The following is a 57,671-nucleotide window of genomic DNA, read 5'->3' on the forward strand; positions in this document are numbered from 1 at the left end:
AAATAAACTTCGAGAAATTTTTACCATTCAATCAATGAAATATTTTCGATCGATCAATCAGTAAAAATCCACACAAGTTGTTCTTCTATTCTCTTAATGATCTTCTCGATGATTCGTCATCATCAAGCTAGGTCGGCTATGTTACTCTAATTTCAACTAAAGTCAACAGGTAATTTAGATATTTTCAAAACCTACCAATCTTTCCAAGAATCCAACCTTTAAGCCAAATCCTTGTTTCTCAACAAGTTTTTATCTGCATCACCGCCGATGGATGTGCATTCTACAGCATTTCACTCCCAACGCAACACCTTTTAAAAATTAAATGAATCGGTTGTTTTATTTTTAAACCACAATATACTCAAATTACTGATTTATATCGTTTAAATTTATTTAATTACCTTAATAGACAGCTTTAATAATGTAAGCAACTGTAATTTAATAACTTAATTTAAAATATGGATACAATTCCATCTAATTTTAGATGATCATATAAATTAAAGCAGAAATATTTTATTCATATTTCTGCTTTGCTTTTTATTTTTTAGTCTTTATCTGAACACTCATAATTTTAATTGGTTGCTTAGGGACATTTTGATGCATTCCATAGTTACCTGTAGGAACACTAACAATTTTATCAATAATATCCATTCCCTTCGTTACTTTACCAAATACGGCATAACCAGCATCCATTTGTGAACGATTTAGGAAAGTGTTGTCAGCAACGTTAATAAAAAATTGACTCGTAGCAGAGTTAGGATCACTAGTACGTGCCATTGCTAAAGTACCACGTGTATTTTTCAAACCATTATTTGCTTCATTACTAATAGGTGCTTTAGTTGTTTTCTCAATCATATTTACATCTAAACCACCACCTTGAACCATAAAGCCTGGAATAACACGATGAAAGATCGTACCTGCATAGAAGTTACTTTTTACATAGCTTTCAAAGTTCTTTACAGATATAGGGGCTTTATCATCATAAAGCTCTATCTCAATATTCCCCATACTGGTTTTCATATCAACCATCGTATTTGCAAATAAATGGCTGCTAGCTAGTAATAGGCTCGTTGTAATCAACAACTTTTTCATGATTGCTTTTCTCTAATTTAGATGAGTGGTCAGTTGTAAGTCATAATATTAAGTTTACAAATTGGTTTTTGCTATTTCTTATTTGTTATCTGAAATGAAAAACCTATGTTCCACGTGAAACATAGGTTTAATTAAATTAATGATGCTTATCCCAAAATTTTCTAAAGTTCTTTGCAATCTCAATGGTATTCCGTTTAGCCTTGCTAGAAATAGGCGTTAAATTAATAAAGCCATGTGTTTGATCTGGATAATCTACATAATCAACCTTAACACCACTCTGTCTTAACTTATGACTATAGATCTTTCCTTCATCATGTAACAAGTCATGACCCGCTGTAACCACGAAAGCTGGCGCTAACTTTTTAAGCCCGCCAAAAGTTGGAGAAATTAAAGGATCATCTAAAGCAACTTGGTGTTGTTCTGAGTAGTATTTGGTTACGTAACCCACATCATTACTTGTCAAAACTAAACCTTGACCATAAGCATAGAAAGAAGGGTGCCTACTTTTAAAATCTACTACAGGATAAAAGAGTAATTGTGCTTGCGGCGCATATGATTTTCCAATGGCATGTTGTGCAACCACCGTACTAATATTTCCACCGGCACTATCCCCTGCAACTGCGATACGATTTTTATAGATCTTCAGTTGACGACGATTTTGATAAACCCATGCTAAAGCATCTTCACAAGATTTAATTAGGAGTTGTGGTGATGCTTCAGGCGCAAGTGGATAATCAATACTCAACACTTGTACTTTTGCATATTTGGCAATCAAACGGCATGCCTCATCATGTGTATCCAAGCCACCAACGACGAAACCACCGCCATGATAAAACACGATCATTGGTAGTTTTTTATTGGGTGTTGGATGATAGTGTCTTGCAAAAACGGTTCCACTTTGAAGCGGTAACCGAATATCTTCAACGAATTCAAGTGAAGTTGACTTATGCAAAATTGCCAACATCTGTGCATCAAATTGGCGTCTCGATTCAATTGGGTCATCACCAATAAAACCAGCACGTCCTTGTTTAATCTGAACTGCCATTAGACATTTAGTAAAAGCATCTAGATCGGGATATTGATATGGATAGCCTAAAAGCTTAGCAAGGGATTCTTGTATAATTTTGGGCAGCTTATCGAGTGCTCGTGCAGCAGGCCCCTGCCCCTTGTCTAAAATTATCTGAATTTTTTGAGGTAATGCCGACACGTTCTTCCCCTTTTTCGCTCTGTCCATAGTTCTTGTTCCAATCGACTATATGCCTTTATAAAGTCGTAGAGCAAGATAAAGAATTCAAAATTATGCTGTAACCTAAAGGGCTTGCTTTAAAAAGTCATTAACCATTCTGCTAATCACTACTTGCTTTTTATGCCAATAGAGACGTTTTGATAAATATAGAACATACTCTCTAAAAGACTTTATATGTCTCCATTTGGCTATATTTAGAAAAAATATTCGCATCTAATTACAATTAACCAAGAACATCTAAGCTTATCCAATAGTACTCCTTAGCACCACGGCCTCGCTCTACATAACATGCTAGGGAGATAAACCAACACGATATTTATCATTTAGCTATAACTAAAAATAGTAATGAAACCCCAAAAAGTGTGAGCTTTATAAATTACTCAATATCTTTTGTTGTTGGCCCAATCACCTTTCTAGTTTTGCTTATACTTATACCCCCAGCTTATATGCGTTATTTTTCCTAGCAACTCTCAGGAATCATCAGCTGAATAAAAGTTAAAAGACTAGAAGCAAATAATTGATCCTAGTCTTTATGTGTATACATGGTAATTAGCGCGTCATATATAGCAGTATATGTATCGATTGATGTATTAGCATCGGCATAACAATCTAGCGCCTATAAATTCCAATTTAAATTATTGCGCAGAAGCATCTGTGTTAACTGATCCTGAAGCATCAGCAGAAGCACCGCCAGGTTGAACATCGACTGATGAACCTGCTTGTACACCAACGCCGCCTTGTACACCTGTTGGGCTTGCACTTGTTTGAGCAGAGCCCGAAGCATCTAAACCACCTTGGGCCGAGCAACCCACTGCTGTCAATGTAACACCAGTGATAACCATAGAGATCAATGCTAACTTTTTCATTGTTTATTTCCTTCCATTATGACAAAAAGCAAAGTTGTCTTTGCGTTGCCTATGATTCACAATTTTTTTCTTGGACGTGATGTGGATTAGTTGCAGTTTGTTATATAAGCTGCATTGTTTTGAAATTTTTCTTAAATCAACAATACTGATGTTTCACATATTTTTAAACTAGAAAAAAATCGCTAAGCTGTTCTCATTTAAGTGATTTCATTTTTAATTTTTCTTATAAAAAAGCTTTATCTTATTTTTTTATAATTCATAGGAACGCCGTACAATCTGCTTAAAAGATTACAATTGCGTAATTTTGATTAAAAATAAATGTAGCAGTCATAAAAAACCGTGATTTCTCATCACGGTTCTTCAACTTATTTAGCTTGGTTTAAGGCCATTGCATCTCACCTTTAACGACTTTAGCGCCTAACTCTAAACTGCCAGATTCAGCTAAATCTGGATATTGTTTTTGCATCATTTTGATTAAATCAGCTGAGCTTTTTGTTGCCTTCGCAACTTTTTCATACTGCTTTAAATAGTCAATTGAAAAATTAACGGCATTCAATCCTTCTGCTGCCCCTTCTTGCATATGTGCAGGCACAACAACTTGAGGATTTAATGCTTTAATATTCTCTAATGCTTGTATCACTTCATTGCGATCTTTTGTCGTAGGTGTATCCGCCATCCATAAATGTATACCTGATGAAACTGGAATACCACCAACGACCGCTTTGGTACTCGGAATCCATAAATAAGTCAGTTCTTTCTTACCTTTGATTTCGATATTTTCATTTTCTAATTTTAGAGTTTTAGCTGTGTATGCTTGCGGAACAATAATCTTGCTCGGTGCATTGGCGCCCATTTTCGGTCCCCAATACGCGACTTTCAACGCTTGCGTATCTTGAATATGTTTCACCGTCTCTGGTGTCGCAATGATTTGCACATTTGGAAAATATTGTTTAAAGACATCCAAACCAAAATAAAAGTCAGGATCACCATAGCTGACAAAAATAGTTTTCAAGGTTTTCCCACGATCTAAAATATCTGCGGCAATACGCAAAGCTTCTGATTTAGAGAATTGGGCATTGACTAATAAGACTTCTTTATCCCCTTCAATTAAGGTAGAAGTCACACCAAAGTGTTCAGGTTTTGCTAAAAAATTTTGGATTTTTAAATCTTGTGCAGAAGCGACTGATGTTGCTGCTAAAGTAGTTAAGGCAATCGCATAAAGTTTGATATTCATCTTATCGTCTCCAATCTGATAAGAGCTACTTTACGTTGCAATTATTGCTGAATAAACACACTAAATTAAGATAAAATGTTGCATATATTGCAACAATGATAATAAATATGGATACCTTAAAAGCCATCCAAGTCTTTGTTTGTATTGCCCAACAAGGCAATCTTAGCAAAGCCGCTGAACATCTCGATTATTCGAAAGCCATGGTCTCTCGTTACTTAGAACATCTCGAGCAAACCTTTTCGACGCGTCTGTTTCAACGCAATACGCGTAAAGTTTCACTGACCCCAGCAGGCGAAAAAGCATTGTTGTATTGCGAAAATATTTTACAACAGCAACAACTATTAGAAGGTTTAGCCGCGCCAGAACAGCACAGCGGTACGATTCGCTTTACCTGTGGCTTGTTTTTATTTCAGTTGGGTGTCAATGAATGTATAAAACAATTTAAGCAACGTTACCCACAGATTCATTTTGATGTGTATTTAACTGAAAATACCGTCGATCTCATGGATGCTCAGGTTGATCTAGCATTACGTATTACCCAAAAAGTCGCGGATGGTTTAATTGCACGCCCCGTCTGCCAAATCGAATCGGTCTTTTGTGCGCACCCACATTATTTACAAGACCACATTCCCCTGTTACACCCAAGCCAACTATTGCAACATGAGTGCATTGCACATCACACACATAACCAATATTGGACCTTCTTTGATACAGATCAGCAACCCCAGAACTACCCTTTAAATGTTAGCTTTAAAAGTAATGATGTGATTGCGCTTTACCAAATGTGTCTCAAAGCTGAGGGTATTGCAATGTTGCCAACGTTACTGGTGCGCAAGGATATTGCTCATCAGCGTTTACAACAGGTATTTTCAGCGTTTTCTGCACCTGATCTAACCTTGTCATTAGTCTATGCTTCAAGGCAGCATTTACCCAAAATGACTCAAGAATTTATTGCTTTCGTGATCGAAAACTTAGGTTTTCACTTAAATCAGCAAAATTAAAAGATTTAAATCAGCCTGAATGCTTGAATTTTGTCGCGTTGCCCATATTTCATCCCTATCTATGAATGACCAAGATGTGGCAGTTCGGGTTTGACCCTATGAGCATTCACGCTAAAAGGACTGTACATGTTTAAGAACTTTTTTCAACGGAGATCATCAATGGCTAATGAGCACAATGAGCAAGCTCAAGACATTCAAAATGAGCAACAGACTGAACAAACTCAAGCTGAAAGTGTAGAGCAAGCAAACGAGCTTAGCGTTGAAGATTTACAAGCGCAAATCACCAAACTTGAAGAAAGTTTGAAATTAGAAAAAGCTCGTACAGCCAATGCAGTTTATGAAGCACAGAAAAGCGTAGAACGCATCCAACGTGAATCTGAAAAGCACAAAGAAACCGTGCTAGAGAAATTTGCAAAAGAACTTTTGGATTCTGTCGACAACCTTGAACGTGCGATTCAAGCTGCGGGTGAAGAAGAGACACCTGTACTTGAAGGTGTAAAACTGACGTTGAAATCACTGTTAACTGCACTTGAGAAATTTGGCGTGGTTGAAGCAGATACCCAAAATGGTTTCAATGCCGATTTACACCAAGCGGTGGGCATTGATCCAAATGCTACTGCCAATCAAATTGGCACTGTTTTACAGAAAGGCTATACCTTAAATGGTCGCCTACTCCGCCCAGCAATGGTTTTGGTCGGTCAATAAAATCTAGTTTTTTGAGAGTTTTTTGATTTTTTTTCATAAATATGCTTGAAAAAAACCGATTCACTCTCATATCGAATAACAAGCAAATCCCCTTTTTAAGTCTCCTTGACCAAAGAGGAAATTAGGGGATTCACAAAATTTTAGAGGAACATCCCAAATGGCAAAAATTATTGGTATTGACTTAGGTACTACCAACTCATGTGTTGCTGTACTTGAAGGCGATAAAGTAAAAGTAATCGAAAACGCAGAAGGCGCACGTACAACTCCATCAATCATTGCATACAAAGATGGTGAAATCCTAGTTGGTCAAAGTGCGAAGCGTCAGGCTGTCACTAACCCAAAAAATACATTGTTCGCGATCAAACGTTTAATTGGTCGTCGTTATGAAGATCAAGCGGTACAAAAAGATATCGGTCTTGTACCTTACAAAATCATCAAAGCAGACAATGGTGATGCTTGGGTTGAAGTAAACGATAAAAAATTAGCACCACAACAGATCTCTGCTGAAATCTTGAAAAAGATGAAGAAAACTGCAGAAGACTACTTAGGTGAAACCGTTACTGAAGCCGTGATTACGGTTCCTGCTTACTTTAACGATGCGCAACGTCAAGCGACTAAAGATGCAGGTAAAATTGCAGGTCTTGATGTTAAACGTATCATTAACGAACCAACGGCTGCGGCACTTGCGTTCGGTATGGACAAAAAAGAAGGCGATCGCAAAATCGCGGTTTACGACTTAGGTGGTGGTACATTTGACGTATCAATCATTGAAATCGCAGACCTTGATGGCGACCAACAAATCGAAGTGTTATCGACTAACGGTGATACTTTCCTTGGTGGTGAAGACTTTGATAACGCGATCATTGAATTCTTAGTTGAAGAATTCAAGAAAGAGCAAAGTGTAAACTTGAAAAATGATCCACTTGCGTTACAACGTTTGAAAGAAGCTGCTGAGAAAGCAAAAATCGAGCTTTCTTCATCAAATGCAACTGAAATCAACTTGCCATACATCACTGCGGATGCGACAGGCCCTAAACATTTAGTTTTGAATGTAACACGTGCAAAACTTGAAGGTTTGGTTGCTGATTTAGTTGCTCGTACGATTGAGCCTTGCCGTATTGCGCTTAAAGATGCGGGTCTTTCGACATCTGACATCTCTGACGTGATCTTGGTTGGTGGTCAATCTCGTATGCCACTTGTACAACAAAAAGTACAAGAATTCTTTGGTAAAGAGCCACGTAAAGATGTAAACCCTGATGAAGCAGTTGCAATTGGTGCTGCGATTCAAGGTGCGGTATTGTCTGGTGACAAAACTGACGTACTTCTTCTTGACGTTACTCCGCTTACACTTGGTATCGAAACCATGGGTGGCGTATTAACAGCGATTATTGAGAAAAACACCACGATTCCTGCGAAGAAATCTCAAGTGTTCTCTACTGCTGCTGACAACCAACCTGCTGTCGACATTTCAGTTTACCAAGGTGAACGTAAAATGGCTCAGCAAAATAAATTGTTGGGTAACTTCCAATTAGGCGATATTCCACCTGCTCCACGTGGCGTACCGCAAATTGAAGTATCGTTCGACATCAACGCTGACGGTATCTTAAAAGTATCGGCTAAAGATAAGAGCACGGGTAAAGAGCAATCAATCCAGATTAAAGCAAACTCAGGTTTGTCTGATGCTGAAATCGAAGCAATGATCAAAGATGCTGAAGCGAATGCTGAAGAAGACCGTAAATTTGAAGAGTTAGCGAAAGCGCGTAACGAAGCGGATGCTTTAGTATCTAGCTCTAACAAAGCAGTGAAAGATCTTGGTGACAAAGTCACTGAAGATGAAAAAACTGCGATCGCGACTGCGGTTTCTGAGCTTGAAGCAGCAACCAAAGAAAATGATGTTGAAGAGATCAAAGCGAAAACTGAAGCTTTACAAAACATCTTGATGCCAATCACGCAACGTGCTTATGAACAAGCACAAGGTGCTGGTGGCGCAGAAGGTTTTGATCCAAATGCATTCCAAGGTGGTGATGCAGGTCAACAACAAAAAGCGGACGATGGCGTTGTAGATGCTGAGTTCACAGAAGTAAAAGATGACAAGAAATAATTTGTCTCTTTAAAAAAACCGCGCGCAGGCGCGGTTTTTTTGCATTTAAAATGACCTATCAGCTACACCGCTTAGCCATAAATATTATTAAAGGAATTAGAATAAATTATGAATACAGAATTTAATCAAGATGCTATGTTAGAACTATATGAAACAGCAGCAGATAAAATAATTGCAAAAATGCGTAATGTTACAGAGTTTCCAGAACGCTATAAAAGAAGTTGGATTTGGGAGCTTGTTCAAAATGCAAAAGATAATGTTGCCAGTGAATTTTACAATCAAAAAGTATCCATCAAAATAGAAATCACTCCAACAACTTTTCAATTTTCACATAATTATGGGTATTTTACACACAAAAATGTTGAAGGAATTATAAGACAGGTAAATAAAAAAGATGCTAAGAATAATGGTAATGATGAAATTGTGAATAAATCTGTAATCATCGGTAAATTTGGAACAGGTTTTATGACAACACACCTATTATCTAGTAAAATAGATGTCAAGGCTCTTTATAAAAATAATAGTTTTAGGAAATTTATAGAATTTCCAATAGATCGTACAAATCTTGATAAAGATTACCTTATTAAAAGTATAGATGACTCTTTTTCCATTGCACAAAAAAATATAGAAAGTGCTACTTCTCATTCAAAAGAAGAAATAAATTTTTCTGATTATAATTCTACTTTTTCTTATCCACTGGATGAAAATAAAAAAGAAATTTTAAATACAGGTATTGCAGATTTATTTCATTCATTACCTTATACTTTAGTTTTTGTAGATGGAATTGAAAAAGTCGAAATAAACAATAATGGAATCAAAACTTCATTTATAAGAGTTGATCAAGAACCTTTATCAGAAAAGATAAATTTAGTTCATATAGTTAAAAATGTAGAAAATGAAAGTGAAAATTTAATATTTGCATCTTTAACTAAACCTATAGTATGTAAAAAAACAAATACTGAAGCAGAGATAAGAATTACGATACCTTTACAATATAATAATGATGTTTATAGTTTAAATTCTGTACAAGAAGATACACCTTATATTTTTATAGATTTCCCATTAATTGGAACAGAAAATTTCAATTTTCCTATGAGAATTAGCTGTCCGTTATTTGAACCAACAGAACCAAGAGATGGTATTTTATTAGGAGAAACTGAATATGGTCTTACTAACAAAAAAATATTTGAAATTAGTTTAGATTTAATTACTGATTTCATAGATTTTGCTATTTCTAATAAATGGGATAATCTTTACAATTTAGCAAAAACGAGTCTTCCCAAAATAGAACAAGCCTTATCAAAAGATTGGTTTAAAACAAAAATTCAGAATCCTCTGCGCTCCCATTTGCTTAAATCAGAAATTGTACAAACTGAAACCAACCGAATTTTACTTGAGAATGCTTTATTTCCTTATGCAACTGAAAATAAAAAAATTGAAAAAGTTTGGCACTTAGCTAAAACTCTACATCAGGATAAATTACCTAAATTTGAGCATATCCATGAGTGGCACAAAATTATTGATAGCACTTGGAATACGGATTTAAGATATAACCTCGAAAAACTGGTTAAAGAAATAGCAGACTATGAAAGTCTTTCCAAACTAATGCAGGGAATTACTTTAGACAAACAAAAAACTTTAGCGTGGTTAAATAGTGTAATTGAGTTTGTTATTAGTGAAAATGAGAAACTACTTTCGGATTATGGAATCTTACCTAATCAAAATGGTGATTTTAGAAAAAAATCAGAAATATATTTTGATAAAGATATTCCTAATCAATTAAAGGAAATTTTAGATGGATTTAAACTAGGTGATAATCGTTTTTATTGGTCTTTTACAAATATACTTTTAGATAAAAGCATAAAAGGTTTTGAAGAATATCCAGCTAAAACAACTAAACATATTTCTGATCAATTTGATAAGTTGATCAACACGATTATAAGCAGTGGTCAAGCTCATAAATTAAAACGAATATTTTTTAAATTAGTTTCCTTTAGTTCAGATGCACAGAAAAATGACAGAGAACAACTTAGAAGTTTTTCTCATATCATTTTTAATGGAGAGGTAAAGGACGAAATAGAAATATTACCTAATTTAGATGATTTTAATTTCACTCTTGCTAATGAATATATTTTAAAATTAATTGCTGAGGAATTACAAGAATTTCAGACTATTGAAAAGTTACATGAACAAAATTTTGATGGAAAAGATGAAAAGCAAGTTATTGCATGGCTTGATGATTTCATATCATTTGTAGTTCATTTTGAGCATGGTAAGCATGAGAAACTTCTTAATAAATTTGCATTTATTCCAAACCAAAATAATGGTTTTTGTAAACGTAAAGCATTAAAAAGAGATGATAATATTCCAGATGATTTAAAAGAAATTGCTAATACCACACACATTAATAAAGATTGGAATGATTGGCTTTTACATAAAGGGCTCAAGAAGGTAGATGAAAATTTATTTGATCAAAATACCACACAAAGTTTAAAGCATATTGCAGATGAGATAGATAGTTATTTAAGAAATTATAAAGGGGAGAAACAAGAATCAAGTTTTTCAGAACTTGTTTTCTTGCTAGAGCAATCTGAAACTGTAAAAAACGATAAGGAAAAGAAATTTTTTCCTAATTTCTTAAATAATAGAGATGCACTTATTGTCGGTACAGTAGATAAAGGAGAGAACTTAAAAAATATTGCAACACTAGTATCAAAACACTCTGATAAATTATCTACTTTGATACAAATTGTTGAAAGTGATATTACTTTAGAACAATTAGAAAAATTTCAAGATACTATAAAATTGGTTGGTGCTGAAAATATCACAAATTTAGTTGCACAAAAAAATAAGAAGCAAATGGAAGATAGATTTCTTACTGAATTAGGTAATCTTGCTGAACGCATATTTAAAATTGAATTTGAAAAAGAAGGTTTTAGTGTAGAAAAAATTAATAACGGCTATGGCTCAGATTTTAAAATCAGAAGAGGTAACTTTGATTGTCTAGTTGAGATTAAGTCACTTGTTGATAGAGGAAATAACAAAAAAATTGTAAGAATGACACGTCGTCAAGCAGAGGAAGCTACTTCATCTTCATCAAAGAAATATGTACTTTGTATTTTTCCTAAGGCATCAGTTATACCAACAGAAAATGATTTTCGAACAAAAGTGAAATTTGTTACAAATATTTCTGAGAAATTAAAAGATAGTGTAATTCAAGCACAAGAATTTGAGAGACAACGAGAAATTTCGGAAAATCAAGAAATTGGATTAGCATTTGAACAATGGAAATATAAATATGCTATTTCTGAAAGTGTATGGGAAAAAACTGGTATAGATCTAGAAAATTTTATACAGATGACAAAAAATAATTTGTCTCTTTAAAAAAGACCGCGCGCAGGCGCGGTTTTTTATGTTTTAAAGTTCTGTATTTTGATCAAAATACAGTTCGCTTAAAATTGGCATAAACAAAGGTATAACGCCGCAAGCTTTAATTTCTTCTAAAAACTCAGCAATATTCACCCCAGGCAACAACTGAGGAACTGCATCAATCGGTGTCACCATGCTATCCCAATGACATGGAATAATGTATTTCGGTTTCAGTAGTCGAACCACATCTTTGACATAGTTTGGACGATATTTCCGTCCAATCGCACAAAGACAGACAATATCTGCCTGCCTACCCTGCAACTCTTGTTCAATAAAATCGGCTGAATCAATGTGTACAACACTAAGCTGCCCCGTATTAATCCACCAATTAAAAACTTGCCCATGTCGTAGATGATGGAATTTCGGTGGAAACGGTGGTGGTGTGGTCATATCCCCTGGTAAAGGCACACGACCAAACAATGCTTTACCATGAATGGATGGCAGACCAACCACTTGCCATTTTCCACATTGAATCGCTTCCCGCCCCGTTGTCTCAAGCATTTGTTGCTCAGATAAACCTGCTGATCGTCCATACATTAAAGTCGCTTGAGACCCAATTAACCTTGCTCCTGTTTGTTTACAAAGCTCTGGTGCATCCAGAATATGGTCATAATGTGCATGCCCAATCAATACATCATCAGCGTATGGAATATATTGTTGAACTAATACTGGATCGCTCAATAACGGTTGGCTAAAGGTTTGCCAAAGATTAGGACGGCTAATAAAAGGGTCAAGTACAACTGTACGATGCTGATCAGAAAGAATAAATCCCGCTGTCCCCAAATATTTAATTTTTAAATTTTCAGCTTTTGCCTGAGCTGGAGAAGTGGCAGCCCATGTTGAATCAGGTGCTTTCAGTAAATATTTCAGCATGCATATTCCTTTGCATTTTATGTATTGATTGGTATTTGATCAAAGTCCCGTCAATATGGCAGCTGTAGACATGAATAACAAGTAATAGCCGAAATTCGAGCGCATTCAATTGTAATCAATCAAGTAATATCAATTTGATACAGCTAAAATATTGTATGTATAATCTAAAGCATTAAAACATCACACTATTTATAAAAATGAAAACTGACCCCATTATCACCAAAACCAAATTTAGATTAATGCTTATTTCTTCCCTATTCTGCATCTTTATTAGCACAATCTTTGAGGCATATGATGAAACGACTATCTCGATAAATGAGGCTTTATCAACAGATCCGCAAAACTGGGAGTTAGCCATTACCTGTATCCTATCTACATTGATCTTAGGAATTTTGGTTGTACCCAGCCTATACCAGCCTTTATTTCAAGAAAAAAATAAATGAAACAAATAATTTTTATTGTTATCGCAGTTTTCATCCTATGGTCGGGTTATCAAACTCACCAACACCCTCAACTCAAATTTAACTCATTGGCTGACCGTATGAGCAGCCCACTAGATACACGACTGCATTATCGAATTGCTGAAGTCGACTCTCGTTTTAAACTAAGTATTGAACAGGTCAAAGTAATAACTCAGCAGGCAACTCAAATTTGGAAAGATGGTACTGGGCAAGATTATTTTGTCTATGATCCAAATGCCAAACTTGCAATTCACCTGATTTATGACGAACGCCAATTTGAAAGCGAACAACGTCGAGAACATTTAAATCAACTCGAATCGAATCAGCAGGTTTGGCTCGATAAAAAAGAACAATTAGATCAAATTGAACGAGAAGTGGTTCAAAATAAACAGTTTTTAGATTTCAAACAACAGCTGTTGAATCAACAAATTCAGCAATACAATCAAGAACAACTCTCTACTCAACAAAATCAATCTGCTTTTGAAAATCCTGAATACGCTCAACAACGACAACAGGAACTACAGCGAAAAATTGAATTAATTCAACAAGAAATAAATACACATAATCAAAAAATCAATCAATTAAACCAGCAAGTTGATGAACTTAATTCACTTAATCAACAACTAGATTCCTCCGTCAAACAATACAAACAACGCTTTCAACCCCATTTATTCCATAAAGGTTTATTCAATGGTAAACAGATATTAATTTATGAGTTTGAATCTGAAGATGATCTAAAATTAACGCTGGCACATGAATTAGGCCATGCTTTGGGTCTACAACATGCAAATGACCCACAGGCGTTGATGTATCCAATGATGCAGGATCAAGACATGGCTCATTTCCGTCTGACTCAAGCAGACCGTAATTTGTTGTTAGCGAGATAAGTTCAACAAGGCTGATGATCTCATCAAAGCAGAAAAAGGTTAAAATTCCAGTGGACTTTAAATGTCACAAACAAACAATTTTTCACTAAAAAGTAAAATAATTCCCATTTTTTCGTAATCTTTACAAAAGTTAACAATTGGATAGTTTTCTCACTTCCTTTTAAGCGGCTTTTATCTTTTTAAATTTAATACTTTGATATTCTTTGGTTTAAGAATAAAAAATAAACAAATATGCCCCTTTTTCATTCTGTAAATCATTCGATTCATTTTTTTATTTATTAGAAAAAAATCACACTTTTTACTTATATTTATTAAATATGTAGCGTTTTGACGAACCCAAAAGATTGCTTAAAAATAAGCTTTATTCAGGGGGAGATTACTCATGCGCTACCATCATTTTGCTTTTTTTGCTGCATGTATATGTATAGGAATATCTAACCTCAGTTATGCGCAAAATAACTCAACAAATACTGACACGCATACACATGAACTGGTGAAAGCTCCTCTACATTATCGTATCGCTGATATTGACCCCCGATTTAACTTAAGCACACAACAAGTACTCGAGTTAACCCAACAAGCAGCTCAGATTTGGGAAAAAGAAACAGGTCAACAACATTTTATTTATGACCCTCAAGCAGAGTTTGCGATTAATCTCGTTTTTGATGAACGCCAACAACGCAGTACTGAACGTGTTCAAAACCTAGATCAACTCAAGCAACAACAAGGGCAATGGGAACAACAAAATAAACAGTTACAACAGTTCAAAGATGAGGTTCAAAAAACTACCCTTTTGATTGCCAGCAAACAATCTCAACTGGCAGCACAATTTCAACAGTATAATATTGATGTACAACATTTTAATCAAATGCGCTCTTCTTCTAAAGAGTTAGCAGACCAATTGACCCAACGTCAAAAAGTATTGCAGCTTCAATCTGCTACGTTGCAGCAAGAAGTTCAACAACATAACCAGAAAACTCAACAGCTGAATCACGATATCAAAATACTGAACCAAACTAATAAACAATTGGTTGCCTCAGCCAATCAATTTAACCAGACCTTTGAACCACGCTTGTTTCATAAAGGACATTTTAATGGTAAACAGATTTATGTTTACGAGTTTTCATCTAAGAATGATCTACGTTTAACACTTGCACATGAATTTGGACATGCGCTAGGGCTAGAACATACCAATGATCCAACATCACTGATGTATCCAATTATTCATCAGAAAAATATTCAGCGATTCACACTTACCCAAGCAGACCGAGATCTTGTTCAAGCTGCCATTCCAACTCAACTTCTAAGTAGTTTAAATACGTCTATTTCTGACAAAAACTAACCATTTGGTATATTTAATTGCACTCGATCAAAATTATTTGTGTGAAATAGAACGTATTATAATGTGTTCTATTTCATCTTATTTTATTTTACTTTCTGAACGACTGATTAAAATTAAACCACTGTAATCTTACTTCTTCTATATAATTTCATAGAAAAAGTAAGCTTTTAAAGTTTACTCATCTCATTAAGTTTGGATGTCATTTCTTTTAAAACATGAAATAAAAGTATAAAAAACCCAATTTATAGCCGTTTGACTAAAAGACAAATTTGATTAAAATGCGACCTTTTTCAATCTTTATCTTTTGTTATGCACTCGGTTTCTCTTGTTTTAGCTACATGCTTTTTCATGATGGTTTCAACAACCAGCTTTGCTCAGATTTCAGCAACTTCAGACAAAACCCACATCACATACAGTACAACTGATCCCCTACACTATCGTATTGCAAGCCTAGACCCTCGCTTAAATATAACGACACAACAAATGATTGAGCTCAGTAAGCAAGCGGCTGCGATCTGGGAGAAAGATACAGATCAAAAGTATTTTGTTTACGATCCTAAAGCGGATCTAGTCATTCATTTAGTGTTTGATCAACGTCAGGTTCGAAGTATGAAACGCTCAGAAAATTTATATCTATTAGAACAAAAACAACAAATTTGGTTAAATCAAAATCAACAACTTCAAAACCTAAAAGATAATTTAGTACAATCAGCAACGCAACTCGAATTTCAAAAAATTGAGTACCAAAGTAATACTGCGAATTACCAGAAAACGTTGCAAAAACTAGAAAATTCACGCTTGCACAAAAGTCTAATCATGACTCTTCAACAGCAACAACAACTGTTAAAACAACAATCTGCTGACTTACAGAATCAGATTGAACAGCATAATTTGTTGGTTCAACAACTGAACAATGAAGTGGAAAAATCCAAACTGCTCCACCAACAGTTAAATGAATCTGTTGCAACATTTAATCAGACATTTAAACCTCAGGTTGTACATAAAGGTCAATTTGATGGAAAACAGATTTTTATTTATGAATTCTCATCACTAGATGATTTACGTCTCACCTTAGCGCATGAATTCGGTCATGCATTAGGTCTAAAGCATACTAAAGATCCGAAATCTCTGATGTATCCACGAATTAAAGAACAAGATGCCAAAAATTTTCAACTCACAGATGTCGATCTAGAACTACTCGGTTTTTCTCGTTAAGTGCCAATTAGGAGAATATAATAACGGTATAAGATGATGTTTTTAAAAGATAACAAGAATGAGCAATTCTTTTGATTTATTCATGCTATTGTTGTGTCAAAACATCATCTTAGTCTTAATGGAGATCAGCATGAGCTATTATCATATCTTAATTGAAGTGAGTGACCACATCAGTACGATTGAACAGACTCGTGATATTGAAATTTTGGATATTCAGGACCTTAGCCCATATCTTCATTCAATTTTGATCCCCTATTTCAATGAGCATGAATTAGAGCTTGAAGATGAAAATCTTGCGTATAATGAAGTGTTGCATCTCGAAATCAAACAAACGCTCTTGCCAATTGAACACTTGATTGAAGAAGAACAAAAACAATTACCAAGTGATACCGATGTCACCATTACTGCTTATGAGATTTTTAATGACCGTGATCTCAGCCAAGATGTCACTGCTGTAATTTTTGATATTTTAGAAGCTATAAAGCTAGATGCTGCTCCCTAAATCAAAAAGGTCTGCTCATACGCAGACCTTTTGACTTGCTTCAATAGATTTTTATTGCATCATTTGTTTTGCTTGCTCTTGTCTAAATGCACGTAAAATCTGCTGTCCAGCGCGACCTGTTGGATTCAAACCTAAACGACTTTGCTCTTGACGAATGGCTTGACGACTTTTATCCCCAATCAATCCATCTACAGCACCAATATCATAACCACGCTTAACCAAAAACTGCTGAATTTCACGACGCTCTGCACGAGAAGTGCCCGCATCATCGGTTGGCCATGGTGTTAAAAATGATGCCCCGCCCTTCAAGCGATCGGATAAATGGGCAATGGCTAAACCATAACTTTCAGCGGCGTTATAACTATAAATTGCATCAAAATTTTTAAAGACCAAAAATACTGGGCCATTTGCTCCTGCTGGTGAAATCAGCCCCGCTGGCGTACTACCCGATAAATTACCTTGAATTAAAGCTGTACCATCAGCACGTATCACCCCTTGCTCAATCCAACTATTTAGAGATTTTTTATTACGACGGCTTTCACCCGCAATCGACACACCTTGTGGAATTTTGACTTCAAAGCCCCATGGCAATCCTGTTTGCCAACCTGCTTGCTTTAAAAAGTTTGCAGTTGAAGCCAAAGCATCTGCTGTACTTGAAACTAAATCACGGCGACCATCACCATCAAAGTCTACCGCCAAACGTTCATAAGTCGATGGCATAAACTGGGTATGCCCAAATGCACCTGCCCAAGAACCATAAAGTTGATCTTGAGTTAAATCACCGCGCTGTAAAATACGCATCGCGGCAAAAAACTCACCACGGAAATAACTCTGACGGCGTCCCTCACAACTTAATGTACCTAAGGCTTGTAATAAAGGATATTTACCTGAAATATCTCCATAATTACTTTCTACCCCCCAAACGGCCACCACAGTTTCCGCAGGTACGCCATAAGCTTGCTCGACTCGATTCAAGACAGCACGATGTTGAGCAAGTTTTTGTTTGCCCGCTTGGACACGCTCATCATCAACCAAACCAGATAAATAATCCCAAATTGCAGTTGAAAACTCAGGTTGATAATTTAATTTATCAATCACTGAATAATCTGGGTTTAGGTTTTGGGTATAGCGATCATAACTCGAAGCTGAAACACCTGAAGCAATTGCTTGCGAGCGTAAATTTGCTAAACAACCTTGAAAATCTGAATTTGAAGTATATGCACTCGGACTTGGAACAGTCGTTGCAGAAGGAGAAAATGCTGCACCATTAATCACAAGTTCAGCATGTGCCTGACTGAAAAACGTAAAAAAGGCAGTGCCTAGAAAAAAAGAAAAATAATGTTTCATGACTTAACCAAAATATTTGAATTCAAATTTCCATATCACCTTAACACGCTGCCTGAGTATGTATCGTTTGGAAACGTAACTTTGAATTCATTTCTTGTTTTTAAATTTAAAACGTTATGTTTAAATTCAAAGTGAGCACATATTTTTAAATTTAAAAGTTATCAACACCACAATTTAAATTCAAAACAAGTACCAACCATTGTCTGTATTTTAAATTCAAAAGATAACTTCATACCGATCATATTTTTTGAATTCAAAAACCCCCATTCTATTTAAATTCATTTCAACCGACTAAAACAGCTTGAACACACCTCTTATTCCTTACATTTCATAAAATTAAGATCAAAAAATAGATATCCACAATTTCAAAATTTAAATTCAAAACACAGCAAGACCTTTCGTTTTAAATTTAAAAACTTCATATTTTTTGAATTTAAACCACACCATCCAATAACCAACCATAATTTAAATTTTACAAGCTGTTTTAAATTCAAAAGTCCATTTCAAAGTTATCCACAGAAAACCAAGAATGGCAACGTGCATTTTTTGAATTTAAAACTTTAAATTTAAAAAATGCACGCAATAAAAAAAGCGATCCGAAGATCGCTTTTAGATAATGTGGATAAGTTTAGAGATTCATATCATCTGTTAGTGCTAATGGCACAGGCAAAATCTTTGCCAATTGACGACATAACATGGTCAATTCATCACTATTGTTCGGCATCAAAGTAATATGACCAAGCTTACGACCTGCACGCTCAGACTTATTATAAAGATGTAAATGCGCACCTTTCAGTGCCAAAACATCTTCTGATTTCGGGTGTTGACCAATAATATTAATCATCACTGTTGGACGCACAACATCGGTTGCTCCAAGCGGCAAGCCTGCAACCGCACGAATATGGTTTTCAAATTGCGAGCAAATTGCACCTTCAATTGACCAATGACCTGAGTTATGGACACGACATGCCATTTCATTGGCATATAAGCCTTGCTCAGTCACGAACAGTTCAAGTGTCAATACACCCACATAATTGAGATGATTCAACAAACGAGTAATATAATCTTGTGCAACTGGCTGTAAATCTGTGCTATTTGGTGCAGGAACAATCGAGTGTGACAAGATACCATTGTGATGGTGGTTTTCTGCCAAAGCCCAAGTTTTCACATCACCATTTTGTCCACGTACTGCAATAATCGACACTTCACGGCTGAATTTCACAAAACTTTCAGCAATCAAGCTTTTTGCAGGCCCTAATTCAGCCCAAGCCGTATCAATTTGATCCTCTGAACGTAACACAAACTGACCTTTACCATCGTAGCCACCTGTTACGGTTTTTAAAACGATAGGTAATCCAAGCTCAGCCACGGCTTGCTTTAAGCTCTCTAAGCTATCCACAGCACGATAGGGTGCAACTGGGATAGCCAATTGATCAAATAAAGCTTTTTCAGCCAAGCGGTTTTGGGCGGTTGCTAAAGCAAGGCGAGGAGGGTGTAGTGTTTTGGTTTGGGTCAACACATCTACGTCGGCAACAGGTGTATTTTCAAATTCAAGGCTAAATACATCGGCACTTGCGATGAAATCTTGTAAGCCTTGTTCATTTTTACTGGAAAATACAGAACCTAAAATTGCCGCAGGACAATTTGTTTCTGCTTCAAAAAAAGTACATTGAAGATTGAGTGGTAAAGCTGCTTGCGCCATCATGCGTCCAAGCTGTCCGCCACCAAAAATACCGATGGTTTTATTCATGATTGGCCTCGTTACACTTGACCAGGAATATTATTGCTCGATACTTTTTCCGTTTGTGTGCTACGGAAATCAGCCACATTTTTAGCAATATCTGGACGTGTTAAACCAAGAATTTGCGCCGCAAGAATTGCCGCATTGGTTGCACCAGCCTGCCCAATTGCCAAAGTACCTACCGCAATACCCGCTGGCATTTGTACAATCGAAAGTAATGAATCCACGCCATTTAAAATTGAAGATTTAACAGGCACACCAAGTACAGGTAAATCAGTTTTAGCAGCACACATCCCAGGTAAATGTGCCGCACCACCCGCACCTGCAATAATCACCTGAATACCACGATCGCGTGCTGTTTCAGCGTATTCAAACAAACGATCTGGCGTACGGTGCGCAGAAACCACTTCAGCTTCAAAAGGCACACCCAATTGTTTGAGCATGTTAGCGGTATGTTCAAGGGTTGCCCAATCTGATTGAGAACCCATGATAATTCCGACTAAAGGTTGGCTATCTGTTGCGACCGCATTCATTGGCTTTTCCAAAACATGATAAAAATAGAGAAGTATCTCGACTTACGCCAAGTACAAAGGAAGAAATTGGCAAATATTATAGCGTTTTTTTCAAGCATCCCCAACTAAAGAACATTTTTACTGATTCCCCAAAATTAGCTTTGATGACGAAAAACAAAATAGACACAGCCCATTAAACAGAACATCGCCCAGACATAATCCAACTTGAATGGTTGTTTAAACAGAAAAATCATAAAGGGCACAAACACAATCAGCGTAACGACTTCTTGGGTGATTTTCATTTCTCCCAAGCTCCAACCCTGTTGATTTAATAGTTTAGTTGCAGGAATCATAAAACTATATTCCAGTAGGGCAATCAACCAACTAAACAAAATCGCTTGCCAAAGCGGTGCATCATGTAAAATTTTCAGATGCCCATACCATGCCAAAGTCATAAAACAGTTAGAAATGATTAATAAACATAATGCTAAAAGTGTAGGGCTCAATCGGATGTCCTTTTATAAAAATAAGGGCTGAATCATTTGCATTTGAATACATCAGAATAACGTTAAAATCACTCAATTTTAAGTTAATAACAACAACGAATTTTGACTATCTTTTCAATGTCAGCCTTGCTATCGTTGCGATTGATTTTTATTGATAACGACAATCATACACACGAGATCAGTGCTGTATGCAAAGCAGTGGAGAAGGCGCATTATGCATCTGCATATTTTGGGTATTTGTGGCACATTTATGGGGTCTTTGGCTCTATTAGCACGAGATTTAGGACATAAAGTCACAGGCTCAGATGCCAATGTTTATCCACCGATGTCAACTCAACTAGAAAATGCGGGTATCGGGTTAATGCAAGGCTATGATCGTAGCCATTTACAACCACATCCCGATCTTGTCATCGTCGGCAATGCCATGAAACGTGGTATTGATGCCATCGAATACATGCTCAACGAAGGACTCCCTTATATTTCAGGTCCACAATTTCTAGCTGATCATGTACTACAAGGCAAACATGTACTCGGTGTCGCAGGTACACATGGTAAAACCACAACAACAACCATGTTGGCTTGGGTATTGGATCAAGCAGGTTTAAATCCGGGTTTCTTGATCGGCGGCGTACCGCTAGGTTTTAGTGAAAGCGCACGTTTAGGTGCTGGAAAATATTTCTGTGTAGAAGCCGATGAATATGATTCTGCCTTCTTCGATAAGCGTTCTAAGTTCGTTCACTATCATCCAAAAACTGCAATTTTAAATAATCTTGAATTTGATCATGCCGACATTTTTGATGACCTCGCTGCAATTCAAAAACAGTTCCATCATTTAGTGCGTACCATTCCAAGTGAAGGTCGTATTATTGCGCCAATTACTGAAACCAATATTGATGAAGTACTAGAACAGGGCTGCTGGACGCCTGTGATTCGTACCAGTCTTGAGCCAAATGACCAAGCTGCTTTATCTGCGGCGCTGATCAGTGCCGATGGCAGTCATTTTAACGTGCTTGAACACGGTCAAGTGATCGGTACAGTCAAATGGAATATGACAGGGCAACATAGCGTTGCCAATGCTTTGGCGACGATTGCTGCGGCGCAACATGTGGGTGTAACGATTGAACAAGCCTGTGAAGCTTTATCCAACTTCGGTGGTGTTAAACGCCGTATGGAGCTACTCGGTACGGTTCGTGGCATCGAAGTCTATGATGACTTTGCCCATCACCCAACGGCGATTGAAACTACACTCGACGGCGCACGTAAGCGCTTAGGTGAACGTAAGTTATGGGCAATCATCGAACCACGTTCGAATACCATGCGTATGGGCAGCCATAAAGATGGTTTGGCGCACTCTGCGCGTTTGGCTGATGAAGTGATTTGGTATCAACCAGAAGGTTTGGATTGGGATTTACAACCTGTGATCTCAGCATCAGCAAACAAAGCTGAAGTCAGCCGTTCATTAGATGACATCATTGCCCGTGTGGTGAATGAAGCAGGTGAGGGCGATGCTGTGGTCATCATGTCGAATGGTGGTTTTGGTGGTTTACACCAAAAGTTGATTAGAGCTTTGTCTTAGTAAATACAGGTATTTCACGGCCTCATTTATTAGGAAAAAACCTATATCCTTTGTATAGGCATATCTCACTTTTCAGGGATGAAAAGTAAGCAAAAATCCTTTGTTTGGCAGAGGGTACATCCATGTAACCCCTACCAAACAGGCGGCATCCATGCCGCCGTCACAATAGTAAATATCAGCAAGAAATTAATTTAATCTGAGTTCGACAAGAAAGATGATACGCATAAACGTCATCCACAACCTGAGCTAACCAAAGCGCTTAAAGCTTTGGGCTAGCGCAAGACAAACAAAGTGCGTAGTTTATTGCTCAAGCAGAGCTTTTACCTTGCGGTACGGCAAAGATTATTAATCTTTGCTATTCGTACCTCAGGTTTTACCTACTTTTCCCGAAAGAAAAGTAGGTCGAGCCTGAACAAAGTTGAAATATATTTCAACTGAAGTGCAAGACGTAGTGGCTTAGTCTAAAATTAAAATCAGACCACAGTAAGACTCCGCTATAACCATTTAAATCAACTCAATTTATTCACCAATTTCAACGGCAAAATCTTCATTGCAATTCCCATTGGCAACCACGGCCACTGCGGCACATAAGCCTTCACAGGTTCCTTCTCAATGGCTTTGACCAAAGCCTTACAACCTGTTTTCTCATCCACCTCAAATGGTAACTTCTTCGCACCTTCATTCAACTCAGTTCGAATATAACCAGGGAAAATCGTCGAGACTTTAATTGGGGTATGCAGTAACTCAGCACGAATCCCTTCAGCCAAATGCGCCACCGCTGCCTTACTGGCTGCATAGGTCGATAAATGCTTTGGTAAACCACGCATTGCACTCATCGAAGAAATCACCACCAAATGCCCTCTATTTTGCGCTCTAAAGATTTCTACTGCTGCTTCACATTGCGCCAACGCCGAAATAAAATTGGTTTCAGCGGTAGCGCGGTTTACATCAAAATGCCCCTTACCAATACGGCGACCTTCGCCCACACCTGCATTGACAATAATTCGGTCAATTGTCCCAAAATCTTGCTGAAACGCTTTAAATACCGTAAACACATCATCGTAATGGGTGACATCCAATACCTTAATACCCACTTGAATTGAATACTGGCTTTGTAATTCTTGCTTTAGTGTTTCTAAGCGCTCTAAACGTCGTGCGCACAACGCCAAATTGTAACCTTTAGCCGCAAATTCACGCGCCATACCTGCGCCCAAGCCCGAACTTGCCCCTGTAATTAAAATCGTCTTTGCCATACCTGCCACCTATAATTTTTAAATCCATGTGAGAAGTTCAGCATCACCTGTTTTTAAATAATGATGCTCATTAAAACTCAGTAATTGCAAACGTCCATCTGTCCAACGTAGTGTGGTAATACTGGCATTGGCAATCGACCAATTTAGCGCAAAGATCTGCTTTGCATTCAAACCCAATACTTTACCTACCGCCACAGAAATCACGCCGCCTGAACTAAATACCACGGCTTGACGATGCTTTGTCATATCAATACGTTTGCAAAGTGATTGCAGTGCTTGCTCAACACGTGATTGAAAGCCTAACCATGTTTCATGATATTCATGGTCATATTGCGCTCCAATCCAACGATCAATCGCACCATCAAAAATTTTAGCGAGATAAGCACGTGGATTGGCAAGCAAATCGACATCTTGTTTGAGCAATTCAGGCTGATTAAAACGCGGCTCATATTGAGCAAACACATGCTGATGATCAAACTCATTCCACGCCGATTCGGTTTGAATGGGTGCATTATGGAAACTTTGCGATAAAGCGAGTTGCGCCGTCTGCTGATGACGTTGCATTGAACCTGCAAGCACTAAAGGTGTTTGTTTTAGGGTTTGTTTAAAAAAATCACCCACAACCTGTGCCTGTTGTTCACCTTTAGCTGAAAGCTGATCATAGCTCGCTGCACCAAAGGATGCTTGCCCATGCCGCACCAAATAAATCGTGCTCATTGTTTTAAAATATCCTGTAGTTTTGCAGCATATTCAGGAATCAACTGCTGTGCTTCAGTATTGTTTTGGGCTATCAGTTTTAAAGCCCGAATATGTAGGGCATGAATCAAAATCCAAAAACCCTTAAAGGCAGGATTATCAGTTTGCTGATGGTAATAACGATAATAAATCTGTTGCGCAATCACGGCTAAACGAAACAAACCAAACACTTCATAAAAAGCCCAATTCGTTGGTTGCAAACCTGTTTTCTCCAGATAGTAATCCACCACCTGTTGACGTGTCAGCATACCTTTTAAATTGGTCGGTTGACGGCGGCTTGATTTCATCAGCGCATCATCATCCTCTTGAATCCAGTAGGCGAGGGCACTGCCCAAATCCATCAATGGATCACCGAGTGTCGCCATTTCCCAATCTAGCACCCCAATCACTTGAGTCGGCTGTTGTGGATCTAAAATGACATTATCAAAACGCCAGTCATTATGAATTACACAAGTTTTAGAATCGGCAGGAATATGTTGCTGTAGCCATTGGCGAACAAAGGCAAAATCAGGCACATTCGGCGTGAGTGCTTTGCTATAACGTGCATCCCAACCTTCGACTTGACGGCGACAATAACCTTCACCTTTGCCCAGTTGTTCCAATTCTGTACCTTGATAAGGTACTTGATGCAGCTCGATCAATTTATCTAGAACATTCAGGCACAATTGCTGTACCTGTTGCTCATCTAACTGTAATTCTTTCGGTAAATTGGCGCGTGGAATGATGCCCTCAATCCGATTCATCACATAGAAATCACAGCCAATAACGTTCTCATCTTGGCACAATGCCACCATGTCAGGCAGCACAGGGTAGAACGGCGCCAGATGTTTTTGTACCAGATATTCACGCGCCATATCATGCGCTGATTTGGCTTTAGTTCCTTTCGGTGGACGGCGTAAAATGAGATCTGCATTGTCATATTGCAGGTGATAAGTCCAATTGGATGCACCACCCGAATATTGGGTCACTTGTGCCTGTCCTTGTAGATTTACACCTTGGTCTTTTAACCACGTTTCCACTGCGGAGATATCCAGTTCTTCACCATGACGAACCTGACCACCAACATCAATCACTGCCATTTTCTTATATCCTTATCAACGACCATAGCCACGTTTTTTCAGTTCTAGTTTAGCAATCATGCCCTTATGTACTTCGTCTGGTCCATCGGCTAAACGTAAACTACGTGCTTGATTAAAAAATGCAGTCAATGGGGTATCACGTGACACACCTTCGCCACCATGAATCTGAATTGCCATATCCACCACATTTTGCAATACGGTTGGTGCAACGACTTTAATCGCTGAGATTTCCGTAAGTGCAGCCATATTGCCTAAAGTGTCCATCTTGTAAGCGGCATACAACGTTAATAAACGGGCTTGGTCGATTTGCACACGTGCTTCCGCGACTCGTTCTAAATTGCCGCCTAATTTAAGTAACTCTTTGCCAAAGGCTTTACGTGACATACCACGATCAATCATCAGTTCTAAGGCTTTTTCTGCTGCGCCAATACAACGCATACAATGATGGATTCGCCCAGGCCCTAAACGCCCTTGTGCAATTTCAAAACCTTGTCCTGCACCACCAATAAAGTTGCCGACAGGTACACGTACATTGTCAAAACTGACCTGTCCATGCCCATGCGGTGCATCATAGTCACCAAACACGGGTAGCATTCGCTCAATCGTGACACCTTGCGTTTCAATTGGAACAAGTACCATTGAATGTTGATGATGACGGTCTTTGCTCTCATCAGGGGTATAAGCCATGAAGATAATCACTTTGGCATTGGGATCACCCAAACCCGATGACCACCATTTACGCCCATTCAGGACGATTTCATCCCCATCAATTACCGCCGTGGCTTGCATATTGGTCGCATCACTAGAAGCCACCGCAGGTTCAGTCATACAAAACACTGAACGAATTTCACCAGCGAGTAAGGGGTGCAGCCATTGTTGTTTTTGCTCGTCACTGCCATAGCGCCACAACACTTCCATATTGCCACTATCAGGCGCATTACAGTTAAATACCGTTGGAGCGAGCAAACTACGTCCTGTCAGCTCAGCAATATGTGCATATTCCTGAACGGATAAACCTGCTCCAAGTTCAGCATCAGGCAAAAACATATTCCATAAACCAGCTGCTTTAGCTTTATTCTTGAGCTGTTCAAGTTGCGCTGGCCATTGCCATTTGGTCCAGTCCCCATCGACATTTAAATGATGCACTTCATCCCAAAATGCTTTTTCAATTGGTTCTATTTCTTGTTGAATAAAGGCTTGCGTTCGTGCAATAAAATCCTGTGCGCGCTCAGATAATGCAAACATTTGCATCTCCCTTAAGATAAAATTGAGCGAAAAAATCATTCGCTGCTTTACATCACCATAAGTGAAAATTTATTATGAATGAAATGATTTTATTTTATTCAAAACTATGAATCAGATTCATAATAGCAACCCATTGGAAGTGGGACATTTTCATCGAATTGATATTAATTTATATCCGCTTTTTATTGCGATTTTTGAACAAAAAAGTATTTCTAAAGCCGCACAACTGCTCTGTATCAGCCAATCTGCGGTCAGTCATGCTTTACAACGTTTACGTGTACAACTTAAAGATGAGCTGTTTGTGCGTAGTGGGCAAAAAATGCTACCCACCCCCTATGCCGAGCAAATTTACCAGCCAATCCAAATTGCGTTATTGGCCATCCAAAATATCGCGATTCCCCAACAAGATTTTCAACCAAGTATGCTGCAAAGTATAAAGATTGCGATTCATGATGAAATCGAACCCATTATTTTTCCTCAATTGGTCAATCACTTTGCGAAACAAAACCTGAATATCCAGTTTTTCAGCTCTAAACTCGATCGTAAAAATATGTTGGCTGATCTTTCTGCACAACAAATTGATTTTGTGATTGATTTAGTACAGCCGTATCAAGCCAATTTACAGTTTGAAAACCTGATTGAAGATCATTTTGTGGTCTGTACTCAGCAAGCTGAAATGGATTTATCTCTGTATTTATCATCACCACACATTGGTGTCTCATCACGGCGTACAGGCTTATTATTGGAAGATATTTATCTTAATCGCCAACAATTGTCTCGACAAATTTTTCTACGTTGTCAGCATTATGCAACAGCGTTACAAGTCTTGGCACAATATCCAAATGCGATTCTTACCATCCCACAAAGTATTCTTAAACATCTGCACTATTCAAAAGATTTACAGATTCATGCACTCCCCATCGAGTTACCCAAAATCAATATGGGCATGTATTGGCATGAGCATGTAAAACACAATCCTCGACATCAATTTTTACGCACAGAGATTTTGAAAATTTTTAATTCAGGACAACCTACATAAATCAATCTGTAAATTGCCCAAATATCGTCAATCAATTTTTTATTTACTTAGATAGATGTGTTGAATGCGTAGATTCATCCGTACAGTTCATCAACAAGGCTTTTGAAAGCACTAGTCTAAGAATATAGACCACTGCAATTGCAAAAACACTGTAGCCAATACGTTCAAACAACAAAGGAATAGAAAATAAAATCACAACTGTAGTTGGATAGACCCAACGTCGCCAACCTGTTAAATAAGGTGCTTCGTAAAACAACCAAATATAGGTGCTATAAGTGACCAAGCTTGCTGAAATTACCAAACCTATCATTTGGTTAGAAATATGCGCATGTTGAGTTGATACATCAACAGCTGCGGCTAAAGCTGCACCTAAAATAGCAATACTCATAAAAATAAAGAAATGCCCATATCCCCATAAAAAAGGCTGTACACCTCGACGTTCATGATGGTAGTGACTACGATCAAAATAAACCCACCACATCGCAAACATCATCATCAAGCCTCCAACAATTAGAAAAACTTCTTGAAGATTAAGTGTATGATTTGAAATTGCATCCTGAATTGCTGAAAAACTCCCAATGATCGACTCACCCAAAACAATTATTGTCAGCAAAGCATAACGTTCCACAATATGATGTGGGTGCCACGGAGTCATTGCATATTTTTCTGCATAAAAAGGTACAGCCAATTCTAAAACAACTAAGCCTAAGAACAATAATGGCGTCAGTTGAATCATACTAAAATTAGCAATTAGCCAAGCAAACTGAACCAAAATAATTCCAATCACATAACGATATGCAGTCACTTTCCGCTTTTGGTCATGTTTTGCAACACGAATCCATTGAGTGACTAAAGCCAAGCGCATAATGATATAACCAATAATGATGACATCGAAATCATGGTGTTCAAATACAGCGGGTATCCCAGCTGCCATCACCAAAGACCCCGTAATTTGTACAAAGGTTAAGCAACGATAGAGCATATCATCATTATCATAAGCTGATGCAAACCAAGAAAAATTCATCCATGCCCACCATAAAGCAAAAAACACCATAAAATAGGTGGGTAAAGCATGCCAAAGGTGACCTTCGATCATCGCATGATGGAGTTGCTGACCTGCTGTCGCGATTGCAACCACAAAAATTAGATCGAATAAAAGTTCCAATGGCGTTGCAACACGATGTGGCTCTTTTGGATCACGAGGAGCAAATAATACTCGTCGCTTATGATGATGTTCAGTACTCATATTTTATTCTCTAAGTAATCATATTAAGCACTTTAATTTTAGCTTAACCATTTGTTGTAAATTTAATGAATCCCAATGCATGATAAAATATTGTTGAAAATTTACTCAAAAAATTTGCGAAAATAACTAATTTATGTAATGCTACAACCTGATTTGGATGTCACCATCCATACAGAATTAGTTTGACAAGGGGAGTAGCCTCCTTCAAACGTAAGTGCTGATATAAGCTATTACGTGTCAGATATCGTCAATACACTTTGCAAAAAGTCGGTATCTGAGCATCATAATTATTTGTGATGTAGGCAAGACCTTGATCATGTTGGAACAGATGTATTTATTCATCTGGCAACTGGTCAAGGTTTTTTTATGCCCAGTTGCCAGATAGGGAGTTGTGATGGAAACTATCGGTAATCTATGGCTGTATGTCGTATTCTTCGGCCTTGTCACAGTCATGCTTTTGGTCGATTTTTTAGGCTTTAAACAAAAACAAAATCAAGATGTTCCAATCAAGCAAGCCGCTTACTGGAGTATTGCTTGGGTCACTGTAGCAACGCTATTTGGTGGGGGCTTGTGGCTCTATCTACAGCAAACAGTAGGGCTCACCCTTGCGAATCAAAAAACCATGGAGTACTTTGCAGGTTATCTACTGGAAAAATCACTGGCAATTGATAATGTCTTCGTTTGGCTCATGATTTTTGCAGCTTTTGCAATTCCACCAGCATTGCAACGTAAAATCTTACTTTATGGTGTATTAGGTGCGATTGTTTTAAGAACCATCTTTATCTTTATTGGGGCTTGGTTCGTTCAAGAATTTTCTTGGGTACTTTATATCTTCGGTGCATTCCTTGTGTATACAGGTTTTAAATTCCTGAAAGGGCAAGATGAAGAAACCAATATTGAAGACATTAAATTACTCAAATGGTTACGTAAACATATGCGTATTACCCCGCAACTTGAAGGTAATAAATTCTTCGTTCGTCAAAATGGTGTGTTATGGGCAACACCTTTATTTTTAGTCTTAATCTTAGTTGAAGCTTCAGATGTCATTTTTGCGGTCGACTCTATTCCTGCTATTTTTGCGGTGACCAGTGACCCGTTCATTGTTTTAACTGCAAACTTAATGGCGATTTTGGGTTTACGTGCAATGTTCTTCTTACTTGCTAGCGCTGCATCTAAATTGCATTATTTACCTTATGGCTTAGGCGTCATCTTATTGTTTATTGGTGCGAAAATGCTATTGCTCGATGTATTCCATATGCCAATCTGGATCTCCCTCGGCTTTATTATTGTAACTTTGGCAATCACTGCGTATTTGTCACTGCGTCATAATAAAAAACAATTGCAATCTTAATGCACAACTCAAGGCATCTAATAAAATTTGGATGCCTTGTTCTTTAAAAGATCAGAACAGACTATACATTAAAAAAAACAGATCAATATGATATGTTGGTTTATCACTTTTATTTTTCTTAATCAGAAACATAATAACCAAGGTTAATTCACATATTGATATTAACTATGCTCATTAAAATGAGTGGGGTTTCATGCGTTCCAAAAGAGTTAGTCTCGTAGTTGTGCCATTATTATTATCTGCCTGTAATCATAATGACGGTCCACTGGTACAAGATGTCTACAACAACCAATAGACTGTACAGCTGACTGGAATACGCAAACCTGTGAAGAAGAAAACAACTCAGGCAACAGTGGTTCAAGTGCAGGGGTTCGCTATTATGGTGGTTTTGGTTCAGGTCGTTATTTAAATGGGTAGAGACCCCATTATTTACAGGACAGTTACCAACACTCGGTTTATGGATGGTCGGACATCAATGTGCGGGCATGTCAATTCGAGAAGACTGCTATGACATTATCGGCAATCATGCCCATTTTGCAGCGCATTATTTTGTGGAGTGAAATAAAAACAAATCAAGCAAAAAAATTTGATCAAGCTCTCAGAACCTTTTGCTATTTTTCTTTGATTTTAGCCTTTGCTTCAATCTTAACAGACGCTTATGACAAGCTGTTTGGTGATGTAGAGTAAGATCAACAACTCAAGCGAGCAGACACAAGGACAGAAATAGTATGCTCGCGTTATTTGAGATGTTCTAAAGCCGTATCTTTGATTGGATTTCTACGCCAATAATAGGGCTGAAAAAAGCGAATCAATAATCGCCATGGTGTCATCCATACAATACGCACATTCGTCTTTTTATTATTAATGATCCCTTGAGCTAAATAGGCACAGACTTTTTCTGGAGGATCAATAATAAATAAAAATAGACGTTTCATTTTCTTCCAGTTCTGGACATTACCATTTTGCCATGAAGAAATCAGTAAATCCGTAGCAACCATACCTGGACTAAGTGTTCCAACCAAAATCGGACTAGATTTACTCTCCCTATAAAGTGCCTGACTAAAATAACTGATTGCTCGTTTTGTCGTGCCATACACCGTCATGCCCGCACTCCATTCACCTCGACTCCCCCAACCCTCCATATTAAAAATCTGCCCAAAGCCCTGTTTTAGCATACCTTGTAAAGCAATTTGTGAACCTAACATCGTTCCCAAAAGATTCGTCTGTAGTACGCTATTCAGTTCATATTCCGTCATCCCTATAAATGCTTGGGTGGCATGACAATTACCTGCATTATTAATCCAAACATTGATTCTGCCAAAATGCTGAATTGCTATATTCCATAAGTGCTGTAACTGATCTTTTTGTGTGACATCACAACATAAACCTAAAATATTTTTGCTCTCAAACTGCTCAGTTAATTGCTGAATTGTTTGTTGTATTTGTTCTTCATTTCGAGCTGAAATCACCACAGCCCACCCCAAACTCAAAAAAGCTTTTGCCAACCCCAAACCAATCCCTTTACTACTCCCAGTAATCACCACACAATCCAGCAAACTCACATTACTCATGCCTCTATTACCTATGGTTAATTTAAATCTGACTGACGAGATAGCATTAGAAAAATACAAGATAAACTGATCATAGCAAGATTCATGACCACAGGATTAAAAGCACGAAGCAAAGTATCTGGAAGCAATAGCCCAATTAAAATAAGCAGAAAAAATAGTCCCAATATACTCAGATAATGCATAATCTTGTGAGAGATCATCATAAAGCAAAGCCCAAATAGTATTTCGGCAATTCCTGTGGCTTGACCTGCCAACTTAGCAAATTCAGGTGATAACCCCATCCATTGCCAAACTGCAATTTCATCAGGACTGGTAAAAATTAGTTTAGGAATCAACCCTTGATAGACCCATAAAACTGCCAAGGTGATATTGATAAATTTTAGAATAATGGCATCTTTCATGGCACACCCCTCAGATCAAAATTATACTCATTTAAATCGTATGCGCTGCCACCCGTTTCAGATAAGACACCAAACGAGTGAAAATAAAATTTGCAGAAAAATGGTAAAAGCCAAAACACACCATTCGTACCACATTTCAAATGCGGTTTGCACTAAACCCAAATACTGATAAATCGCCAATAACACCACACCAAAAACCACGCCAAATACCGTGTTTTGCATCAAAATAGGAAAAGATAATGCTGTGATTCTATTCAAAAAATGAATTCCTTGATCACCACCATTGGCTTGACACCGATCAACATAATCACAAGTGTTAATACTGCTTCAACCCCAATCACACGAACATCATAATAGGGCGAGGCGAATACATGCCATAGTAGTACACCGCACTCACCACCAATGCCGCTGCGAGATAATAGTTCTTATGATATTGTTTACTTAAAGTATCCTCAGCCAACTCATGCGCTAACGCTTTGGTATTCCAATAATACATACTTATTTTTTTCCAAAAAGTATAATTATTGCTGACAATTTACGCATTTCCACTCAAAAGTAAAGTGAGTTGACTCAGGTAATTACTCACATTTACACATATTACAGCCGCTTAAATTAGGCGAATAATCCAGTAAGTTTCATAAAGTCAGGTATAATCATTCGAAAAACATTGTAGGTTGTTATGACTTTGGCTACTCCCATCACAGTTATTCGTGGTCGCTTCTTAGATATTCAAAAAATCGTTTCTCAAGCAAGTGAAATTGCAGATCAAGTCCGTTATATCGAAGATGGTGTCTTGATCACTGAACAGGGCAAAATTCGCTGGTTTGGAACATGGGAAGACGCTCAAGCACAGTTACCTACACAAATTGAAATTCAGCATTATCCAGAACAATTGATCATTCCAGGCATGATCGATACCCATATTCATTTCCCTCAAACTGAAATGGTTGGCGCTTACGGCGAACAACTTTTGAGTTGGCTAAATACTTATACCTTTCCAACTGAAATTCAGTTCAAAGACAAAGCCTATGCGAGTGAGATCGCTAAGTTTTTTGTGAATGAACTGCTTAAAAATGGTACCACCACGGCATTAGTCTTTTGTACGGTTCATCCTGAATCGGTAGATGCTTTATTTGAAGCCGCACAACAACATCAGATGCGTCTCATTGCGGGTAAAGTCATGATGGATCGTCATGCACCTGAAGCCCTGTGCGATACCGCAGACAGCGGCTATGACGACTCTAAGGCACTCATTGAGAAGTGGCATGGTCAAGGTCGTGCGTTATATGCCATCACACCACGGTTTGCTCCAACCTCTACACCTGAGCAACTTGAAAGAGCAGGGCAACTCAAAGCTGAATATCCTGATGTTTATGTACATACACATCTAAGCGAAAATAAAGATGAAATTGCATGGGTTAAAGATTTATTCCCAGTGCAAAAAGGCTACCTAGATGTCTATCATCATTATGGCTTAACGGGTCAACGTTCGGTGTTTGCTCACTGTGTCCATCTAGAAGATGCTGAATGGCAATGTATGCATGAGACTGACTCTGCAATTGCGTTCTGCCCAACCTCAAATCTGTTCCTAGGCAGTGGTTTATTCCCATTGAAAAAGACATGGCAGCAACAGGTTAAAGTCGGTTTGGGAACTGATATTGGTGCAGGAACCTCTTTCAGTTTATTACAAACTGTGAATGAAGCTTACAAAGTACAACAGTTACAAGGCGACAAATTATCCGCTTTCGAATCGCTATACCATGCAACACTCGGTGGCGCAAAAGCGTTAGACTTAGATGACAAGCTAGGCAATTTCAACGTCGGTAAAGAAGCCGATTTTGTGGTGTTAAATATAAAACCAACCGCATTGCAACAATTACGTCAGTCTCGCGCCAAATCACTCGAAGAGCGTTTATTTGCTTTATTTACTATGGGGGATGACCGAAATATTGAGGCAACCTATATCTATGGACAAAAAGCCTATAGCCAAAACTAAATTTCTAAGCAAACAACGGCTTGGATTTTTGCTCTGGACTACTGGATGTGCTGTTCTATTGAACCGTGACAGTACATCTACTCAAAATGAAACATCTTCTTCACCATCAAAAGGTGCATGAAATGTGATTTTGTTTTAAAATTGCCACATTAGCTCAAGATTACGAGGTGTTGCAGGTCAACACCTTTTTTATTTTCCCTTTTTTAAGTTTTAGGAATCTACCGATGACCATTGCAATGCGCATTATGATTTCGAGCGAAGAGATTCAAGCCAAAGTCAAAGAACTTGGTGAAAAGATCAATGCACACTATGCTCAAAGTGATAAAGAACTGGTATTGATTGGCTTACTGCGTGGCTCAGTCATTTTTATGGCAGATTTATGCCGTTCAATCGAAAAACCACACGAACTCGATTTTATGACCGTGTCTAGCTATGGTGGCGGGACGGTTTCAACCCGCGATGTCAAAATTTTAAAAGACCTTGATGGTGAAATTCACGGTAAAGACGTTCTCGTGGTTGAAGACATTATTGACTCAGGCAATACCTTGAGCAAAGTGGTTGAAATGCTTAAAACACGTAACCCGAATTCAATTGAACTGTGTACTTTGGTGAGTAAACCATCACGCCGTGAAATTGATTTGGACGTAAAATTCTTAGGTTTTGAAGTCGAAGATCGCTTTATTGTTGGTTATGGACTTGATTTTGATCAGAAGTATCGTCACCTTCCTTTTATCGGTGAAATTGGTCTTTAATCAATACATGCTCTAGCGATATATAAATTATAAGCTTCATCTTGCGCTGTAATCAAAGCAGCGCATTACTCAGGTGCTAAAAGCACCTTTTTTATTATGCTTTGATTAACACCATTCAACAACTGCACAAAAATACGACATAAATAAGGAATCTTCTACAGACAAAAGGCGATCTAATCTAGCAGGATGTACGAAATATATTGTTAAAACAAGGAGAAAAGGCAATGTGGTCTCTCATTGTAGCGATTGTGGTGGGGTTTTTTGCAGGTTTGATTGCGCGTGCATTACATCCTGGTGAAGATAAAGCAGGCTTTGTTGTGACAACGCTATTGGGGATTGCAGGCTCATTACTTGCGACTTATGGCGGTCGTTTACTCGGATTCTATGGTGAAAACTCAGCTGCTGGTTTTATTGCATCTGTAATTGGTGCGGTGATTATTTTATTCATGTACAAATTAATCACCAAAAAAAGCTAGAACGAACTGAAAACTCCTAATCCATTGCAATCAATCGATTGGGAGTTTTCTGATTTAGAGTCCTAATTCCTTCCAAATCATCTGAATTTCTTCGGCACTTCGCCCACCAACCATTTTCAAACCATTTCCGAATATCAGTGTTGGCGTTCCTTCTATGCCTAATTTCTTTCCTAATTCTAGATTGCGATCAATCGGATTAGCACAAGTTTTCTCTTTAGGCTGTACATTCTTTTGCAATAAATTTTTCCAAGCATAAGCTTGGTTAGGATCACACCAAATTTGTTTTGACACCGCAAGCGATTGTGCCTTGAGAGGGTAGATAAAGGTGTAAATCGTGACATCATTGAGCTTATCCAGTTCAACTTCTAATTTTTTACAATATGGGCAATTCGGATCTGAAAAAATAGTAAGCTGCTGTTTACCATTCCCTTTTACAGTTTTAATTGCATCTTTTAGAGGAAGTTGTTTCCAGTCAATTGAATTTTGCTTTAGAACCAAATCCTTGGTCAGGTTCTTTTGATCTTTTAAACGAACCATCGAACCAATAAACATATGTTGAGCTGTTTCATCCAAATAAATAATCTGTTGATCTAAACTTGCACTGTATAAACCTGTCATTTCTGTCGTTTGGATATTACTCACATGAATATTAGGATATTGCTGATTTAAATTATTTTTTAGGGTTTCCACATTTGCAAAACTGAGCGCAGACAAACCACTCAATAATGAAAACATCCCAATTCTTATAAACATGACAGATACTCAATTCAAAAATCAGCACTATTGTAATCAGGCTTGATCCGATAAACCGCCTAGCTTACCGAGTAACAACCAAAACCCAACCAAGCACTGCGATGTTTCACGTGGAACATCCGATTTTTTAAGGGTAGATTCACATCACAGATAAAAAGACTATTTTTGGTAAAAAGATGACAAAAATCCTCACACTATATTGATATTTATGTCATAAATTAAAATCAAACTAGATCGTTTGGTTTATTTTTGGAATAATTAAAGCACAATCAGCAAGGCAACTTCTGTGTTCTCATTATGCTTGAATAGACAGAGATGAATTACAGAACTTTTGGGGCTTCATTTTAAATGAAATAAGGATATGTTTTCCTTTGCATGATTACTTTTAACTTCACATCCTCTGACTGTGTTCAGTCTTGTCTTAAAATTTAGGTATATCCATGTATAATGCGGAACTATTAGAAGAAGCTAAAACGTTTATGTTTCATATGCTGACCAAAGTGGTCGAATATGGCGGCTCAGATTTATTCATTACAGCAGATTTTCCACCGAGTATAAAATTACAAGGTTTGATGCGTCCGTTGGGACAGCAAATCTTAACTGCAGAAAAAACCAAGCTATTTGCATATAGCCTAATGAATGAAAAACAACGCCAAGAGTTTGAAAATGAATGGGAATGTAATTTCGCAATCAACATTCCTGATGTGTCACGTTTCCGTGTCAATGTATTCAAACAACAACTTCAGATTGGTATGGTTATCCGAACCATCACATCAGAAATCCCAACCTTCCAAAAGCTCAAACTCCCAGAATCATTGAAAAATGTCATGATGGAAAAGCGTGGCTTAGTATTAGTCGTTGGAAGTACGGGGTCAGGTAAATCAACCTCATTGGCGGCAATGATTGATTATCGTAATGAAAATTCGGCGGGGCATATTATTACGGTTGAAGACCCCGTGGAATATGTACACAAGCATAAGAAATCAATGATTACCCACCGAGAAGTAGGTGTAGATTGCCATACTTGGCACCATGCCTTAAAAAACACCTTGCGTCAGGCACCTGATGTAATTCTGATCGGCGAAATCCGTGATACTGAAACCATGGAACATGCGATTGCTTTCGCTGAAACAGGGCATCTGTGTTTAGGGACGCTCCACGCCAACAATGCCAACCAAGCCTTAGATCGAATCATCAACTTCTTTCCAGATGAACGTCGCAATCAATTACTAATGGATCTTTCATCCAATATGAAAGCCATTATTTCTCAACGTTTGGTACGTACTCAAGATGGTCACGGTCGTCGTGCAGCGGTAGAAATTTTACTAAATACACCGTTAATTGCAGAAAATATCCTGAAAGGTCAATTCCATAATCTCAAAGAAATTATGACCAAGTCTCGTGAATTAGGTATGCAGACTTTTGATCAGGCTTTATTTGATTTATATAATGAAGGTGCAATTAGTTATGACGAGGCATTACGTAATGCTGACTCACTCAATGAATTGCGCTTACAGATTAAACTAAAAAGTACTCGCAAAGAAGGTGTTCCTGCTAGCACTGAAACATCTTTAAACATGTTAAAAGAAGAGCAAGAAATGCAAGGCGTTTAAGCATTAAAACAGCCTAGATAATAGTAATTATCTAGGCTGTTTTTTTAAATTATTAAAATCTAGATGATTCTATTCAATATTTTAAGAATCAATTGAAACTTTCCTTTTTAAAGCATACCAGTAACCAACAATTTTATTCTTAAAATTTATAATAAATGCTTTAAAGCCAACTTCTTTTTTCTGCTGTTGTTTCAATCGATCTTGTAGACGTTTTTCTTTCGCTTGAATTTCAGCAAGTTTCTGTTCCTTAGCTTCTTTCTCTTCTTTTAAGTTCTCTGCTACAGTTTTGCCTGTACCCTTACAAGGCTTTGATTGGAACACGACAGCACCTTTATCATTGCATTGATAAACTTCAGTTTGAGCATAGAGAGACGTCGAAAATATATAAAATATAGCCAAAATAAAATAATTCACGGTATATAACCTAATCTTCTAAAATTTAATCAATTTCTAATTAATCAGTTTAAATTATATTAAATTATCTTCACAAGATAAATTAAAAATATATGAGCGAAAAAGTTAAATTAATTAATAAAACTCACTAATTGTAAAAAAATTTAAATATTTTTTTACTTCAAGCCTACTATAAAATCAAATGTATAAATAAACACTACTGAAAAATAGCATTAAGAAAATATCCTTAATGCTCATATAAACTTCTAAATAAAAATATTATCAGAAAAATTATTTTCCGATACAGAACGATCCAAAAATCTTACCCAATAAATCATCGGCACTAAAATCACCCGTGATTTCACCTAATGCATTTTGAGCCAATCGTAAGGACTCAGCCACCAGTTCACCTGCATTAAATACTACAAGTTGCTCACGAGCTTCCGACAAATAGCACTGAGTGCGCTTCATTGCGTCTAAATGGCGCGTTCTTGCAATAAAGGTGTCTTCCTCAGGTTGAAAGCCTGCATGCGCTGTAATCGCATCTATGAGCGCCTGAACACCCATATCTTGTTTTGCTGAGACACGGATATGACGAAAACCTTGATAATCGCTCAGTTCCGCAACCTGATCTGTTAAATCACACTTATTACCAATCAACAGCAGTCGCTTTGGTTCAAGATGATCTGCAAAATATTGCTGTGCTAACTGCAAAGGTTCATCACCTTGATTTAAATCATAGACCAACAGTAATAAATCTGCCTGTTCAATTTCTTTGATGGCACGACGGATTCCTTCTTGCTCGACAAGATCACCCGTTTCGCGCAAACCCGCAGTATCAGTTAAAGTAATCGGCAAACCATTTAGACTGATCTTTTCATGTAAAACGTCACGCGTTGTTCCTGCAATATCCGTCACGATCGCACGCTCATGCCCCGCTAATGTATTTAACAGACTAGATTTACCAGCATTCGGTTTACCTGCAATCACCACCTGTAAACCTTCGCGTAATAGCTGTCCTTGGCGTGCAGACTGCTGCACAGCTTGAACTGAATCCTGTACATCATCCAACAAAGCCAAAATCTTGCCATCAGCAAGAAAATCAATTTCCTCTTCTGGAAAATCAATCGCCGCTTCAACATGCAAACGCAAATGAATCAATTTTTCTAAAACTGTATTAATTTTAGTTGAGAATGCACCTTGCAAAGAGCGAACCGCCGAACGTGCTGCCGCTTGTGAAGTCGCATCAATCAAATCAGCAATTGCTTCGGCTTGAACCAAATCCATTTTGCCATTTTCAAAAGCACGCATGGAAAATTCACCTGCCTTTGCAGCCGTTGCGCCCAAATCAAGCAACCGTGCCAACAAGGCATTCTGAATCACAGGGCCACCATGCCCCTGTAATTCCACCACATCTTCACCCGTAAATGAATGTGGATTTGGGAAACATAATACGATCCCTTCATCCATCACCGAACCATCAGCATCACAAAACTGACGGAAACCTGCCATTCGTGCCACAGGAAGACTTTTCTGGGTCAATTGCTCAGCAATCTCATAGGCTTTAGGTCCAGAGAGACGAATCACGCCCACACCACCACGACCTAATGGAGTAGCAATCGCAGCAATTGTGGTTTGATATTGCATCTTAAATTCACCTAAAAATGATAGGGTCATGTTAAATAAAAACCCTAAATGATAGCCAAAGAAAAATCCGCCTAAGATTACCATCTTAAGCGGATTTATTCAGTAAAAGTTCGAACTTAAGCGCTCGGCTCAACCTTATTGAGGCGATCTTTTTCGACACCTTTATTGATAAACCATTGTTGTAAAATCGTGATACTGTTGTTGACGATCCAGTAAAGCACTAAGCCTGCAGGGAAGAACAACATGAAGACTGTGAACATGATTGGCATGATACGGAATACTTTTGCCTGCATTGGATCAGTCGGTTGCGGATTCAGCATTTGCTGAACAAACATGGTGACACCCATGATCAATGGCAAGATAAACCACGGATCCATTGCTGATAAGTCTTGAATCCAACCTAACCACGGTGCATGACGGAGTTCAACCGATTCCATTAATACCCAATACAAAGCTAAGAAGATCGGCATTTGCAATAATAATGGCAAGCAACCCGACAATGGATTAACTTGTTCGCGCTTATATAATGCCATCATTTCTTGAGAGAAACGCATACGGTCTTCACCGAATTCTTCTTTCATGCGTTGCATTTCTGGTGCTATTACACGCATTTTCGCCATTGAGCGATAGCTTTTAGCAGAAAGTGGCCATAAAATCAGCTTCACTAAGATCGTCAACAAGATAATTGACCATCCCCAGTTACCAATAATGTTATGGAAAAATTGCAAACCTAAGAATAATAATTTAGCAATTGGCCATAACCAACCATAATCAACTGTTTGGTTTAAGCCATCTGCCAAGTCCTTTAATTCAGATTGAACTTTTGGACCCGCGTAAAGTTTAGCATCCACTTCCATTGAGGTACCTGCAGGTACATTAATCACTGGAGAAGTAAAGCCCATAATATTCATATGATCAGCGGACTGACGCGATTCTAACCTGGCAGTATAAGGCTGACCATCAGCTTGAGTAAGTTTTAGAGTGCCTGGAATCCAAGCACTTACAAAATAATGCTGAACGATAGCAACCCAACCACCTTTTGCTTCAGTACTCAATTTCTCATCATTAAAGTTACTAAACTTTAACTTATTGTAGTGCGCGTCTGGTGCACCCCATGCGCCACCTAGATAAGTTCCTAATGTGAAAATACCTTGTGAAGACTTACCAGGATCATCTGAATTATCGCGCTTTAACTGACCAAACATTTGACCTTGCCAATTTTGCTGGCTTCGGTTTAGGACTTGATGTTTAACCGTAATTGGATAGTCACCCTGAGTAAAAGTGAACGATTTGATCACTTCTACACCTTCTGGTGTTTTAAATACCAATGGCACAGTCAAAACTTGATGTGTCTTGCCATCTTTTGATGTAACACTTTTTGCATCAGCCAAAGTATATGCTGTTTTCTCAACATCATACATTGGTCGACCACTGCGGCTGCTATCAGGTCCATTTAAACCAATTAGACCTGATTGAGCGACGTAGGTACGTTTCGCATCACTTTCCAACATGACAAACGGTTTTTCGCTGTCTTTACTTTCATCATGGCTCAACAATTCAATACGAACAATATCACCACCTTTAGGATTGATCCAAAGATGATAAAGATCTGTTTTTACTGAAATAAGCTGCTGATTCACAGCAGAATTTTCTGTCGCTTGTAATTGTGATGCAGTCACATTTGCTTGTGGCACGTCTGAAGCCGCTGTTGTATTTGCATTTTGAGCGTTTGGCAAATCTGCAGATACATCATGTGCACTTACAACAGCCGCTTGTTGTTGCGGCGCTGGTGCTACATGACCATAATCTTTTTGCCAAGCCAAAATAAGCAAATATGCAGTAACAAACATGGCTCCAAGAATTGCAAATCTGGCCCATTGTTGCATATCTATTATCCCAAATAATTAGAGAGATTTTGCTGGAGTAAACGATCACGAAAGGGTACAACAACGTGATGCATTTGAGAATCTATTTGATGAAACGAAATAAAACGAAGTGCTTTGCATGGTACTGGATCGTAGCCTGAACCACCCCAAGGATGACAACGGCAAACTCGTTTGGTTGATAACCATACACCTTTGACTGTACCGTGGGTTTGCAATGCTTCGATTGCATATTGCGAGCAAGTGGGAATATAGCGACAACGAGGACCCAATAATGGACTAATTGCAATTTGGTAACATCTAATCAGCCAATGTAGTAAACGTACCATTGGATATCTCTAATTTTTTGAGGATGTTTCAACAACTTTGGAATGCTTTTTTGCTAAGCGTTGTAATTTCTGCCAAGCAAAATCTAATTGTTGATGTAATTCTTGATTTGAAATTGCGTCTATACCAACTTTAGGCATCACAACAATATCAATATCCGCATTAAATTGCGCTTGATGCAAGCGGAAGCTCTCCCGAGCAAGACGTTTTATTCGATTTCGTTCATGTGCACGGCGCACTTTCTTTTTAGCAACGACAATACCCAAACGGCTATTAGGCTGTTCGGTTAATTTTGCTAAAAAAAGGAAATGGGGCTGGTGCACTTTAAAAAGCGCACCATCAAATACACTTTTATAATCAGCAGCACAACGAATACGAGATTCAGTGCCGAAACTGTAAAGTGCCATCACCCAAGTCTGGTCGGCTTAACCGTAATTAAACAGTTAAGCTGTGACGACCTTTCGCACGACGACGAGCTAAAACTTGACGACCTGCTTTAGTAGCCATACGAGCGCGGAAACCATGAACGCGTTTACGCTTTAATTCAGATGGTTGGAAAGTACGTTTCATTTCGAAACTCCAAAATGATCTTTCTATAAAGGTCCGCGATTTTATTGCGCAATGTCTACTCTGTCAATGAAAAATCAAAAACTTTACATTTTGTTTGTGTTGTTTTGAAGCAAGAAAGCAACAGATGATCAAGTGCTTTTATTGAAAACAAAAAATATACACAAGCTATCTATTTAAATTATATCAATATTCATATATATTCACAGTTTACAAACAAGCTTATCAACAATTTGATTCCAGTTATAAATTTAATTCTTGGATTTTAAATTTAAATATGCTCACTTATCCACAAATCCCACAAGTCTTATAAGTAAATTCAAATTTTAAAATTTAAATTTATTATTATTAGTGTTGATTTATTCTGTGGAAACCCGTGTTTTTATTTAAATAAACAATAGCTTATCATGTGGATAACCATGTTTTTATTGATTTTATAAATTGTGGATAACTTTGTGTTTGAAAATATCCACAGCTTGTGCGAAAAGTTATGCACATGTGGTTTGAATTTAAATTTAAAAACGAATGCTTTCTTTTTCGGCAAAAGTCTCATAAATTTGCCTGACAGATGTGGATAACTTGGTTAGAATGGCGACCCCTTTGAAAAATAGGGTGTTGGTTTTTTATTTTTGAATTTAAATGGATGGATTAGGGGATGCACATGCTTTGGACAGACTGCTTAACTCGCTTGCGACAAGAGCTCTCTGATAACGTCTTTGCGATGTGGATTCGTCCTTTGGTTGCCGAAGAGGTTGATGGAGTCATGCGTTTATACGCACCTAACCCTTATTGGACACGTTATATTCAAGATAACCATCTAGAGTTGATTTCAATTCTTGCTGAACAACTTTCTGAAGGTCGAGTACGTCAAGTTGAGATTTTAGTCGATTCTCGTCCTGGAACGATCTTATCTTCTAGTGAACAACCAGCAACAACGACAGCTGCTTTAAATACGCCAGTTTCTGTACCTACCAAAGTTAAAAAAGATTCAGATTTGGTGCAACCAAGCCAGAATGTCACCAAAATACCGAAAAAAAGACAATTAAATCCTCTGTTTACATTTTCTTTGTTTGTGGAAGGTCGTTCCAACCAAATGGCGGCTGAAACTTGCCGTAAAGTGTTAACGCAATTAGGCGCATCTCAACACAATCCTTTGTTTTTATATGGCCCAACAGGTTTAGGTAAAACACATTTAATGCAAGCAGTCGGTAATGCTTTATTACAAGCCAAACCAAATGCGCGTGTGATGTATATGACTTCAGAGAGTTTTGTCCAAGACTTTGTTAGTTCATTACAGAAGGGGAAGGTGGAAGAATTTAAGAAAAACTGCCGTTCTTTAGATTTGCTATTGGTGGATGATATTCATTTACTCGCAGGTAAAGAGGCGAGTTTGGTCGAGTTTTTCTATACTTTTAATGCTTTACTCGATGAATCTAAACAAATTATTTTAACATCTGACCGTTATCCAAAAGAATTAACTGAACTTGATCCGCGTTTAGTCTCTCGTTTTTCATGGGGCTTATCTGTTGGGGTTGAACCACCAGATATTGAAACACGGATCGAGATTTTGCTGAAAAAAGCTGAAAATAGTGGTGTTGATTTACCTAGAAACTGTGCTTTATTTATTGCACAACAAGTAGTTGCGAACGTTCGTGAACTTGAAGGTGCGCTGAATAAAGTTGTTGCAATTTCTCGTTTCAAAGGTACGGTGATTGATCTTGATGTGGTGCGTGAATCTTTAAAAGATGTACTTGCTATTCGTGCGCGTACCATTAGCGTAGAAAATATTCAGCGTGTGGTGAGTGAATATTTTCGTATCCCACTCAAAGAATTGGTTGGTCCAAAACGTACCCGTATTTATGCACGCCCACGTCAACTTGCAATGGGCTTGGCGCGTGAACTGACAGGGGATAGTTTCCCTGAAATTGGGATGGCATTTGGTGGTCGTGACCATAGTACCGTGATGCATGCTTGTGAAAAAGTGATGAGTTTGCGGGAAGAAGACCCAATTTTTAATGAAGACTATAAAAACTTACTTCGTCTGTTACAAAGTTAATCTATTTTTCAGAGTTGCAAACTGCTTTTAAGTGCAGCATAGTACACTGCTAACATTCATATCGGCTTCTGTTGTTAAGAGGAATAAATCGTGCGTTTGAAAATCGCTAAAGAAAGTTTACTCAATGTTTTATCACATGTCGTGGGGGCTGTTGAGCGCCGTCATACTTTGAATATTCTTTCAAATGTTAAAATTCAAACCACTCAACATGCACTCACCATTACAGGTTCAGATTTAGAAGTTGAATTGGTTGCAAGCACAACCTTAATCGAAGGGGCTTGTTTACAAGCAGGTGAAACCACGGTTCCTGCACGAAAACTCGTCGAGATTTGTAAATCTCTTCCAACGGCTGCACTTATTGATTTACAAATTACAGAAGATCAGCGCTGTATTTTAAAATCAGGCAATAGCCGTTTTGTCTTAGGTACGCTGCCTGCTGAAGATTATCCTTTGTTAACTACTGAAAATAGTCAAGGTACGCAAGTTCAAGTCACGCAACGTGAATTAAAACGTTTATTTGAAAAAACAGCCTTTGCAATGGCCGTGCAAGACGTACGTTTTTATTTGACAGGTACTTTACTCGAAATTGATCAAAATCAATTACGTACAGTCACAACAGATGGCCATCGTTTGGCTTTATGTGAAGTATCGGCTTCATCAACAGCTTCTGCATCAATTCAAGCGATTGTTCCTCGTAAAGCAGTAGGTGAATTACAGCGTTTACTCAGTATTGAAGATGAACAATTGACCTTGTTGATTGGTCGTGAATTGTTAAACGTGACGATCAATACGCCAAGCCGTGACAAAGAGCAAGGTGATATTACCGTTCGCTTTACCACTAAATTAATTGATGGGAAATTCCCAGATTATCGCCGTGTTATTCCAAAAGGTGGCGATAAACACGTCTTGATCGCACATTATGTCTTTAAACAATCTTTGCAACGTGTCGCGATTTTGAGTAATGAGAAATTACGTGGCGTATTTTTGAATTTTAACCAAGATTCATTGCAATTGCGTGCGAATAACCCTGAGCAAGATGAAGCCGTTGAAGATATTGCGATTCAATATCAAGATGCACCATTAGAGATGTCATTTAATGCGCAATATATCCTTGAAGTCTTAGGTGTGCTTGATGGTGATGATGTAAAAATGAGTATGTCTGAAGCAAATCAGTCTGTTCTTGTACAAGACCCTGAGCATCCAGATCAAACCTATGTGGTCATGCCGATGCGAGTTTAATTCGGGCTTCTAATGATGCAAATTACGCGTTTAAATATCGAGCGTGTACGTAACTTACAAACGGTTGCACTCAGTGAGTTGCAACCGTTTAATATTTTTTATGGGGCAAATGGTTCTGGTAAAACGTCAATTTTAGAAGCCATTCATTTGTTAGCAACAGGGCGATCATTTCGCACTCATATTCCAAAACATTATATTCAGTACGAGGCGAGTGATGCGATTGTATTTGCACAATCCGCACATGAGCGTATTGGTATGCAAAAACTGATATCAGGTGAGCAACTGATTAAGGTCAATGGCGACACGATTGCAACGCAAGGGCAATTGGCAAAACTATTGCCATTACAGCACATTGATCCACAAAGTACCGATATTATTGACCATGGTGCTAAACCTCGCAGACAGTTGCTCGATTGGTTGATGTTCCACGTGGAACCTGAGTTTTATTTTGCATGGCAATATTATTCGCGTGCATTGAAACAGCGTAATAGTTTATTGAAAACACGACGTCACCTAACTTTGGTTGATTTAGAGCCGTGGAACAAGATGTTGAGTGATTATGGTGAAATTTTGCACTCGCAACGAATGGGAATTGTTGAGCAATGGAACCAGTTTTTTCTTGAAGATTTACAAAAATTGTTGCCAAACCTTGAGATTGAACTGGAATACAATCCGGGTTTTCATACCGAGCAAGGTTTATTTCAAGATTTAGTCCAGCAGCATCAAAAAGACCTAGATCGACGTTATACCGAGTATGGGCCACATCGGGCAGATTTACGTTTAAAAACACCTTTTGGCAATGCGGATGATGTGTTGTCTCGTGGACAAAAAAAGTTGTTAATCATGGCATTAAAACTGTCACAAATTGCAATGCTGCATGCGAGTAACAAGGAAACTGTGGTATTATTAGATGATCTGACAGCAGAATTAGATCTAGCTGCACAACAACGTTTAATTGAGCGACTGAGTCAATTAGGAAGTCAAGTTTTTATGACAACCTTAGACCATGCGTCGGTATTAAAACACTTACATGATTTGTCGATTTCTTTTCAATTGTTCCATGTTGTTCACGGTCAAGTCAGTCTTGCTGCACCATAATTTTATTTCCTCATTTTTGGATAGATCAATATTTACTAGGGAGTAACCATGAGTTCAGAGTCTCAATCAGTCTCTCAAACAGAACAAACAAATGAAAAGGCTTATGATTCCTCTAGTATCAAAGTATTACGTGGATTAGATGCGGTTCGTAAACGTCCTGGGATGTATATCGGCGACACTGATGATGGGACAGGTTTACATCACATGGTATTTGAGGTGGTGGATAACGCCATCGATGAAGCCTTAGCAGGTCATTGTGACGAAATCTTAGTGACGATTCACGAAGATGAATCAGTCAGCGTTTCTGATAACGGTCGTGGTATTCCAACGGACATTCATCCTGAAGAAGGGGTGTCTGCGGCAGAAGTGATTTTAACCATCCTACATGCGGGTGGTAAGTTTGATGACAACAGTTATAAAGTCTCTGGTGGTTTACACGGCGTAGGTGTTTCTGTTGTAAATGCCTTGTCAAAAAAATTACAGTTGACGATTTATCGTGCTGGTCAAATGCACGAGCAAGAATACCAACATGGTGATCCGCAATATCCTTTAAAAGTCGTTGGAGAAACAGATCGCACAGGTACCGTTGTACGTTTCTGGCCAAGTGAACTCACATTTAGCCAAACGATTTTCAATGTAGATATTTTAGCTCGTCGTCTGCGTGAGTTATCTTTCCTGAATGCGGGTGTGAAAATTGTATTGCGTGATGAACGTATCAATTTTGAACATATCTATGCGTATGAAGGCGGCTTATCTGAGTTCGTTAAATATATTAACGAAGGTAAAACTCATTTAAATGATATTTTCCATTTTACTGCGGATACGGATAGTGGTATTGCCGTTGAAGTTGCATTGCAATGGAATGAAAGCTATCAAGAAAATGTTCGTTGTTTTACCAACAATATTCCACAAAAAGATGGTGGTACACACCTTGCAGGTTTTCGTGCGGCGTTAACCCGTGGTTTGAACCAGTATCTTGAAAGTGAAAATATTTTAAAGAAAGAAAAAGTTGCTGTTACAGGTGATGATGCGCGTGAAGGCTTAACTGCAATTATTTCAGTGAAAGTGCCAGATCCAAAATTCTCATCGCAAACCAAAGAAAAACTGGTTTCAAGTGAAGTTAAACCTGCGGTAGAGCAGGCAATGAACAAAGAGTTTTCTGCTTATTTGCTCGAAAATCCGCAAGCTGCTAAATCAATTGCAGGCAAGATCATTGATGCAGCACGTGCGCGTGATGCGGCACGTAAAGCACGTGAAATGACACGTCGTAAAAGTGCATTAGACATCGCAGGTTTACCGGGTAAATTGGCGGACTGTCAGGAAAAAGATCCTGCATTATCTGAACTGTATCTAGTCGAGGGTGACTCTGCGGGTGGTAGTGCGAAACAAGGGCGTAACCGTAAAATGCAGGCAATTTTACCATTGAAAGGTAAAATCCTGAACGTTGAGCGTGCGCGTTTTGACAAGATGATTTCAAGCCAAGAGGTCGGTACTTTAATTACCGCTTTGGGCTGTGGTATTGGTCGTGAAGAATATAATCCAGACAAATTGCGTTATCACAAAATCATTATCATGACCGATGCGGACGTGGATGGTTCACATATTCGTACCTTGTTATTGACTTTTTTCTTCCGCCAAATGCCTGAGTTGGTCGAGCGTGGCTATATTTATATCGCGCAACCACCATTGTACAAGTTGAAGAAAGGCAAGCATGAGCAGTACATGAAAGACAATGATGCACTGGAAACTTTCCTTATTTCCAATGCGATTGATGAGCTTTCATTGCATATCAGTGCTGATGCACCAGCAATTACTGGCGAAGCTTTGGCGAAAGTGATTGCAGATTATCAAGTCTCACAAAAGAGCTTACAACGCTTAACCCAACGTTATCCTGCAAGCTTGCTTGATGGGTTGTTAGAGTTAGATGCACTCAAAACCGATCATAATCATGAACGTGACTATGTTGAAACTTGGGCAGAGCAATTACGTGTTGCGATTGAGAAATTACAGCCAAGTTTACGTCCAGAAATTAGCTTGGAAGCCTTTGAGCGTGAAAATGCGCAAGGTGAAAAATCTGCACATTACTGGCCACGTGTCACAGTGTATGTACATAATTTGCCGCATTCATATTTATTAGATGCTGGATTATTAAATTCTGCTGAATATGCGCGTTTGCTGAAAAACTCGAAGAGTTGGTTTAAATTGCTTGAAGAAGGGGCATACTTACAGAAAGGTGAGCGTCGTATTCAGGTCAATAGCTTTCATCAAGTATGGCAACATATTTTGCAAGACTCACGTCGTGGCATGATGATCCAACGCTATAAAGGTTTGGGTGAGATGAATGCTGACCAACTTTGGGAGACCACAATGGATCCTGAAAATCGTCATATGTTACAAGTGACGATTGATGATGCGATTGAAGCAGACCGTATGTTCTCATGTTTAATGGGTGATGATGTCGAGCCACGTCGAGCATTCATTGAAGAAAATGCATTGAATGCAGATATTGATGCTTAATTAAGATTGAGCATTAATTTCTAGGGATGGAATAAATGAAAAAACTGATAATTAGTTTGCTGATCAGTGGTGCTGCTATCCTGACTCAAAATACGATGGCAGCTGATTTAGACACAGATATGTGGGCTTTAGCTAAAAACTATAAAGCCTTCCATAAATCTGAAAATACATCAGATGCCTTAAAGTCGTTGGATGCAATGAAGTTTGCAGCGAATGATGCTAAACAGTCTGTTCCAAATAAGCTTAAATCTTTGGCAAAAGATGATGTTCAGGTCGTTGGGTATCAGGCTGGTCTAGATGCTTTAATTGCAGAAATTGATAAAACAGCAACACTTGTTCAAGCAAATCAGCTAGATCAAGCAAAAAATGAAGCAAAGAATCTACTTACAATTCGGGATGAAAATCATAAGAAATTTAAGTAAATTTATTGTTTAGATACATGATTATACGTCATGAATAAGGCGATGGGTCTCAACCCATCGCCTTGTTTTTTTTCTAAATGTTTTGTTTCACGTGGAACATCACTGGTTTTTTATTTATCGACTAAATCGCCGACTTGAATGAGTGCATGTCCAAATAAATAGCCCGCAGTAACCAATACACTAATCCACAATAGTGCACCCAAAATATTGTAAATCACAAAATGCGTATAATTCATATTGCTTGAGCCTGCTGCTAAGGGGGCAAATGAGCGAGCAAATGGAATAAATCGGGCCAATAAAATGGTTTTTCCGCCATGTTTTAAGAAAAATGTGTTGGTTTTTTTTAGATATTCTTGTTTGATAAATCGAGATTCCATCTTAAAAATACGATCACCAAAATGACGACCGATATGATAATTCACCATATAGCCTAAAGCAGCAGCCATAAAAAGTAAGCTGATGATATAGCCTAGATGCATAATCTCGATTACAGAACATAGAGCGCCAACGGTGAGTAGAAGACTATCACCAGGTAGAAAGAACATAAAGACAAAGGCAGTTTCTGAAAAAATAATCAAAAAGAGGATCACATAAATCCATAAGCCATATTCTTGAATTAAGATGGGAAGAACCTGTTCAAAATTTAAAATAAAATCTAACGAATTCATTCAGTTTGTATGATCCCAAAATAGAGTACTCATCAAATTGAAGTACAAAAATATAAAATAAAGCTAGTTCTCAGCACGCATTCAAAAGTAATAACTTTAAAATGATAGGGTTGAGTATATCTAGCCTGAACCTAAAGCTCAATTTTATGAGAAAATTCCAATTTTAACCTTATCTGAAATGATTGGCGGAATCATGACATTTTTAGCAGGATTCTTAGTATTTTTTAGTATCTTAGAAAACTGTAAGGTGGTCTTTTCCTCTGTGATGAGATAATGCCTAATTCATCATTGAGATAGAATTAGGCATTTCTTTTTAGACTTCGAAAGAACTTTCTAGCTCTTCGAGTTCCATCATGAGTTCTAATAATTGCTCTTCATGCTGTTCTAACTTTACTTTAAGCTCATTTTGTTCATCCATGAGTTTCATTAGATCATCTTTTCGATTGGCTTCGTATAAAGCACTGTCTGCCAAAGCATGTTCAATAGTGGCTAAGCGAGGCTGAACTTTCTCAATGTGTGCTTCAACTTTCTCAATGTTTTTACGGATTGGTCGGGTTAATTCACGGCGACGTGCAGCTTCTTTACGTTGAGCTTCTTTGTCTACTTTTGTTGCCGAGGTTTGAGGACTTGCTGTTTGCTGCTGTTGTGTATTTTGTGCATTGATTTGTTGTTGGCGTGCTTCACGTAACCATTTCGCATAGTCTTGTAAATCACCCTCAAATTCAGTGCATTGACCTGCATGAACCAAAAGTAAGTCATCACATACACTGGCAATCAATTGGCGTTCGTGTGAAACCAATACCACAGCACCATCGAAGTCTTGCAGTGCCATACTGAGCGCATGGCGCATATCTAAGTCTAAATGGTTGGTGGGTTCATCTAGAATGAGTACATTTGGACGTTGCCATACGATGAGGGCTAAAGCTAAACGGGCACGTTCACCGCCTGAGAAACTTTCACATGGCGTATCCATACGTTCGCCACTAAAACCAAAACTACCTAAAAATGACCGTAAAGTAGCTTCACTAATTTTTCGATCTGCTATGCGAGCCAGCTGTAGCATAGGGCTGGCATTGGCATCTAAGGCATCCATTTGATGCTGAGCGAAGTAGCCAATATTTAATAGTTCAGAGGCTTTTCGTTCACCTGCGAGCAGAGGTAAATCCCCAACCAAAGTTTTGATGAGTGTGGATTTACCTGCGCCATTCATCCCTAATAAGCCAATGCGTGAACTTGGTGTGATTTGCAGACGAATCTTTTCTGCAATTATTTTGTCACCATAACCAATCGTAGCTGCATCTAGACTGAGGAGTGGTGAACTCATTTTAGTAGGTTCACGAAAACTAAAGGTAAAGGGGGTGTCGACATGAGCAGGTGCAAGTTGCTGCATCCGTTCAAGCTGTTTAATACGGCTTTGTGCTTGGCGTGCTTTGGTGGCTTGGGCTTTAAAGCGGTCAATATATTTTTGAATATGTGCGCGTGTTTCGAGTTGCTTTTCATAAGCTTGTTGTTGTTGTGCCAAACGCTCTGCACGAGTGGTTTCAAAGGTCGAGTAGTTCCCTGTATATAAGGTTAACTCTTGATTTTCGATATGTAGAATATGGTCGGTAATCGCATCTAAAAAGTCACGATCATGCGAAATGAGGACTAAGGTTCCTTCATAGGCTTTGAGCCAATCTTCTAACCATAAGATCGCATCTAAATCCAAATGGTTAGTCGGTTCATCCAGTAACAGAAGATCTGAACGGCTCATCAAGGTACGTGCTAAGTTTAAACGCATCCGCCAACCACCTGAGAAGCTTGCGACATTTAAACGGATTTGATAATCAAGAAAGCCTAAACCTGCCATTAGTTGAGCAGCTTTTGCGGGTGCAGCATAGCCGTGGATTTCATCAAAGCGACCATGCAATCTAGCCAAATCATCATTACTTAGCTGATCTGGGTGGGCTAATTTTTCTTGAATGTCCCAATACTCTTCATCGCCTGATAAAACAAAATCAATTGCTGGCATTTCTAAGGCTTTGATTTCTTGTGCCATGTGCGCCACAGTCCATACCGCAGGGCGAGTTAGATTGCCTTCATCAGCAACCAAGCCACCTAAGAAAGCTGAAAAGAGTGTTGATTTGCCTGCACCATTGACCCCAGTAAGACCAATTTTCCAACCTGGATGAAGCTGCATAGAGGCTTTTTGAAATAGGACTCGCCCACCACGGCGTAAAGAAACTTGGTCAAATTGAATCATGAGTCTGCAAGGTCGCAAAGAGATAGCTGCATTTTAAGGTGATCGCTCATGAATGCAAATTTTTATATTACAGATCAAACTGATCAAGTTAAGTCATTCAATCAATAAAAAATAGAGTAAAAGCTCTACTTTTGTCATTCAAATCAGATTATTATTTAGTTTATATGAAAAAATAAGTAACAAGACTAGAAATATAGAAATAGGATTATGAATGAAGAATGGAATTCTTGCATTAGGAGTGATGCTACTTTTGGGTGTAAACACCCAAGCGAATGCTTCAACGACCATTTGTGTTTTTGATTTATTGGGTAAATCAGGTGAAGCCTATAAGGTTATGGAGGAATGGGCACTTACCGCTAAAACATGGCGTGCTGACGTTCGTTTAGTAAGTTATCAAAGTGAAGCGCAAGCTGACAACGATTTTGAGCAAGGCAAATGCGATGGCGTATACATGACCTCCATGCGTGCACGTCGTTATAATAAATTTGCAGGCTCTGTCGATGCCATTGGCGCTGTACCGAGTTATGCGATTGCACAAAAAGCAATTAGTTTTGCTTTGGATCAACGTAATCAACGCCGTTTGACCAGTACGGTTGGTCATCAGGTCTATGAGGTTGTTGGGATTTCGCAAATCGGTTTAGCTTATATTTTTGTTAAAGATAAAAAAATGAATACCATTGAGCAAATCAAAGGTAAGAAATTCGCTGTTCTCGCATATGACGAAGCACAAAAAATTGTTGTAAAAAGTCTGGGTGGACAGGCCGTGCTTTCTGATATTTCTGACATTGCTCAGAAATTTAATCATGGTCAAGCCGATATTATGGCTGCACCTGCTTATGCTTATAAGCCATTAGAATTATATAAAGGTTTGGGAAATGACGGTGCAATTATCACCTTTCCAGCGGTCAATATGACCATGGATTTGATTATTCGCCCAGAAAAATTTTCCAGTAACTTTGGTCAAAATTCGAGAACATGGTTTTTGAATCGTTTGAATAATAATTTTGCATTAATTCAAAAAATTGAGAATGAACTACCAGCGAAATACAAAATCAATCTGAACAATGAAGACAAAATACGTTACCAGCAGATTTTGCGTGAAGCTCGGATTGGGTTAACTAAACGTGGTATTTACGATGCCAGTATGATGAATGTGCTTAAGCGTGCCCGTTGTACGGTGGAGCGTACCAATTTTGAATGTACTTTGGGTGGAGAGTAGTTTTTTAATTTTTGTTTGTGTGTTTGATACTTTGATTCTTTGTAGGGAAATGAAATGAAAAAGGGGTTGTTTGTTTTGGCGGGTTTGGCATTCATGGGTATGGGTGTAACTAGCCAAGTTCAGGCTAAACAAAATGTATGTGTATTTGACTTACTTGGTAAAGCAGGTGAGACATTTAAAGTTACTGAAGAGTGGGCTGTTGCAGCAAAAGAATGGAAAGCAGATATTCGCTTGATCTCATATCAAGATGAAGCCAAAGCACAAAATGATTTTGAGTCAGGTAAATGTGATGCTGTCTATATGACTTCAATGCGTGCTCGTAAGTATAATCGTTTTGCAGGGTCGATTGATGCAATTGGCGGTGTAACTAGTAATCATGTTGCGCAAAAGGCGATTAGCTTTGCTTTAGATAAGCGAAATAAACGCCGCTTGTTAGCGAATGTTGATAATCAGAATTATGAAGTTGCAGGTATTTTACAATTTGGTTTAGCTTATGTCTTTGTACATGATAAAAATCTGAATACCATCGAAAAAGCAAAGGGTAAAAAATTTGCTTACTTACAATACGATATTGCACAAAAAGAGATTGTTGACAGCTTAGAAATGGTCGCTATACCCTCTGAAATCTCAGATTTCGTTAAGAAATTTAATAGTAACCAAGTCGATGTGATTGCTTCGCCAGCTTATGCATTTAAGCCTTTAGAAATTGAACGAGGGATTGCAAAAGGTGGTGCGATGTTTTCATTTCCAGTGGTTAATATTACAGGTGATTTGATTATTCGCCCAGAGAAGTTCCCTACAAACTTTGGTCTGCAATCACGAGAGTGGTTTATACAACAACTACCAAGAAGTTTTGCATTGGTAAAGCGACTAGAAAATGCCATACCAACAAAATATAAGTTAAATCTTCCAAAAGAAGATGAAGTCCGTTATCAAAAAATTCTTAGAGATGGGCGTATTCGATTAACTAAGCAAGGAGTTTATGATCCAATCATGATGAGTGTCTTAAAGCGAGCACGTTGTACCGTGGAAAGAACAAGTTTTGAATGTTCTTTAGGTGGTGAATAACTTATTTTAGTTCCATCTTATGCTAATTAAATAGAGTGATTGTTTTTAATAAGCTATCACTCATAGGAAATATTCATTAAATTATTTTATAAAATGTGATGAATATTATTAAAAATCAAAAAAAACCGATGTGTGTCAATAAAAGCTCTAGGCTTTTAGTCGAAACCTGACTATATTTGTCTCTAGCTGGTGGAAAAGTATGCAAAAACAGCAGATAAGGGAAAACAATATGAAAAAAGGACTTTGGGCATTAAGTGCTGCGGCACTATTTGTCATAACTACTCCTGTACAGGCAAAACAAGAAATTTGTGTATTTGATCTATTAGGAAAGGCTGGAGAGTCTTATAAACTTGTTGAAGAATGGAAACTTGCTTCAAAAGCTTGGCAAGGAGACGTTGAACTGATTCCTTATCAAGATGAAGAAAAAGCTGAACAAGATTTTGATGCTGGCAAATGCGATGGTATTTATATGACATCAATGCGCGCACGCAAATATAATAAATTTGCAGGTTCAATTGATGCTGTAGGTGCTGTGACCAGTAATGCAATTGCGCAAAAGGCAATTACTTATGTACTTGATAATCGTAATAAAACTCGTCTGACAGCATCAGTGAATGGTGATAAATATGAAGTTGCAGGAATTATTCAAGTTGGTCTAGCCTATATTTTTGTACGCGATAAAAATATTGATACGATTGAAAAAGCTAAAGGTAAAAAATTTGCTTATTTACACTATGATCATGCACAAAAAGCAATTGTTGAAAGTATTAACTTAGTTGCAGTCCCATCTGATATTTCTGATTTTGTGAAAAAATTCAATAGTGGTCAGGTAGATGTAATTGCGGCACCCGCCTATGCTTATAAACCTTTAGAAATTAACAAAGGCTTGGTGAATGGAGCTTTGTTTAATTTTCCTGTTGTAAATATTACTGGAGATTTAATTATTCGCCCAAGCAAATTTCCTACAAGTTTTGCCTCACAATCTAGAGAATGGTTTGTGAAGAAATTACCAAGTAACTTTGCAACAGTGCAACGATTAGAAGCTGGGATGAATGCGAAAAGAATTACTCTGTCTAATGAAGATAAGATGCGCTATCAAAAAATGTTACGTGATGGGCGTATGAATTTAACAAAACAAGGTGTCTATGATGCCAGTATGATGAACGTACTTAAAAGAGCACGCTGTACGGTGGAACGAACTAACTTTGAATGTTCTTTAAGTGGTGAATAAAAGGCGGTCAAATGTTTTGGATTTATAAATCTATAAACAAAATCGGCTACTTATAACAAATTTGCTTACGAAAATAAGTGAATGCGATAAAATAGGACAAAAACCAAACAATATCGATAGAAAAATAGAGTACAAGCTCTATTTTTTTTTAGAAAACATGATTAATATTTGCTTCGAACAAGGAGACAAACATAAAGTTTGTGAAAGGATGAAAAATATGAAAAAAATTGCATTGGCCATTGCAACAACTTCGATCTTAAGTGTATCTGCTTCTACTCAAGCAGCAATTGATGTGTGTGTATTCGACTTATTAGGAAAGTCAGGTGAATCATACAAAATGATGCAGGATTGGGCGCTTGCAGCAAAAGGCTGGGGTGCTGACGTAAATCTTCTTGCGATTACTGATGAGCAAGTTGCTGACAATAACTTTAAAGCGGGTAAATGTGCTGCTGTAGCAATGACAGCAATGCGTGCTCGTCCATATAACAAGTTTGCGGGTTCGGTTGACTCTTTAGGTGGTGCACCGAGTAATGAAATTGCTCAACGTGCGATTACTTATGTTTTAGATGCACGTAATGCAGCTAAAATGACCACGAATCTTGGTGGAAACAAGTACGAAATTGGTGGTATTGCTCCACTAGGTGCTGCATATATTTTCGTACGTGACAAAAGCATTAACTCAATTGAAAAAGCTGCGGGCAAAAAATTCGCAGTATTAGGCTATGATGATGCACAAAAAATCATGGTACAACGCGTAGGTGCTCAAGCTGTACTTTCTGACATTTCTAACTTTGCTGCGAAATTTAACAATGGCCAAGTAGATATGGTTGGTGCGCCTGCTTATGCCTATAAACCATTAGAACTAAGCAAAGGTTTAGGTGCAAATGGTGCGATGTTTAACTTCCCTGTATTACAAGTGACTGCTGATCT

At 38.0% G+C, this 57,671-nt stretch carries 51 protein-coding genes and 3 pseudogenes (1 of these 54 running past the window's edge); 28 read left to right on the plus strand and 26 right to left on the minus strand.

Features of this window, described 5'->3' with window-relative positions; genetic code table 11:
* Positions 1-534: 534 nt before the first annotated feature.
* The 4 genes from C502_RS0116160 to C502_RS0116175 form a co-directional block, all read right to left on the minus strand.
* Positions 535-1,089, minus strand: a complete 555-nt coding sequence (locus C502_RS0116160) for a peptidylprolyl isomerase (RefSeq protein ID WP_018679827.1) — start codon at positions 1,087-1,089, stop codon at positions 535-537.
* 136 nt (positions 1,090-1,225) lie between these two features.
* Positions 1,226-2,296, minus strand: a complete 1,071-nt coding sequence (locus tag C502_RS0116165) for an alpha/beta hydrolase (RefSeq protein ID WP_018679828.1) — start codon at positions 2,294-2,296, stop codon at positions 1,226-1,228.
* Positions 2,297-2,970: 674 nt separating this feature from the next.
* Positions 2,971-3,201 carry a hypothetical protein gene (locus C502_RS0116170; RefSeq protein WP_018679829.1) on the minus strand — a complete coding sequence of 77 codons (231 nt, stop codon included), beginning with the start codon at positions 3,199-3,201 and terminating at the stop codon, positions 2,971-2,973.
* 379 nt (positions 3,202-3,580) lie between these two features.
* Entirely contained in the window at positions 3,581-4,435 is an 855-nt protein-coding gene (locus tag C502_RS0116175) for an MBL fold metallo-hydrolase (protein ID WP_018679830.1), read from the minus strand.
* 107 nt (positions 4,436-4,542) lie between these two features.
* On the opposite strand from C502_RS0116175, the gene C502_RS0116180 reads away from it, so the two are divergent.
* The 4 genes from C502_RS0116180 to C502_RS0116195 all read left to right on the plus strand — a co-directional run bounded on the left by C502_RS0116180 (position 4,543) and on the right by C502_RS0116195 (position 11,626).
* On the plus strand, positions 4,543-5,436 hold the full coding sequence (locus C502_RS0116180) for a LysR family transcriptional regulator (RefSeq protein ID WP_018679831.1): 894 nt from the start codon (positions 4,543-4,545) through the stop codon (positions 5,434-5,436).
* Between the two features lie 159 nt (positions 5,437-5,595).
* Entirely contained in the window at positions 5,596-6,141 is a 546-nt protein-coding gene (gene grpE / locus C502_RS0116185; RefSeq protein WP_018679832.1) for a nucleotide exchange factor GrpE, read from the plus strand.
* A gap of 157 nt (positions 6,142-6,298) precedes the next feature.
* On the plus strand, positions 6,299-8,242 hold the full coding sequence (gene dnaK, locus C502_RS0116190; RefSeq protein ID WP_018679833.1) for a molecular chaperone DnaK: 1,944 nt from the start codon (positions 6,299-6,301) through the stop codon (positions 8,240-8,242).
* 108 nt (positions 8,243-8,350) lie between these two features.
* The gene (locus tag C502_RS0116195) at positions 8,351-11,626 is read left to right on the plus strand and encodes a sacsin N-terminal ATP-binding-like domain-containing protein (protein WP_018679834.1); all 3,276 of its coding nucleotides are present in this window, start codon (positions 8,351-8,353) and stop codon (positions 11,624-11,626) included.
* Positions 11,627-11,659: 33 nt separating this feature from the next.
* Here C502_RS0116195 and C502_RS0116200 read toward each other — a convergent pair whose 3' ends face one another.
* Positions 11,660-12,544: an MBL fold metallo-hydrolase gene (locus tag C502_RS0116200; protein WP_018679835.1), complete on the minus strand. Its 885-nt coding sequence runs from the start codon at positions 12,542-12,544 to the stop codon at positions 11,660-11,662.
* A 197-nt stretch (positions 12,545-12,741) separates the two neighbouring features.
* On the opposite strand from C502_RS0116200, the gene C502_RS19595 reads away from it, so the two are divergent.
* The 5 genes from C502_RS19595 (at position 12,742) to C502_RS0116225 (ending at position 16,951) form a co-directional block, all read left to right on the plus strand.
* Positions 12,742-12,987, plus strand: coding sequence for a hypothetical protein (locus C502_RS19595; RefSeq protein ID WP_081401108.1), 246 nt, complete (start codon positions 12,742-12,744; stop codon positions 12,985-12,987).
* Positions 12,984-13,892: a matrixin family metalloprotease gene (locus C502_RS0116210; protein ID WP_018679837.1), complete on the plus strand. Its 909-nt coding sequence runs from the start codon at positions 12,984-12,986 to the stop codon at positions 13,890-13,892. The genes C502_RS19595 and C502_RS0116210 overlap by 4 nt, the downstream gene beginning before the upstream one ends.
* Before the next feature lie 382 nt (positions 13,893-14,274).
* Positions 14,275-15,234 carry a matrixin family metalloprotease gene (locus tag C502_RS0116215; protein WP_018679838.1) on the plus strand — a complete coding sequence of 320 codons (960 nt, stop codon included), beginning with the start codon at positions 14,275-14,277 and terminating at the stop codon, positions 15,232-15,234.
* A 309-nt stretch (positions 15,235-15,543) separates the two neighbouring features.
* Entirely contained in the window at positions 15,544-16,449 is a 906-nt protein-coding gene (locus C502_RS0116220; protein WP_026315828.1) for a matrixin family metalloprotease, read from the plus strand.
* A gap of 118 nt (positions 16,450-16,567) precedes the next feature.
* Positions 16,568-16,951 carry a hypothetical protein gene (locus C502_RS0116225; RefSeq protein WP_154650428.1) on the plus strand — a complete coding sequence of 128 codons (384 nt, stop codon included), beginning with the start codon at positions 16,568-16,570 and terminating at the stop codon, positions 16,949-16,951.
* Positions 16,952-17,002: 51 nt separating this feature from the next.
* Here the strand turns inward: C502_RS0116225 and C502_RS0116230 are convergent, their stop codons facing one another.
* The 4 genes from C502_RS0116230 to C502_RS0116250 form a co-directional block, all read right to left on the minus strand.
* Positions 17,003-18,298 (minus strand): lytic murein transglycosylase, encoded by a 1,296-nt coding sequence (locus tag C502_RS0116230; protein WP_018679841.1) that lies wholly within the window; start codon positions 18,296-18,298, stop codon positions 17,003-17,005.
* Between the two features lie 628 nt (positions 18,299-18,926).
* Complete coding sequence (locus C502_RS0116240; RefSeq protein ID WP_018679842.1) at positions 18,927-20,048, minus strand: 5-(carboxyamino)imidazole ribonucleotide synthase; 1,122 nt, start codon at positions 20,046-20,048, stop codon at positions 18,927-18,929.
* Between the two features lie 11 nt (positions 20,049-20,059).
* On the minus strand, positions 20,060-20,572 hold the full coding sequence (gene purE / locus C502_RS0116245; protein WP_018679843.1) for a 5-(carboxyamino)imidazole ribonucleotide mutase: 513 nt from the start codon (positions 20,570-20,572) through the stop codon (positions 20,060-20,062).
* 134 nt (positions 20,573-20,706) lie between these two features.
* On the minus strand, positions 20,707-21,006 hold the full coding sequence (locus C502_RS0116250; RefSeq protein WP_018679844.1) for a DMT family protein: 300 nt from the start codon (positions 21,004-21,006) through the stop codon (positions 20,707-20,709).
* Between the two features lie 265 nt (positions 21,007-21,271).
* On the opposite strand from C502_RS0116250, the gene mpl reads away from it, so the two are divergent.
* A complete protein-coding gene (mpl, locus tag C502_RS0116255) occupies positions 21,272-22,633 on the plus strand; it encodes a UDP-N-acetylmuramate:L-alanyl-gamma-D-glutamyl-meso-diaminopimelate ligase (RefSeq protein ID WP_018679845.1) in 1,362 nt (453 codons plus the stop codon).
* A gap of 509 nt (positions 22,634-23,142) precedes the next feature.
* Here mpl and C502_RS0116260 read toward each other — a convergent pair.
* The 4 genes from C502_RS0116260 to C502_RS0116275 are packed head-to-tail and all read right to left on the minus strand — an operon-like array spanning position 23,143 to position 26,966.
* A complete protein-coding gene (locus C502_RS0116260; protein ID WP_018679846.1) occupies positions 23,143-23,886 on the minus strand; it encodes an SDR family oxidoreductase in 744 nt (247 codons plus the stop codon).
* A gap of 18 nt (positions 23,887-23,904) precedes the next feature.
* Complete coding sequence (locus C502_RS0116265; RefSeq protein WP_018679847.1) at positions 23,905-24,603, minus strand: histidine phosphatase family protein; 699 nt, start codon at positions 24,601-24,603, stop codon at positions 23,905-23,907.
* Positions 24,600-25,721 (minus strand): phosphotransferase family protein, encoded by a 1,122-nt coding sequence (locus C502_RS0116270; RefSeq protein WP_018679848.1) that lies wholly within the window; start codon positions 25,719-25,721, stop codon positions 24,600-24,602. Before C502_RS0116270 ends, C502_RS0116265 begins: the two co-directional genes overlap by 4 nt.
* Before the next feature lie 15 nt (positions 25,722-25,736).
* Positions 25,737-26,966, minus strand: coding sequence for an acyl-CoA dehydrogenase family protein (locus tag C502_RS0116275; protein ID WP_018679849.1), 1,230 nt, complete (start codon positions 26,964-26,966; stop codon positions 25,737-25,739).
* A gap of 106 nt (positions 26,967-27,072) precedes the next feature.
* Between C502_RS0116275 and C502_RS0116280 the strand changes: the two genes are divergently transcribed.
* The gene (locus C502_RS0116280; protein WP_018679850.1) at positions 27,073-28,005 is read left to right on the plus strand and encodes a LysR family transcriptional regulator; all 933 of its coding nucleotides are present in this window, start codon (positions 27,073-27,075) and stop codon (positions 28,003-28,005) included.
* Positions 28,006-28,048: 43 nt separating this feature from the next.
* Here the strand turns inward: C502_RS0116280 and C502_RS0116285 are convergent, their stop codons facing one another.
* Positions 28,049-29,251, minus strand: coding sequence for a low temperature requirement protein A (locus C502_RS0116285; protein WP_018679851.1), 1,203 nt, complete (start codon positions 29,249-29,251; stop codon positions 28,049-28,051).
* Positions 29,252-29,645: 394 nt separating this feature from the next.
* Between C502_RS0116285 and C502_RS0116290 the strand changes: the two genes are divergently transcribed.
* The 4 genes and pseudogenes from C502_RS0116290 (at position 29,646) to C502_RS19190 (ending at position 31,289) form a co-directional block, all read left to right on the plus strand.
* Positions 29,646-30,602: a TerC family protein gene (locus C502_RS0116290; RefSeq protein ID WP_018679852.1), complete on the plus strand. Its 957-nt coding sequence runs from the start codon at positions 29,646-29,648 to the stop codon at positions 30,600-30,602.
* A 193-nt stretch (positions 30,603-30,795) separates the two neighbouring features.
* Positions 30,796-30,986, plus strand: a pseudogene (locus C502_RS19600) (hypothetical protein); the annotation flags it as partial.
* Between the two features lie 23 nt (positions 30,987-31,009).
* Positions 31,010-31,162 (plus strand): annotated as a pseudogene (locus tag C502_RS19185) (glutathionylspermidine synthase family protein); the annotation flags it as partial.
* Positions 31,110-31,289 carry a hypothetical protein gene (locus C502_RS19190; protein ID WP_018679853.1) on the plus strand — a complete coding sequence of 60 codons (180 nt, stop codon included), beginning with the start codon at positions 31,110-31,112 and terminating at the stop codon, positions 31,287-31,289. The pseudogene C502_RS19185 and the gene C502_RS19190, both read left to right, overlap by 53 nt.
* A gap of 50 nt (positions 31,290-31,339) precedes the next feature.
* Here C502_RS19190 and C502_RS0116300 read toward each other — a convergent pair whose 3' ends face one another.
* From C502_RS0116300 to C502_RS18440, 3 genes and pseudogenes are all read right to left on the minus strand, one after another.
* The gene (locus C502_RS0116300; RefSeq protein WP_018679854.1) at positions 31,340-32,173 is read right to left on the minus strand and encodes an SDR family NAD(P)-dependent oxidoreductase; all 834 of its coding nucleotides are present in this window, start codon (positions 32,171-32,173) and stop codon (positions 31,340-31,342) included.
* Between the two features lie 17 nt (positions 32,174-32,190).
* A complete protein-coding gene (locus tag C502_RS0116305; RefSeq protein ID WP_018679855.1) occupies positions 32,191-32,574 on the minus strand; it encodes a DoxX-like family protein in 384 nt (127 codons plus the stop codon).
* A gap of 31 nt (positions 32,575-32,605) precedes the next feature.
* Positions 32,606-33,070: pseudogene (locus C502_RS18440) on the minus strand (hypothetical protein).
* A gap of 183 nt (positions 33,071-33,253) precedes the next feature.
* Here C502_RS18440 and guaD point away from each other — a divergent pair.
* From guaD to C502_RS0116325, 3 genes are all read left to right on the plus strand, one after another.
* A complete protein-coding gene (gene guaD / locus C502_RS0116315) occupies positions 33,254-34,570 on the plus strand; it encodes a guanine deaminase (protein ID WP_018679858.1) in 1,317 nt (438 codons plus the stop codon).
* 224 nt (positions 34,571-34,794) lie between these two features.
* Positions 34,795-35,322 carry a hypoxanthine phosphoribosyltransferase gene (gene hpt, locus C502_RS0116320; protein WP_018679859.1) on the plus strand — a complete coding sequence of 176 codons (528 nt, stop codon included), beginning with the start codon at positions 34,795-34,797 and terminating at the stop codon, positions 35,320-35,322.
* A 224-nt stretch (positions 35,323-35,546) separates the two neighbouring features.
* Positions 35,547-35,798, plus strand: coding sequence for a GlsB/YeaQ/YmgE family stress response membrane protein (locus C502_RS0116325; protein ID WP_018679860.1), 252 nt, complete (start codon positions 35,547-35,549; stop codon positions 35,796-35,798).
* 54 nt (positions 35,799-35,852) lie between these two features.
* On the opposite strand, the gene C502_RS0116330 is transcribed toward C502_RS0116325, so the two are convergent.
* The gene (locus C502_RS0116330; RefSeq protein ID WP_023274687.1) at positions 35,853-36,551 is read right to left on the minus strand and encodes a DsbC family protein; all 699 of its coding nucleotides are present in this window, start codon (positions 36,549-36,551) and stop codon (positions 35,853-35,855) included.
* Positions 36,552-36,991: 440 nt separating this feature from the next.
* Between C502_RS0116330 and C502_RS0116335 the strand changes: the two genes are divergently transcribed.
* Positions 36,992-38,164, plus strand: coding sequence for a PilT/PilU family type 4a pilus ATPase (locus tag C502_RS0116335; RefSeq protein ID WP_018679862.1), 1,173 nt, complete (start codon positions 36,992-36,994; stop codon positions 38,162-38,164).
* Between the two features lie 81 nt (positions 38,165-38,245).
* Here the strand turns inward: C502_RS0116335 and C502_RS0116340 are convergent, their stop codons facing one another.
* The 6 genes from C502_RS0116340 to rpmH form a co-directional block, all read right to left on the minus strand.
* On the minus strand, positions 38,246-38,578 hold the full coding sequence (locus C502_RS0116340; RefSeq protein WP_018679863.1) for a hypothetical protein: 333 nt from the start codon (positions 38,576-38,578) through the stop codon (positions 38,246-38,248).
* Between the two features lie 270 nt (positions 38,579-38,848).
* Complete coding sequence (mnmE, locus tag C502_RS0116345; protein ID WP_026315829.1) at positions 38,849-40,204, minus strand: tRNA uridine-5-carboxymethylaminomethyl(34) synthesis GTPase MnmE; 1,356 nt, start codon at positions 40,202-40,204, stop codon at positions 38,849-38,851.
* 116 nt (positions 40,205-40,320) lie between these two features.
* Complete coding sequence (gene yidC, locus C502_RS0116350; protein WP_018679865.1) at positions 40,321-42,090, minus strand: membrane protein insertase YidC; 1,770 nt, start codon at positions 42,088-42,090, stop codon at positions 40,321-40,323.
* A 5-nt stretch (positions 42,091-42,095) separates the two neighbouring features.
* Entirely contained in the window at positions 42,096-42,416 is a 321-nt protein-coding gene (gene yidD, locus C502_RS0116355) for a membrane protein insertion efficiency factor YidD (RefSeq protein ID WP_018679866.1), read from the minus strand.
* Between the two features lie 9 nt (positions 42,417-42,425).
* Positions 42,426-42,821 (minus strand): ribonuclease P protein component, encoded by a 396-nt coding sequence (gene rnpA / locus C502_RS0116360; RefSeq protein ID WP_018679867.1) that lies wholly within the window; start codon positions 42,819-42,821, stop codon positions 42,426-42,428.
* 28 nt (positions 42,822-42,849) lie between these two features.
* A complete protein-coding gene (gene rpmH / locus C502_RS0116365; RefSeq protein ID WP_000831329.1) occupies positions 42,850-42,984 on the minus strand; it encodes a 50S ribosomal protein L34 in 135 nt (44 codons plus the stop codon).
* 658 nt (positions 42,985-43,642) lie between these two features.
* Between rpmH and dnaA the strand changes: the two genes are divergently transcribed.
* The 5 genes from dnaA to cybC all read left to right on the plus strand — a co-directional run bounded on the left by dnaA (position 43,643) and on the right by cybC (position 50,313).
* Positions 43,643-45,037 (plus strand): chromosomal replication initiator protein DnaA, encoded by a 1,395-nt coding sequence (dnaA, locus tag C502_RS0116370; protein ID WP_018679868.1) that lies wholly within the window; start codon positions 43,643-43,645, stop codon positions 45,035-45,037.
* A 90-nt stretch (positions 45,038-45,127) separates the two neighbouring features.
* The gene (gene dnaN / locus C502_RS0116375; RefSeq protein ID WP_018679869.1) at positions 45,128-46,276 is read left to right on the plus strand and encodes a DNA polymerase III subunit beta; all 1,149 of its coding nucleotides are present in this window, start codon (positions 45,128-45,130) and stop codon (positions 46,274-46,276) included.
* Positions 46,277-46,291: 15 nt separating this feature from the next.
* On the plus strand, positions 46,292-47,374 hold the full coding sequence (recF, locus tag C502_RS0116380; RefSeq protein WP_023274688.1) for a DNA replication/repair protein RecF: 1,083 nt from the start codon (positions 46,292-46,294) through the stop codon (positions 47,372-47,374).
* A gap of 48 nt (positions 47,375-47,422) precedes the next feature.
* A complete protein-coding gene (gyrB, locus tag C502_RS0116385) occupies positions 47,423-49,891 on the plus strand; it encodes a DNA topoisomerase (ATP-hydrolyzing) subunit B (RefSeq protein ID WP_018679871.1) in 2,469 nt (822 codons plus the stop codon).
* Positions 49,892-49,926: 35 nt separating this feature from the next.
* Positions 49,927-50,313, plus strand: a complete 387-nt coding sequence (gene cybC, locus C502_RS0116390) for a cytochrome b562 (protein WP_018679872.1) — start codon at positions 49,927-49,929, stop codon at positions 50,311-50,313.
* 110 nt (positions 50,314-50,423) lie between these two features.
* Here cybC and C502_RS0116395 read toward each other — a convergent pair whose 3' ends face one another.
* Positions 50,424-50,981 (minus strand): VTT domain-containing protein, encoded by a 558-nt coding sequence (locus C502_RS0116395; protein ID WP_018679873.1) that lies wholly within the window; start codon positions 50,979-50,981, stop codon positions 50,424-50,426.
* Positions 50,982-51,294: 313 nt separating this feature from the next.
* A complete protein-coding gene (locus C502_RS0116400) occupies positions 51,295-53,223 on the minus strand; it encodes an ATP-binding cassette domain-containing protein (RefSeq protein WP_018679874.1) in 1,929 nt (642 codons plus the stop codon).
* Positions 53,224-53,434: 211 nt separating this feature from the next.
* Here C502_RS0116400 and C502_RS0116405 point away from each other — a divergent pair, with 211 nt between their 5' ends.
* From C502_RS0116405 to C502_RS0116420, 4 genes are all read left to right on the plus strand, one after another.
* Positions 53,435-54,442, plus strand: a complete 1,008-nt coding sequence (locus C502_RS0116405) for a putative solute-binding protein (protein WP_018679875.1) — start codon at positions 53,435-53,437, stop codon at positions 54,440-54,442.
* 54 nt (positions 54,443-54,496) lie between these two features.
* A complete protein-coding gene (locus C502_RS0116410; protein WP_018679876.1) occupies positions 54,497-55,510 on the plus strand; it encodes a putative solute-binding protein in 1,014 nt (337 codons plus the stop codon).
* Positions 55,511-55,739: 229 nt separating this feature from the next.
* On the plus strand, positions 55,740-56,741 hold the full coding sequence (locus tag C502_RS0116415) for a putative solute-binding protein (RefSeq protein ID WP_018679877.1): 1,002 nt from the start codon (positions 55,740-55,742) through the stop codon (positions 56,739-56,741).
* A gap of 217 nt (positions 56,742-56,958) precedes the next feature.
* On the plus strand, positions 56,959-57,671 hold the 5' portion of the coding sequence (locus C502_RS0116420; protein WP_023274689.1) for a putative solute-binding protein. It continues 295 nt past the right edge of the window; only the first 713 of its 1,008 coding nucleotides appear in the window; its start codon is at positions 56,959-56,961; its stop codon lies off the right edge, out of view.

It is taken from the genome of Acinetobacter tjernbergiae DSM 14971 = CIP 107465, assembly GCF_000374425.1.
Classification (GTDB): domain Bacteria; phylum Pseudomonadota; class Gammaproteobacteria; order Pseudomonadales; family Moraxellaceae; genus Acinetobacter; species Acinetobacter tjernbergiae.

Bases quoted from the DNA above. Each gene is read 5' to 3' on its own strand.
- C502_RS0116160 (WP_018679827.1), bottom strand. From the start codon at position 1,089: ATGAAAAAGTTGTTGATTACAACGAGCCTATTACTAGCTAGCAGCCAT.
- C502_RS0116170 (WP_018679829.1), bottom strand. From the start codon at position 3,201: ATGAAAAAGTTAGCATTGATCTCTATGGTTATCACTGGTGTTACATTG.
- C502_RS0116175 (WP_018679830.1), bottom strand. From the start codon at position 4,435: ATGAATATCAAACTTTATGCGATTGCCTTAACTACTTTAGCAGCAACA.
- C502_RS0116180 (WP_018679831.1), top strand. From the start codon at position 4,543: ATGGATACCTTAAAAGCCATCCAAGTCTTTGTTTGTATTGCCCAACAA.
- grpE (WP_018679832.1), top strand. From the start codon at position 5,596: ATGGCTAATGAGCACAATGAGCAAGCTCAAGACATTCAAAATGAGCAA.
- dnaK (WP_018679833.1), top strand. From the start codon at position 6,299: ATGGCAAAAATTATTGGTATTGACTTAGGTACTACCAACTCATGTGTT.
- C502_RS0116195 (WP_018679834.1), top strand. From the start codon at position 8,351: ATGAATACAGAATTTAATCAAGATGCTATGTTAGAACTATATGAAACA.
- C502_RS0116200 (WP_018679835.1), bottom strand. From the start codon at position 12,544: ATGCTGAAATATTTACTGAAAGCACCTGATTCAACATGGGCTGCCACT.
- C502_RS19595 (WP_081401108.1), top strand. From the start codon at position 12,742: ATGAAAACTGACCCCATTATCACCAAAACCAAATTTAGATTAATGCTT.
- C502_RS0116210 (WP_018679837.1), top strand. From the start codon at position 12,984: ATGAAACAAATAATTTTTATTGTTATCGCAGTTTTCATCCTATGGTCG.
- C502_RS0116215 (WP_018679838.1), top strand. From the start codon at position 14,275: ATGCGCTACCATCATTTTGCTTTTTTTGCTGCATGTATATGTATAGGA.
- C502_RS0116220 (WP_026315828.1), top strand. From the start codon at position 15,544: ATGCACTCGGTTTCTCTTGTTTTAGCTACATGCTTTTTCATGATGGTT.
- C502_RS0116225 (WP_154650428.1), top strand. From the start codon at position 16,568: ATGGAGATCAGCATGAGCTATTATCATATCTTAATTGAAGTGAGTGAC.
- C502_RS0116230 (WP_018679841.1), bottom strand. From the start codon at position 18,298: ATGAAACATTATTTTTCTTTTTTTCTAGGCACTGCCTTTTTTACGTTT.
- C502_RS0116240 (WP_018679842.1), bottom strand. From the start codon at position 20,048: ATGAATAAAACCATCGGTATTTTTGGTGGCGGACAGCTTGGACGCATG.
- purE (WP_018679843.1), bottom strand. From the start codon at position 20,572: ATGAATGCGGTCGCAACAGATAGCCAACCTTTAGTCGGAATTATCATG.
- C502_RS0116250 (WP_018679844.1), bottom strand. From the start codon at position 21,006: ATGACTTTGGCATGGTATGGGCATCTGAAAATTTTACATGATGCACCG.
- mpl (WP_018679845.1), top strand. From the start codon at position 21,272: ATGCATCTGCATATTTTGGGTATTTGTGGCACATTTATGGGGTCTTTG.
- C502_RS0116260 (WP_018679846.1), bottom strand. From the start codon at position 23,886: ATGGCAAAGACGATTTTAATTACAGGGGCAAGTTCGGGCTTGGGCGCA.
- C502_RS0116265 (WP_018679847.1), bottom strand. From the start codon at position 24,603: ATGAGCACGATTTATTTGGTGCGGCATGGGCAAGCATCCTTTGGTGCA.
- C502_RS0116270 (WP_018679848.1), bottom strand. From the start codon at position 25,721: ATGGCAGTGATTGATGTTGGTGGTCAGGTTCGTCATGGTGAAGAACTG.
- C502_RS0116275 (WP_018679849.1), bottom strand. From the start codon at position 26,966: ATGTTTGCATTATCTGAGCGCGCACAGGATTTTATTGCACGAACGCAA.
- C502_RS0116280 (WP_018679850.1), top strand. From the start codon at position 27,073: ATGAATCAGATTCATAATAGCAACCCATTGGAAGTGGGACATTTTCAT.
- C502_RS0116285 (WP_018679851.1), bottom strand. From the start codon at position 29,251: ATGAGTACTGAACATCATCATAAGCGACGAGTATTATTTGCTCCTCGT.
- C502_RS0116290 (WP_018679852.1), top strand. From the start codon at position 29,646: ATGGAAACTATCGGTAATCTATGGCTGTATGTCGTATTCTTCGGCCTT.
- C502_RS19190 (WP_018679853.1), top strand. From the start codon at position 31,110: ATGACATTATCGGCAATCATGCCCATTTTGCAGCGCATTATTTTGTGG.
- C502_RS0116300 (WP_018679854.1), bottom strand. From the start codon at position 32,173: ATGAGTAATGTGAGTTTGCTGGATTGTGTGGTGATTACTGGGAGTAGT.
- C502_RS0116305 (WP_018679855.1), bottom strand. From the start codon at position 32,574: ATGAAAGATGCCATTATTCTAAAATTTATCAATATCACCTTGGCAGTT.
- guaD (WP_018679858.1), top strand. From the start codon at position 33,254: ATGACTTTGGCTACTCCCATCACAGTTATTCGTGGTCGCTTCTTAGAT.
- hpt (WP_018679859.1), top strand. From the start codon at position 34,795: ATGACCATTGCAATGCGCATTATGATTTCGAGCGAAGAGATTCAAGCC.
- C502_RS0116325 (WP_018679860.1), top strand. From the start codon at position 35,547: ATGTGGTCTCTCATTGTAGCGATTGTGGTGGGGTTTTTTGCAGGTTTG.
- C502_RS0116330 (WP_023274687.1), bottom strand. From the start codon at position 36,551: ATGTTTATAAGAATTGGGATGTTTTCATTATTGAGTGGTTTGTCTGCG.
- C502_RS0116335 (WP_018679862.1), top strand. From the start codon at position 36,992: ATGTATAATGCGGAACTATTAGAAGAAGCTAAAACGTTTATGTTTCAT.
- mnmE (WP_026315829.1), bottom strand. From the start codon at position 40,204: ATGCAATATCAAACCACAATTGCTGCGATTGCTACTCCATTAGGTCGT.
- yidC (WP_018679865.1), bottom strand. From the start codon at position 42,090: ATGCAACAATGGGCCAGATTTGCAATTCTTGGAGCCATGTTTGTTACT.
- yidD (WP_018679866.1), bottom strand. From the start codon at position 42,416: ATGGTACGTTTACTACATTGGCTGATTAGATGTTACCAAATTGCAATT.
- rnpA (WP_018679867.1), bottom strand. From the start codon at position 42,821: ATGGCACTTTACAGTTTCGGCACTGAATCTCGTATTCGTTGTGCTGCT.
- rpmH (WP_000831329.1), bottom strand. From the start codon at position 42,984: ATGAAACGTACTTTCCAACCATCTGAATTAAAGCGTAAACGCGTTCAT.
- dnaA (WP_018679868.1), top strand. From the start codon at position 43,643: ATGCTTTGGACAGACTGCTTAACTCGCTTGCGACAAGAGCTCTCTGAT.
- recF (WP_023274688.1), top strand. From the start codon at position 46,292: ATGCAAATTACGCGTTTAAATATCGAGCGTGTACGTAACTTACAAACG.
- gyrB (WP_018679871.1), top strand. From the start codon at position 47,423: ATGAGTTCAGAGTCTCAATCAGTCTCTCAAACAGAACAAACAAATGAA.
- cybC (WP_018679872.1), top strand. From the start codon at position 49,927: ATGAAAAAACTGATAATTAGTTTGCTGATCAGTGGTGCTGCTATCCTG.
- C502_RS0116395 (WP_018679873.1), bottom strand. From the start codon at position 50,981: ATGAATTCGTTAGATTTTATTTTAAATTTTGAACAGGTTCTTCCCATC.
- C502_RS0116400 (WP_018679874.1), bottom strand. From the start codon at position 53,223: ATGATTCAATTTGACCAAGTTTCTTTACGCCGTGGTGGGCGAGTCCTA.
- C502_RS0116405 (WP_018679875.1), top strand. From the start codon at position 53,435: ATGAAGAATGGAATTCTTGCATTAGGAGTGATGCTACTTTTGGGTGTA.
- C502_RS0116410 (WP_018679876.1), top strand. From the start codon at position 54,497: ATGAAAAAGGGGTTGTTTGTTTTGGCGGGTTTGGCATTCATGGGTATG.
- C502_RS0116415 (WP_018679877.1), top strand. From the start codon at position 55,740: ATGAAAAAAGGACTTTGGGCATTAAGTGCTGCGGCACTATTTGTCATA.